Source organism: Tersicoccus phoenicis (assembly GCF_001968835.1).
GTDB lineage: Bacteria > Actinomycetota > Actinomycetes > Actinomycetales > Micrococcaceae > Tersicoccus > Tersicoccus phoenicis.
Genome location: NZ_MRDE01000072.1, coordinates 1 through 57671, shown reverse-complemented (window position 1 = coordinate 57671; position 57671 = coordinate 1). Strand labels below are relative to the sequence as shown.

At 72.1% G+C, this 57671-nt stretch carries 52 protein-coding genes, 1 tRNA gene and 1 rRNA gene (1 of these 54 running past the window's edge); 45 read left to right on the top strand and 9 right to left on the bottom strand.

Annotated elements, in window-relative coordinates; genetic code table 11:
• From BKD30_RS11415 to BKD30_RS11275, 29 genes are all read left to right on the top strand, one after another.
• Positions 1–809 carry the 3' portion of a flagellin N-terminal helical domain-containing protein gene (locus BKD30_RS11415; protein ID WP_076704756.1) on the top strand. 64 nt of this gene lie to the left of the window's left edge, so the window shows 809 of its 873 coding nt (coding positions 65–873); its start codon lies off the left edge, out of view; the stop codon is at positions 807–809.
• Positions 810–948: 139 nt separating this feature from the next.
• A complete protein-coding gene (gene fliD, locus BKD30_RS11410; protein WP_076704755.1) occupies positions 949–2349 on the top strand; it encodes a flagellar filament capping protein FliD in 1401 nt (466 codons plus the stop codon).
• A 5-nt stretch (positions 2350–2354) separates the two neighbouring features.
• Complete coding sequence (fliS, locus tag BKD30_RS11405) at positions 2355–2786, top strand: flagellar export chaperone FliS (RefSeq protein WP_076704957.1); 432 nt, start codon at positions 2355–2357, stop codon at positions 2784–2786.
• On the top strand, positions 2779–3237 hold the full coding sequence (locus BKD30_RS11400; RefSeq protein ID WP_076704753.1) for a hypothetical protein: 459 nt from the start codon (positions 2779–2781) through the stop codon (positions 3235–3237). The genes fliS and BKD30_RS11400 overlap by 8 nt, the downstream gene beginning before the upstream one ends.
• A gap of 200 nt (positions 3238–3437) precedes the next feature.
• Positions 3438–3782, top strand: a complete 345-nt coding sequence (locus BKD30_RS11395) for a flagellar basal body rod protein FlgB (RefSeq protein WP_076704751.1) — start codon at positions 3438–3440, stop codon at positions 3780–3782.
• Complete coding sequence (locus BKD30_RS11390; protein WP_076704749.1) at positions 3779–4174, top strand: flagellar basal body rod protein FlgC; 396 nt, start codon at positions 3779–3781, stop codon at positions 4172–4174. Before BKD30_RS11395 ends, BKD30_RS11390 begins: the two co-directional genes overlap by 4 nt.
• A complete protein-coding gene (locus BKD30_RS11385) occupies positions 4171–4500 on the top strand; it encodes a flagellar hook-basal body complex protein FliE (protein WP_076704747.1) in 330 nt (109 codons plus the stop codon). The genes BKD30_RS11390 and BKD30_RS11385 overlap by 4 nt, the downstream gene beginning before the upstream one ends.
• Positions 4500–6149, top strand: coding sequence for a flagellar basal-body MS-ring/collar protein FliF (fliF, locus tag BKD30_RS11380; protein ID WP_076704746.1), 1650 nt, complete (start codon positions 4500–4502; stop codon positions 6147–6149). Before BKD30_RS11385 ends, fliF begins: the two co-directional genes overlap by 1 nt.
• Entirely contained in the window at positions 6146–7165 is a 1020-nt protein-coding gene (gene fliG, locus BKD30_RS11375) for a flagellar motor switch protein FliG (protein WP_076704744.1), read from the top strand. Before fliF ends, fliG begins: the two co-directional genes overlap by 4 nt.
• The gene (locus BKD30_RS11370) at positions 7155–7811 is read left to right on the top strand and encodes a FliH/SctL family protein (RefSeq protein ID WP_076704742.1); all 657 of its coding nucleotides are present in this window, start codon (positions 7155–7157) and stop codon (positions 7809–7811) included. The genes fliG and BKD30_RS11370 overlap by 11 nt, the downstream gene beginning before the upstream one ends.
• A complete protein-coding gene (locus BKD30_RS11365) occupies positions 7808–9229 on the top strand; it encodes a FliI/YscN family ATPase (RefSeq protein WP_083956368.1) in 1422 nt (473 codons plus the stop codon). Before BKD30_RS11370 ends, BKD30_RS11365 begins: the two co-directional genes overlap by 4 nt.
• Complete coding sequence (locus BKD30_RS11360) at positions 9226–9651, top strand: flagellar FliJ family protein (RefSeq protein WP_076704740.1); 426 nt, start codon at positions 9226–9228, stop codon at positions 9649–9651. Before BKD30_RS11365 ends, BKD30_RS11360 begins: the two co-directional genes overlap by 4 nt.
• Positions 9648–10856, top strand: a complete 1209-nt coding sequence (locus BKD30_RS16755) for a C40 family peptidase (protein WP_083956366.1) — start codon at positions 9648–9650, stop codon at positions 10854–10856. Before BKD30_RS11360 ends, BKD30_RS16755 begins: the two co-directional genes overlap by 4 nt.
• Positions 10853–12388 (top strand): flagellar hook-length control protein FliK, encoded by a 1536-nt coding sequence (locus BKD30_RS11350; protein ID WP_076704737.1) that lies wholly within the window; start codon positions 10853–10855, stop codon positions 12386–12388. Before BKD30_RS16755 ends, BKD30_RS11350 begins: the two co-directional genes overlap by 4 nt.
• Positions 12389–12448: 60 nt before the next feature.
• A complete protein-coding gene (locus tag BKD30_RS11345) occupies positions 12449–12886 on the top strand; it encodes a flagellar hook assembly protein FlgD (protein WP_076704736.1) in 438 nt (145 codons plus the stop codon).
• A 113-nt stretch (positions 12887–12999) separates the two neighbouring features.
• Positions 13000–14175: a flagellar hook protein FlgE gene (locus BKD30_RS11340; protein WP_076704735.1), complete on the top strand. Its 1176-nt coding sequence runs from the start codon at positions 13000–13002 to the stop codon at positions 14173–14175.
• A 140-nt stretch (positions 14176–14315) separates the two neighbouring features.
• Positions 14316–14660 (top strand): flagellar FlbD family protein, encoded by a 345-nt coding sequence (locus tag BKD30_RS15650; protein WP_083956364.1) that lies wholly within the window; start codon positions 14316–14318, stop codon positions 14658–14660.
• 58 nt (positions 14661–14718) lie between these two features.
• Positions 14719–15546: a motility protein A gene (locus tag BKD30_RS11330; RefSeq protein ID WP_076704734.1), complete on the top strand. Its 828-nt coding sequence runs from the start codon at positions 14719–14721 to the stop codon at positions 15544–15546.
• Positions 15543–16358 (top strand): OmpA/MotB family protein, encoded by an 816-nt coding sequence (locus BKD30_RS11325; protein WP_076704733.1) that lies wholly within the window; start codon positions 15543–15545, stop codon positions 16356–16358. The genes BKD30_RS11330 and BKD30_RS11325 overlap by 4 nt, the downstream gene beginning before the upstream one ends.
• Before the next feature lie 62 nt (positions 16359–16420).
• Positions 16421–17317: a flagellar motor switch protein FliM gene (locus BKD30_RS11320; protein ID WP_235861651.1), complete on the top strand. Its 897-nt coding sequence runs from the start codon at positions 16421–16423 to the stop codon at positions 17315–17317.
• Positions 17314–18021, top strand: a complete 708-nt coding sequence (gene fliN, locus BKD30_RS11315) for a flagellar motor switch protein FliN (protein ID WP_076704732.1) — start codon at positions 17314–17316, stop codon at positions 18019–18021. Before BKD30_RS11320 ends, fliN begins: the two co-directional genes overlap by 4 nt.
• Positions 18021–18746, top strand: a complete 726-nt coding sequence (locus BKD30_RS11310; protein ID WP_076704731.1) for a FliO/MopB family protein — start codon at positions 18021–18023, stop codon at positions 18744–18746. Before fliN ends, BKD30_RS11310 begins: the two co-directional genes overlap by 1 nt.
• Positions 18743–19576 (top strand): flagellar type III secretion system pore protein FliP, encoded by an 834-nt coding sequence (gene fliP, locus BKD30_RS11305; protein WP_076704951.1) that lies wholly within the window; start codon positions 18743–18745, stop codon positions 19574–19576. The genes BKD30_RS11310 and fliP overlap by 4 nt, the downstream gene beginning before the upstream one ends.
• A complete protein-coding gene (gene fliQ, locus BKD30_RS11300) occupies positions 19573–19854 on the top strand; it encodes a flagellar biosynthesis protein FliQ (RefSeq protein ID WP_076704729.1) in 282 nt (93 codons plus the stop codon). Before fliP ends, fliQ begins: the two co-directional genes overlap by 4 nt.
• On the top strand, positions 19851–20606 hold the full coding sequence (locus BKD30_RS11295; protein WP_076704727.1) for a flagellar biosynthetic protein FliR: 756 nt from the start codon (positions 19851–19853) through the stop codon (positions 20604–20606). The genes fliQ and BKD30_RS11295 overlap by 4 nt, the downstream gene beginning before the upstream one ends.
• A 1-nt stretch (position 20607) precedes the next feature.
• Complete coding sequence (locus BKD30_RS11290; protein ID WP_083956362.1) at positions 20608–21708, top strand: EscU/YscU/HrcU family type III secretion system export apparatus switch protein; 1101 nt, start codon at positions 20608–20610, stop codon at positions 21706–21708.
• A gap of 17 nt (positions 21709–21725) precedes the next feature.
• Positions 21726–23741: a flagellar biosynthesis protein FlhA gene (locus BKD30_RS11285; protein ID WP_076704725.1), complete on the top strand. Its 2016-nt coding sequence runs from the start codon at positions 21726–21728 to the stop codon at positions 23739–23741.
• Positions 23713–24762, top strand: coding sequence for a hypothetical protein (locus tag BKD30_RS11280; RefSeq protein WP_076704724.1), 1050 nt, complete (start codon positions 23713–23715; stop codon positions 24760–24762). Before BKD30_RS11285 ends, BKD30_RS11280 begins: the two co-directional genes overlap by 29 nt.
• Before the next feature lie 79 nt (positions 24763–24841).
• The gene (locus tag BKD30_RS11275) at positions 24842–25087 is read left to right on the top strand and encodes a carbon storage regulator (RefSeq protein ID WP_076704723.1); all 246 of its coding nucleotides are present in this window, start codon (positions 24842–24844) and stop codon (positions 25085–25087) included.
• A gap of 112 nt (positions 25088–25199) precedes the next feature.
• Here BKD30_RS11275 and BKD30_RS11270 read toward each other — a convergent pair whose 3' ends face one another.
• Positions 25200–25730 (bottom strand): hypothetical protein, encoded by a 531-nt coding sequence (locus tag BKD30_RS11270; RefSeq protein ID WP_076704722.1) that lies wholly within the window; start codon positions 25728–25730, stop codon positions 25200–25202.
• Between the two features lie 245 nt (positions 25731–25975).
• On the opposite strand from BKD30_RS11270, the gene BKD30_RS11265 reads away from it, so the two are divergent.
• Positions 25976–26797, top strand: a complete 822-nt coding sequence (locus tag BKD30_RS11265) for a sigma-70 family RNA polymerase sigma factor (RefSeq protein ID WP_076704721.1) — start codon at positions 25976–25978, stop codon at positions 26795–26797.
• A 99-nt stretch (positions 26798–26896) separates the two neighbouring features.
• Here the strand turns inward: BKD30_RS11265 and BKD30_RS11260 are convergent.
• The 4 genes from BKD30_RS11260 to tmk form a co-directional block, all read right to left on the bottom strand.
• Positions 26897–26969 (bottom strand) — tRNA-Thr (locus BKD30_RS11260).
• A gap of 86 nt (positions 26970–27055) precedes the next feature.
• On the bottom strand, positions 27056–28630 hold the full coding sequence (locus BKD30_RS11255) for an alpha/beta hydrolase (protein WP_235861648.1): 1575 nt from the start codon (positions 28628–28630) through the stop codon (positions 27056–27058).
• On the bottom strand, positions 28627–29769 hold the full coding sequence (locus BKD30_RS11250; RefSeq protein ID WP_076704719.1) for a DNA polymerase III subunit delta': 1143 nt from the start codon (positions 29767–29769) through the stop codon (positions 28627–28629). Before BKD30_RS11250 ends, BKD30_RS11255 begins: the two co-directional genes overlap by 4 nt.
• The gene (tmk, locus tag BKD30_RS11245) at positions 29766–30512 is read right to left on the bottom strand and encodes a dTMP kinase (RefSeq protein ID WP_083956429.1); all 747 of its coding nucleotides are present in this window, start codon (positions 30510–30512) and stop codon (positions 29766–29768) included. The genes BKD30_RS11250 and tmk overlap by 4 nt, the downstream gene beginning before the upstream one ends.
• Before the next feature lie 365 nt (positions 30513–30877).
• Here tmk and BKD30_RS11240 point away from each other — a divergent pair, with 365 nt between their 5' ends.
• From BKD30_RS11240 to BKD30_RS11225, 4 genes are all read left to right on the top strand, one after another.
• Complete coding sequence (locus BKD30_RS11240; RefSeq protein WP_076704716.1) at positions 30878–31672, top strand: SDR family oxidoreductase; 795 nt, start codon at positions 30878–30880, stop codon at positions 31670–31672.
• Positions 31673–31826: 154 nt separating this feature from the next.
• Positions 31827–33032 carry a trans-sulfuration enzyme family protein gene (locus BKD30_RS11235; RefSeq protein ID WP_076704714.1) on the top strand — a complete coding sequence of 402 codons (1206 nt, stop codon included), beginning with the start codon at positions 31827–31829 and terminating at the stop codon, positions 33030–33032.
• Positions 33033–33138: 106 nt separating this feature from the next.
• Complete coding sequence (locus BKD30_RS11230; RefSeq protein ID WP_076704712.1) at positions 33139–33477, top strand: DUF2516 family protein; 339 nt, start codon at positions 33139–33141, stop codon at positions 33475–33477.
• Positions 33478–33650: 173 nt separating this feature from the next.
• Positions 33651–34400 carry a phosphoglyceromutase gene (locus tag BKD30_RS11225; protein ID WP_076704710.1) on the top strand — a complete coding sequence of 250 codons (750 nt, stop codon included), beginning with the start codon at positions 33651–33653 and terminating at the stop codon, positions 34398–34400.
• A 72-nt stretch (positions 34401–34472) separates the two neighbouring features.
• On the opposite strand, the gene phoU is transcribed toward BKD30_RS11225, so the two are convergent.
• The gene (gene phoU / locus BKD30_RS11220; protein ID WP_076704708.1) at positions 34473–35153 is read right to left on the bottom strand and encodes a phosphate signaling complex protein PhoU; all 681 of its coding nucleotides are present in this window, start codon (positions 35151–35153) and stop codon (positions 34473–34475) included.
• Between the two features lie 210 nt (positions 35154–35363).
• Between phoU and BKD30_RS11215 the strand changes: the two genes are divergently transcribed.
• Positions 35364–36722, top strand: a complete 1359-nt coding sequence (locus BKD30_RS11215) for a sensor histidine kinase (protein ID WP_083956360.1) — start codon at positions 35364–35366, stop codon at positions 36720–36722.
• Positions 36719–37399 carry a response regulator transcription factor gene (locus BKD30_RS11210; RefSeq protein ID WP_076704706.1) on the top strand — a complete coding sequence of 227 codons (681 nt, stop codon included), beginning with the start codon at positions 36719–36721 and terminating at the stop codon, positions 37397–37399. The genes BKD30_RS11215 and BKD30_RS11210 overlap by 4 nt, the downstream gene beginning before the upstream one ends.
• Positions 37400–37482: 83 nt before the next feature.
• On the opposite strand, the gene BKD30_RS11205 is transcribed toward BKD30_RS11210, so the two are convergent.
• Positions 37483–38031, bottom strand: coding sequence for a hypothetical protein (locus BKD30_RS11205; protein WP_083956358.1), 549 nt, complete (start codon positions 38029–38031; stop codon positions 37483–37485).
• A gap of 270 nt (positions 38032–38301) precedes the next feature.
• On the opposite strand from BKD30_RS11205, the gene BKD30_RS11200 reads away from it, so the two are divergent.
• Positions 38302–38787 (top strand): CarD family transcriptional regulator, encoded by a 486-nt coding sequence (locus BKD30_RS11200; protein ID WP_076692668.1) that lies wholly within the window; start codon positions 38302–38304, stop codon positions 38785–38787.
• Between the two features lie 124 nt (positions 38788–38911).
• Here BKD30_RS11200 and BKD30_RS16395 read toward each other — a convergent pair whose 3' ends face one another.
• Positions 38912–40345: a 2-C-methyl-D-erythritol 4-phosphate cytidylyltransferase gene (locus BKD30_RS16395; protein ID WP_159440573.1), complete on the bottom strand. Its 1434-nt coding sequence runs from the start codon at positions 40343–40345 to the stop codon at positions 38912–38914.
• A 211-nt stretch (positions 40346–40556) separates the two neighbouring features.
• Between BKD30_RS16395 and ispF the strand changes: the two genes are divergently transcribed.
• The 4 genes from ispF (at position 40557) to glgX (ending at position 45988) form a co-directional block, all read left to right on the top strand.
• Complete coding sequence (gene ispF / locus BKD30_RS11185) at positions 40557–41063, top strand: 2-C-methyl-D-erythritol 2,4-cyclodiphosphate synthase (RefSeq protein ID WP_076704704.1); 507 nt, start codon at positions 40557–40559, stop codon at positions 41061–41063.
• A 97-nt stretch (positions 41064–41160) separates the two neighbouring features.
• A complete protein-coding gene (cysS, locus tag BKD30_RS11180; protein WP_076704702.1) occupies positions 41161–42720 on the top strand; it encodes a cysteine--tRNA ligase in 1560 nt (519 codons plus the stop codon).
• A 152-nt stretch (positions 42721–42872) separates the two neighbouring features.
• Positions 42873–43859 (top strand): 23S rRNA (guanosine(2251)-2'-O)-methyltransferase RlmB, encoded by a 987-nt coding sequence (gene rlmB, locus BKD30_RS11175; RefSeq protein WP_076704700.1) that lies wholly within the window; start codon positions 42873–42875, stop codon positions 43857–43859.
• The gene (gene glgX, locus BKD30_RS11170) at positions 43856–45988 is read left to right on the top strand and encodes a glycogen debranching protein GlgX (protein ID WP_076704699.1); all 2133 of its coding nucleotides are present in this window, start codon (positions 43856–43858) and stop codon (positions 45986–45988) included. The genes rlmB and glgX overlap by 4 nt, the downstream gene beginning before the upstream one ends.
• Positions 45989–46067: 79 nt before the next feature.
• On the opposite strand, the gene glgP is transcribed toward glgX, so the two are convergent.
• A complete protein-coding gene (gene glgP / locus BKD30_RS11165; protein WP_076704697.1) occupies positions 46068–48632 on the bottom strand; it encodes an alpha-glucan family phosphorylase in 2565 nt (854 codons plus the stop codon).
• A 386-nt stretch (positions 48633–49018) separates the two neighbouring features.
• Here glgP and BKD30_RS11160 point away from each other — a divergent pair, with 386 nt between their 5' ends.
• From BKD30_RS11160 to BKD30_RS11145, 4 genes are all read left to right on the top strand, one after another.
• The gene (locus BKD30_RS11160; protein WP_076704943.1) at positions 49019–51031 is read left to right on the top strand and encodes an alpha-1,4-glucan--maltose-1-phosphate maltosyltransferase; all 2013 of its coding nucleotides are present in this window, start codon (positions 49019–49021) and stop codon (positions 51029–51031) included.
• On the top strand, positions 51028–52800 hold the full coding sequence (gene treS, locus BKD30_RS11155; protein ID WP_076704695.1) for a maltose alpha-D-glucosyltransferase: 1773 nt from the start codon (positions 51028–51030) through the stop codon (positions 52798–52800). Before BKD30_RS11160 ends, treS begins: the two co-directional genes overlap by 4 nt.
• Complete coding sequence (gene glgB, locus BKD30_RS11150) at positions 52797–57044, top strand: 1,4-alpha-glucan branching protein GlgB (RefSeq protein ID WP_159440572.1); 4248 nt, start codon at positions 52797–52799, stop codon at positions 57042–57044. Before treS ends, glgB begins: the two co-directional genes overlap by 4 nt.
• A 480-nt stretch (positions 57045–57524) precedes the next feature.
• A 16S ribosomal RNA gene (locus BKD30_RS11145) occupies positions 57525–57671 on the top strand; the annotation flags it as partial.

Sequence of the window (57671 nt, the reverse complement as noted above, 5' to 3'; positions counted from 1 at the left end):
AGACGGACATGTCCAAGTCGATGGCGAAGCTCTCCAGCGGCCTGCGCATCAACACCGCGTCCGACGACGCCGCGGGCATGGCGATCTCCGAGGGCCTGCGCTCCCAGGTCAACGGCTACAACATCGCCGCCCGGAACGCTCAGGACGGCATGAACGTGCTGCAGACCGCGGAAGGCGCCCTCACCGAGGTGAACTCCATCCTGCAGCGCGTCCGCGACCTGGCGGTTCAGGCCGGCAACGACTCGAACAACACCGCGTCCCGCGCCGCGATCACCACCGAGGTCACGGGCCTGGTCGACGAGCTCGGCCGGCTCGCCGACAACACCAACTTCAACGGCATCAACCTGCTGCAGGGCGCCACGTCGGGCCCCGCCGGTGACGGCAAGCTCACCTTCCAGGTGGGCGCGGGGTCGACCTCCGCCGATCAGATCTCGGTGGATCTCGGGGGGCTGACCGGTGCGGACATCAAGACTCTCGCGGCCGATCTGAAGACGGCCATCGTCACGACCGACGGCTTCGCGAGCGCCGCCACCGCGCTGACCACGATCGCGACCGTGGACACCAAGATCGGGGACGTGTCCACCGCGCGTGCGTCCCTGGGCGCCGTGGCCAACCGGTTCCAGAACGCGATCAACTCGCTGAACGTGACCGCGCAGAACCTGTCCGCGGCCCGCTCCCACATCACGGACACCGACATGGCGGCGGAGATGGTGACCTACACCAAGGACTCCATCATCGCGCAGGCCGGTACCGCGATGCTGGCGCAGGCGAACCAGTCCGGCCAGGGCGTGCTCAAACTCCTGGGCTGATGACCGGACCGCCCCGCGGGGCGGACCCGGTGACCGGGACGGCGGCGGCCGGCACGACAGTGCGCCGGCCGCCGCCGTCGCCGGGGCGAGCCGACCCCGCTGACCGGGGCCGGTAGAACCCATCGGCTACGGAGGACCCATGGCCTCGATCGACGGACTTGCCAGCGGACTGGACACGACGTCGCTGATCAACTCCTTGATGAAGGTGGAGCAGCTGCCGCAGCAGCAGATGCAGGCGCGCCGGCAGAGCGGGCAGACCCTCATCGCCGCGCTGCAGCAACTGAACGCGAAGGTCGCGGGCCTGGCGGACATCGGGCGCACGCTCGGCGGTCCGACCGCCGCATCGGCGCTGGCGGCCACCACGTCGGCCGCGTCGGTGACGGCGACCGCCGCCAAGGGTGCTCCCGGCGGCAGTTTCGCACTGACCGTCGACCGGCTCGCGCAGGCCCAGGTCGCCGTGACCGGCGTGATGAGCGCGTGGCCGACGAACCCTGACGGTTCGGTCGTGGCGCTGACCCTCGTCGACGCGACCGGCAAGCGTACCGAGATCACCCCCGCATCGACCGCGGTCCAGGACGTCGCCGACGCGGTCAACGCGGCCGGTGGCCCGGTCACGGCGGTGCGCGTCGCGGCGGGGACCGCCGCGGACGGCACCGCGCAGTACCGGATCCAGTTCACCGCGGCCGGCTCCGGGGCGGCCGGCGGCTTCAGCGTCTACCGGGGCACCGCCGCCGACCTGGACGCCGGCACCGCGACCGACCTGATGACCGAACCCGGGGCCGCCGTCGTGACCGCGGCCCAGGACGCCTCCGCGCGCCTCTACGCCGGCACCGCGGCGGAGCAGGTGCTCACCTCCGCCACCAACACGTTCACCGGTGTGCTGCCCGGAGTGGACGTGACCGCGACGACCGTACCGGATGCCCCCGTCACGGTCACCGTCGGCCTGGACGAGGAGGGCGTGATCAGTCGGGCGTCCGCCCTGGTGGATGCGCTGAACGGTGTGCTCTCCTCCATCGCGGCCCAGCGCAGCATTACCACCAGCACCACCAGCGGCGCGACCAGTGTGAACGCGGGCGTGTTCACTGCCAACTCGACGGTGACGATGGTCAACGACCGGATCGCCGCCGCCGCGTACCGGCCGGTGAACGGCGACTCACCGGCCCGGTGGGGCATCGAGCTGAACCGGGACGGGACGTTGACGTTCCAGGAGGGGAAGCTGCGAGCCGCCCTGGCTGCCGACCCGGCCGGAACGCAACGGGCGCTCGCCGACATCGCCGTCCGGGTGACTGCCGCCGCCACGGACGCCTCGGCCCCGGCGACCGGTGCCCTGTCCAGTCTGATCCAGGGCCGGCAGGCGGAAGTCTCGGACCTGGCGAACCGGATCGGGGACTGGGACCTGCGCCTGTCCGCCCGGCGGGATTCCCTGAAGTCCTTGTTCGACGCCATGGAGGGCTCCCTCGGGGTCCTCAAGAGCCAGCAGACGTGGCTCACCAGCCAGATCGCCAGCCTCCCGACCTACAACTCCAGCCAAGGACAGTGACGTCGATGAGCACCACCCTGATGCAGGCCCGGCAACGCGCCCAGTACACCCGTGACGCCGTCCTCTCCGCCAGCCCCGCACGCCTGCTGACCATGCTGTACGACCGGCTGCTGCTCGACCTGCGCCGCGCCGAGGCGGCCCAGGTGGAGCAACGCTGGCCGGCCGCGGCCGTCGACCTCGTGCACGCCCAAGACATCATCACCGAGCTGTCCGCCAGCCTCCGCACGGACGTGTGGGACGGGGCCGAGAGCCTGCGCGGCATCTACACGTACGTGCACACCGCCCTGATCACCGCGAACGTGCGCCGCGACGTCGAGCGTACCCGGGAGGCCATCGCCCTGCTGGCCCCGCTGCATGAGAGCTGGCACGCCGCCGCCGACGCCGTTCCCGCCCCCGCGACGCCGTCTCCGGCGCTCGGAGGCTGGAGCGTTGGCTGAGCCGGCCCCCGACCCGTTCGTCTCGTTCGAGGAACACAACATCGTCCGCTGGCTCGCGGTCCTGGACGCGCTCGAGCACGCGCTCGACGAGGCGGACCGACTGCTCGCGGATCCGTCAGCCGCCGGATTGGGGGGACCTGGGTCGCCGGCGGTCTCACGGGCGGTGCCGGTCGGGGGACCGGTACCCACCGACGCGTCGGCACCGGTGGCTGCCGGTGCCGACGCGGCCGGTCTCGCGCTGCGGCGCACCCGATGGGTCCCGCCGCCGGGACTGGGCCCGGTGCCCGAGTACCTGCGCGGCCGGATCCAGCGCCTGATCACGCGACAGCGTGCCACGGCGGCCCTGCTGGAGGCGGCCAAGGGTGCCACGGCACGGCATCTGGCCACGGTGGACGCCGTCCGATCCGGCACGGGCCGGCTCGGTCCGGCCTACGTCGACGTGGTCGGCTGAGCCCGGGGCCGGACTCGCCGGCGACCGAACCCGGTGACCGGACCCGGGCGGTCGGCCGGGTCCGCGGGACCGACGTCCGATCTGCCCGCTGACCACGGCTAACGCCTCGGCGGCACCCGCCGATAGTGGCCGGTGAGCACGGATCGCTCATCACCCGGCCACGGATCGGCCGTCATTGCTGCAGGACAGGCAGGACAGCCGTGCTCGAATCCGTGACGAACACCGCGCTCACCAGCGCCCTCGACGGGCTGGCGGCGCGGCAGCGTGCCATAGCGGACAACATCGCCAACGTCAACACCCCGGGCTACCGGGCCCAGCGGGTGGCCTTCGAGGAGGCTCTCACCGCCTCCGTGCGCACCGGCAGCGGGCGGACGACGCCGACGACGTCGCTGTCCGTCGAACCCACCCAGTTGAACGGCAACAACGTCAACCTGGAGACCGAGACTCTCGCCAACGTCGACACGGTGCTGCGCTACCAGTTCGCCAGCTCCGCGATCGGCAACCAGTCCGCGGCGCTGCGCGCCGCCCTGAGGACCACGTCGTGACGTTCGACGCGATCGGTATCGCCGGCACCGCCCTGACCGTGCACCGGAAATGGCTGGACGCGATCTCCGACAACATCGCCAACGTCAACACCGTCACCCGCACCAGCGACCAGGCGTTCCGCGCACGGTACATCGAGGCGCAGGCCGGAGCGGGCACGAGCGGCGTCTACGTCCGCAGCACGCCGATGGGCGATGCGAACGGGCGCATCGTGAACCAGCCGGACCACCCGCTCGCGGACGCGAACGGCAACGTGCGCTACCCGGACATCGACCTCAACGAGCAGATGACGGCCCTGATCATGGCTCAGCGCGGCTACCAGGCCAACGCCCAGGTCGTGGACCAGGCCAAACAGATCTACCAGGCCGCCCTGCAGATCGGGAAGAACGGATGAGCGAGCTGGCGCTGGGCGCCGTGAACGGAGTCAGCGGCGTCACCGGCACCGGGTACGTGGGGCGCGCCGCCGGGGCGGGGTCGGCCGGTGGCTCCGGCCCCTCCGACGGCACGTTCGCCGGCACTTTGTCCGGTGTGCTCGGTGGCCTGCAGCAGCAGCAGACGACGTCGAACACGCTCGCCCTGCAGGCCGTCACCGGTGACCTGACCGACATCCACCGGGCCACCCTCGCCGCCGGCCGGGCCCAGACCACCATGGAACTCGTCGCCGCGGTGCGGAACCAGGCCGTCAGCGGCTTCAACGAGATGATGAGGATGCAGGCCTGATGCCTCCCGCCCTGAGTGGTCTCGCCCGCCGTCTCTCGGCGACCGTGGGCCGGTTCAGCGTCGCCCAGCGCACCATCGCCCTGATCGGCATCGCCGTGCTCGTGCTGGGCGGTGTCGCGCTGACCAGCTGGCTGACCCGGCCCACCTACAGCCCCCTGTTCTCGGGGATGAAGGACGCCGACGCGAGCGCCGTCGTGGAGCAACTGCGCAAGGACAACGTGCCCTACCAACTCGCCGACGGCGGCTCCACGGTGCTGGTCCCGGAGGACAAGGTGTACGACGAGCGGCTCAAGGCCGCCGCCGCGGGCTTGCCGGCCGCACCCGCCACCGGGTACTCCCTGCTCGACAAGATGGGCGTCACCTCGTCGGAGTTCCAGCAGAAGGTGACGTACAAACGCGCCATCGAAGGTGAGCTGGCCGCCACCATCGGCTCCCTCGACGGGGTCGAGACCGCCTCCGTGCAGCTGGCCATCCCGGACAAGACGGTGTTCACCGCCCAGGCCGCCGACCCCACCGCTTCCGTGTTCATCAAGGCCCGCCCGGGTCAGCAGCTGAGCACCGAGCAGGTGCAGGCGATCGTTCACCTCACCAGCGCCTCCGTGGAGAAGCTCACCCCGAAGAACGTGTCCGTGGTCGACAGCGCGGGCGCCGTGCTCTCCGCCGTCGGCACCGGCACCACGGGCACCACCGGGGCCCAGGCCGCCGATTACCAGAAGCAGACCCAGGCCTCCGTGCAAGCGGTGCTCGACCGGGTGGTCGGGCCCGGCAACGCGACCGTCGCCGTCACCCCCGAGATCGACACCCAGTCCGCCGAGCAGACGAGCGAGTCGTTCACCACCAGCAAGGGCACCGAGCCGCTCAGCGAGACCACGACCACCGAGGCCTACCAGGGCACGGGCGCGGCCGGGTCCGCCGGGGTGCTCGGCCCGGACAACATCGCCGTGCCCGGTGCGCAGTCGCCGGGTCAGGCGAACCCGAAGGGGGGCAACGGCAACTACACGTCCAGCTCGACGACCCGGAACAACGCGGTCAGCAAGCAGACCGAGCAGCGTACCGTCCCGGCCGGCGCCCTGAAACGGCAGTTCGTCTCGGTGGCCGTGAACCAGACCGCCGCCGGTGGGCTGAACGTCGCCTCCCTCAACCAGCTCGTCTCCGCTGCAGCGGGCATCGACGTCAAGCGGGGTGACACCCTGTCCCTGCAGGTGGTGCCGTTCAGTACGAGCGCCGCGCAGCAGGCAGACGCCGCCCTCAAGGCCGCGCAGGCCGAGGCCGCCGCCCGCGCCGACCAGCAGATGTGGACCAACATCTTCCTCGGTGTCGGGGGCCTGTTCCTGCTGTTGGTCATCGTCGGCGTCCTCTGGTTGCGGTCCCGCCGCACCGCCCGTCAGCCCCTGGAGCTGGGTGGTTCGCCGCTGCATCTGCAGGAGATGGTCGACACGCCCGCGGCGGTGGGGGGGCCCGCGGTGGAGGCGATCGGCGCCGCCCCGATGACCTCGGCGATCCCCCTGGCGACCCCGCTGGAGACCATCACGCCGATCGACGCGAGCGGCGACCTGCGCCGCAACGAGGTCGACGCCCTGGGCGGCACGGACCCCCGGGTCGCCGCCGACTACCTGCGCGGCATGATGGATGAGCGGGCCCGGGTGTGAATCAGCAGACCGTGCCGCGCGCGCTCACCGGCACCCAGAAGGCCGCCGTCGTGCTGATGCAGATGAGCGCCGAGAACGCCGCTCGGGTACTCGCACAGTTCAGCGAGGCGGAGGCCGAAGGGATCGCCGCCGAGATCGTGCGGCTGAACCGGGTGGATACCGAGACGGCCGAGTCGGTCATCTCCGAGTTCCACGACATCGCCCTCTCCGGCAGGCGCGCCCCGGCGGGGGGGCGCGGCGTCGCCGCGAACCTGCTGGCCGCATCCTTCGGGGCCGAGCGGGCCGCCGGTGTGATGGATCGCGTGACGTCGACCGCCGCCGGTCGCTCCTTCGACTTCCTGGAGGACATCGAGGCCGGCGACCTGGTCAACCTGCTCGACGGGGAGCTGCCGGAGACGGCGGCGCTCGTCCTCGCGCACCTGGACCCGCAGCAGGCGTCCGCCGTGCTCGCCGGGCTGGAGCGCGCCCGGTCGGTGGAGGTCGCTCGCGCCATCGCGGTGATGGGGACCGCCACGCCGGAGGCGGTGGGCGTGGTCGCGGAGACCCTGCGCGCCCGCGTCGGCACCTCCGGAGTGCCCCGCCGAGCCGCCATGGTCGGCGGGCTGCAGCCGCTGCTGAACATCATCAACCGCGCCGACGTGGCCACCGAGCGGGCCGTCCTGGACGGGCTGACCGAACGGGATCCGGCGCTCGCCGAGGAGGTGCGGTCGCGGATGCTCACGTTCGAGGACCTCGTCACCTTCGACCGGCGCGACGTGCAGCGGATCCTGCGTGGCCTGGACCCGACCGTGCTGGCCCGCGCCATGAAGGGTGCACCGGAGCCCGTCGTCGAGGTCGTCCTGGGCAACGTCTCCGACCGCAACCGGGAGATCCTGCAGGCCGAGGCGGCGTCCACCGGACCGGTGCGTGCGTCCGAGGTCGAACAGGCCCGCGCCGAGGTGGTGCGCGGCATCCGCGCCCTGGAGGCCGACGGTGAGATCACGCTGCGTCGCGGGGAGGACGACTATGTCGACTGACACGCAGGCCGCCCGCCGGTCCCGGCCCGTCCCGGTGGTCTTCCCGCGCGTTGCGGCGCCGGGCGCCGACCGGACCCGGACCGAGGGCTTCACCCGTGGCCACGCCGCCGGGTACGCCGCCGGTCTGCGCAGCGCCGAGGTCGCGGCCCGGTTGAGCCAGGAACGGCACGAGGCGGAGCAGCGCGCCCAGGCGGCCGCTGCCCGGGCCCGGCTCGACGCCGCGGCCGCCGCCCTGCAGGCGGCCGCCGGGCAGCTGCGCGCCCGCACCGCACCGGTGCTGGCCGACTGGGACGCCCGGTTCGCCGACGCGGTCGTCGACCTGGCCGAGGCCCTGCTGGGCGACCACACCCGCCGGGACCCGTTCGCCGCCGCCCGCGCCGCTCTGACCCGGGCCGTCGCGGCGGACGACGCCGACGACATGGTCCGGGTACGGCTCAACCCCGCCGACGTCGCGCTGCTGAGAGAATCCGGGCTCGCCGCCGACCTGCTGCCCGACGGGGCGGCGCTGATCGCCGACCCCCTGGTCGCCCCCGGCGACGCGCTCGCCGACTACCCGGCCGGCACACTGGACGCCCGGCTGGGCACTGCCGTGGCCCGGGTCCGCACGGCTCTGGAAGATGCCGTCCGCGAGGAGGGGGTCGGATGAGCACTGCCACGCTGCTCGGCGCGGCCCCCGAGCCGCAGGTCCGGTCCGACCGCGGTCCCGGCCCGGACACCGGTCTCGAGGACGGCACCGGACCCGGTGCTCGCCGGCCGGTGCTGCCGGCCCGGCTCGCGGTCGCGGTGCGCGCCGCAACCCCCGAACGCCGTGGCGCCGTGACCGCGGTCCGCGGCCTCGGGCTGACCGTGGCCGGGCTGCCCGGTTCCGTCGGTGACGTCCTGGCCGTGGGGGAGGCGAACCCCGTCGACGTCGAGGTCGTCGCCGCCGACCGGACACTGAGCTGCATGCCGCTCGGCTCGCTGGCCGGGATCCGGGTCGGCGACCCCGTCCGTCGCCGTTCGGGTGGCTCAACCGTGCCCGCCGGCCGCGGCCTGCTCGGCCGGGTCATCGACGGGTCGGGCCGGCCCGTCGACGGCCGCGGCCCCCTCACCGGCGTCCGCTCCGTCCCGTGGGCCAACACGGCGCCCCCCGCCATGGGACGCGCCCGGATCACCGCCCCGATCGCGACCGGGGTGCGGGTGCTCGACACCCTGACCACGATCGGCCGGGGCCAGCGGCTGGGCCTGTTCGCCGGCTCCGGCGTCGGCAAGTCGTCCCTGCTGTCCATGGTCACGCGGGGCACCGCCGCCGACGTCGCCGTCATCGCCCTCGTCGGCGAGCGCGGTCGCGAGGTCCGCGAATTCCTCGAGGACGACCTCGGCGCGGCCGGCCTGGCCCGGTCCGTCGTCGTCGTCGCGACCGGGGACGAGCCCGCGCTGATGCGGCTGCGCGCCGCGGGCACCGCCACCCGGATCGCCGAGGCCCTGCGCGACGAGGGCGCCGACGTGCTACTGATGATGGACTCACTCACCCGCGTCGCCATGGCGCAGCGAGAGATCGGCCTGTCCGCCGGGGAACCGCCCGCCACCCGCGGCTACCCGCCCTCGACATTCGCCGTGCTGGCCCGGCTGCTCGAGCGCGCCGGCACCGCCACCACCGGGTCCATCACCGGTATCTACACGGTCCTCGTCGACGGGGACGACCACAACGACCCGGTCGCCGACTCCGCGCGGTCCATCCTGGACGGGCACGTGGTCCTGGACCGGGCGCTCGCCGTGTCCGGCCACTTCCCGTCCGTCGACGCCCTCGGCTCCATCTCCCGGCTCGCGGCGAAGGTCACCGACCCACGGCAGCGGGCCCTTGCCACCGGCCTGCGCCGGGTGCTCGCGGCGCGCCGCTCCGCGCAGGACCTGCTCGACGTCGGCGCCTACCAGCCGGGAAGCAACCCGCTGGTCGACGCGGCCGTCGCCCACCGGGACGCGATCGACGGGTTCCTGCGCCAGCCGATGGATCAGAGCACGGCCCCGGACGAGGCGTGGCGCCGGCTCGGCGACCTGTGCGAGCTGCTGGGCGTGGCGGCATGACCGCCCCGTTCCGGTTGGCCGGGCTGCTCCGCCTGCGCCGGCTGAACGAGGACACCGCCGCGGCGCGCTGGGGCGCCGCAGCGGCCGAGCACCGTGCCGTCCGGGCGCGGCGGGACGGCATGTACGGCCACGCCGCCGCCGGTTCCGCCGCCCCGGACAGCATGGTGAGCCTGCGCGCGATCGCGGCGGCGCGGTCCTCGACGATCGCCCTGCTGGCCGAACTGGACGCCGCCGTCGCGACCGCCGCGGACGAGGAGCGGGCCCTGCGGGACGCGTGGACCGCGGCGCGGATCGCGACCGCGGGCCTGGAGAAGCTCGAGGAACGGCACGACGCGCGGACGGTGGAACAGGAGTTGGCCGCCGAGCAAGCCGCCCTGGACGAACTCGCCGTCACCGGGCACGGACGGGCGGAGGCGCCATGAGCATGACCGAGACCCTCGGCCGGGTGGCGCAGATCCACGCCACCATCGCCGCGCTCACGCCGCAGCGCACCACCGCCGTCGCGGCGGGTACGGCCGGGTCGAGCACCGGTGCCCGCGCGGCCACGGACGGCTCACCGGCATTCGCGACCGAACTCGGCCGTGCCGTCGCGACCAGCGCCGGCCTGTCCGCCGGCGCGGCCCTGGCCACAGCGGGCGGTGCCACCGGCACGTCCGTCGCCGCCGCGCTCGGATCCACGGCCGGCGGGGTGACCGGCGCCGACGTCGTCGGCGCCGCGAAGAAGTACGTGGGCGTCCCCTACGTGTGGGGCGGGACGGACCCGGCGGTCGGCATGGACTGCTCGAGTTTCGTCCAACGCGTGTTCAAGGACGTGGGCATCGACCTGCCCCGGCTGGTCCGCGACCAGATGACACAGGGCACACCGGTGGCCTCCCTGGCCGACGCGAAGCCGGGCGACCTGCTGATCAGTTTCGGCGGCGACCACATCGCCCTCTACCTCGGCGACGGGAAGGCCATCGACGCTCCCGTGCCCGGCAAGACCGTCCAGGTGCGGGACGCCTGGGAGCAGTACAGCAACCTGACGGCGATCCGCCGCATCGTGCCGGGGGCGCCGGACGTTCCCGCCGGTGCGATCACCGGCCCGACGGGCACGGCGCTGACGGGCACGACGCCGGCGGGGGTCACCGTCGGGGTCGCCGCCGCGGCCGCACCGGTCACCGTGGGGGCGACGTCGCTGCCGCTGACCGTCGACCAGAAGCAGTACGCCCAGCAGATCGTCAACCGGGTGCGCGAGCGGGGGCTGCCCCAGCGCGCGGCCGAGGTCGCACTCGCCACCGCCATGCAGGAGTCCAACCTGCGGATGTACTGGAACCCGAAGGTGCCCGGTTCGCAGGCGCTGACGCCGGACCAGTCGGCGCGCGGGGTGGACGGCTTCTCCGTGGGCCTGTTCCAGCAGCAGGTCAACGGCTCGATGTTCTCGTGGGGCACCGTCTCCGACGCCATGAGCCCGACCCGGTCCACCGACATGTTCCTCGACCGGCTGCAGACCATTCCGGGCTGGCAGCAGCTGCCGTTGACCGTGGCCGCACAACGTGTCCAGGTCTCCGCTTTCCCGGACGCCTACGCCAAGTGGGAGGGGCAGGCCCGGCAGCTGGCCCGCGATCTGAGCGTGGTGGCACCAGCATGAGCGTTCCCACGACGAGACCGAGCACGCCGAAGCTCCCACCGACGGCGACCGACGCCACGCCCGGCTCCGCCACCGGCACGACCGATGGCCGGTCCGGCGCGGCGGGCGAGGCGACCTCCGGCCGGCGATTCGCCGCCCGGCTGCACGACGTGCTCGGCGGCGCGCCCGACGCGGCTCCGGTCGCCGCGGCCGGCGTCCGGCTGTCCGGCGCGCCGCGTTCGGCCGACCCCGGGGCGTTCCCGCGCGGTCCCCTCCGGTCGCTGCCGGTCACGGTCCCCGCGACGATGACGCCGGCCGGGCTCGCCACCGGACCGGGCGCCGCGGCCGACCGCGCCGAGGTGGCCAGCGACGGCGGCCAGCCGGTCGACACCGTCGCGGCCGTGTCGACCGACACGGTCGCGGGCATCGCCCCGGGCACGGTGGGCGACCCCGCCGGTGCGCTGCCCGGGATCGCGGTGGTACCCGGGACGGGGGGCGCGACTCCGCCGGTCGGCAGCACGAGCCGGGGCCAGACCGTGCCGCAGGCCGATGCAGCGCTCGCGGGTGCACCGGTGCCCTCACTCGCTCCCGGTTCGTCGTCGGCTCGTCCCACCGGCGGCACTGCGGTGGAGCCGACGCCGGCCGGAGTTGCCGTGCCGGTGACGACGCCTCCGAGCGCCCGCTCCACCACCGGCGGTGACGCGGCGGGACGGGTCACGACGGGCGGTGACCGCCCTCCGGTGGCGAGCACGGACCCGGCGCGCGCCGGCGCTGCGCCGGTGCTCGCCGATGGAGCGTCCGACAGCACGACCCCCGGCGGTCCCGCTCGGCCGGTGAACTGGTCCACCGGCCCGGCGACGAGCGTCGCCCCGGGTGCCCCCGCGGTGACTGCCGGTCCGGCGGGTGTCGGGGCCCCGGTGACGGCGCCCGGCGCGTCGGCGTCGGCCGTGCCGGCGGCGCCCGATGCCGGAGCCCGTCCGGTCGCCGGGACCGGCGAGTCTGCATCGGCCGGGCCGTCGGCTACCGCCGTCCCCGTCATCGGTGCCCCGGTCATCGGTGCCCCGGTCATCGGATCAGCGGTCGCCGGCAGCGGCACGGCGCCGTCCACCCCCGCACCGCTGCCGTCGGGCGATCCGCTGTTGTACGCCCAACTCGGGCGTGCCCTCGGGGCCTTGCGGACCGCGGGGGAGGGACGACACGAACTGACCGTCGCCGTGCACCCCGACGATCTGGGGCCCGTCACCGTCCGGGCCCGGATCGAGGGCGGCACGGTGCGGATCGAGTTGTTCGCCCCGACGGATGCCGGGCGCGACGCCGTCCGGTCCGCACTCGCGGATCTCCGGCGCACCCTGGCGGAGACCGGGCTGACCGCCGACCTGGACCTGTCCGACCGGTCAGCGCCGCAGGACGGCTGGGGCAGCCGTCCGGACGTCCCCGACGACGACAGCGGCCGGGCCGGCGGGACCGGCCGGGCCGCAGCGGCCACCGAGCCCACGCCGACCGGGACGCCGCTGACGGGCCGAGCCCGAGGCCGCCTGGACGTTCTGGCCTGACCGAGACCACCACCAACCATCCACCCACCATCGGTCCCCGACCGCAGAGCAAGGAGCACCATGCCGATCGACTCCGTCACCGGCACCGGCGGCGCCACCGGCGCCACCACTACAACAGCGACGCCGCGCACCCCGGTGCAGACCATGGGCTCGGAGGTCTTCATGTCCTTGCTCGTGACCCAGCTGAAGAACCAGGACCCGAGCTCCCCCATGGACACCGGTCAGATGATCAACCAGACCACCCAGTTGTCGATGATGGAGAAGCTCACCCAACTGGCCGAGGACACCACCACCGCCCGGGACACCCAGGTCCGCGCCGCGTCCGCCGCACTGGTGGGCGCGTCCGTGTCCTACCGTGCCGCCGACGGCACCACGACCACCGGCATCGTGGACGGCGTCACCTACGCCGGCTCCGACACCCAGAAGGGTGCCGACCCCACATTGACCATCGGCGGCACCCGCGTCCGCTACGCCGACGTGCTCGGCGTCGGGCGCTGAACCGCATCCCGCTCGCCCCGTACCCGCCACGCCCGACCCGCACTCCACCCGTCACCTCACCACCCACGGCGACCAGCCGCCACGGCCGGTCCCTCCGCACGAAAGGCGCCACCATGCTCCGCTCCCTCTACTCCGGCATCTCCGGCCTGCGCGCGCACCAGACGATGCTGGACGTCACCGGCAACAACATCGCCAACGCCAACTCCACCGGGTTCAAGGCATCCACCACCCAGTTCCAGGACACCCTGTCCCAGCTGACCCAGGCCGCCGGCGGACCGCAGGCCGAGACCGGGGGCACCAACCCCGCCCAGGTGGGCCTCGGCGTGAAGGTCGCCGCCGTCACCACCGACTTCACGCCGGGCTCCGCCCAGTCCACCGGCCGGGCGACGGACATGATGATCTCCGGCGACGGATTCTTCGTCACCGACAAGGCCGGTGCCACCACCTACACCCGCGCCGGTGCTTTCGACTTCGACGGCATGGGACGGTTGGTCAGCCCCGACGGCTCGATCCTGCAGGGCTGGACCGCCGACGCCAACGGCAACGTCATCACCGGGGCCCAGCCCACCGCGATGACGGTCCCGCGGACGCTGACCATGCCGGCCAGCGCGACGACGCAGGCCAAGCTCGAGGGCAACCTGTCGGCGGAGACGGCCGTGGGGCAGTCGACGACGAAGGACGTCCGCGTCTTCGACGCGCTCGGTGCCGCCCGGACGCTCACCCTCACCCTCACCCGGACCGCAGGCGGCTGGAGCATCGCCGGCGCGGACGGCAACGGGGGGACCGGCTCGGCGAACCTCACCCTGTCCGGTGGACGCCTGCAGCCGGCCGGCCCGCTGACCGTGGGCGGGGTCACCGTCGACATGACCGAACTGACCGGCTACGCCGGGGTGAACACCGTGACCGGCAGCGCCGTCGACGGATCGGCGGCCGGCACCCTGCAGTCCTTCAGCCTCGGTGCGGACGGCACGCTCGTCGGATCGTTCAGCAACGGCGGCAAACACGTCATCGGCCAGGTCGCGCTCGCCCGCTTCACCAACCCCGCGGGCCTGGAGAAGGTCGGTGGCACCGCCTACCAGCCGACCGCCAACTCCGGGGCGCCGCAACTCGGCACCGCCGGCTCCGGTGGTTTCGGCAGCCTCTCCGGCGGCCAGCTGGAGATGTCCAACGTCGACCTTTCCCAGCAGTTCACCAACCTGATCGTCGCGCAGCGCGGCTTCCAGGCCAACGCCCGGATCGTCACCACGTCGGACCAGGTGCTGCAGGAACTCGTCGAGCTCAAGCGCTGACCAGCGGCGGGACGGTCGTGGCGTCGGCGGCTTCGTGCAGGACGGCGCGTCGGCCTTACCGCAGGGCCCCGGGCTGCCGACAGTGATCGGTGACGCGCCCGACCGGACGCCGCCCCAGCCACGGACCAGGAACCGCACCCATGATCGTCGTCACCCGGTTGAACGGGACCCGCTTCGCGGTGAATCCCGATCTGATCGAGCGGGTCCACGCCAGCCCCGACACGTATCTGGTCATGGTCGACGGCACCACGTACGTGGTCTCCGAGCCGATGGACACCGTCATCGACCTGATCGCCCGCTACCGGGCCCGGGTGGTCGCGACCGCCCGCGCGCTCAGCGACGGGGAAGCCCCGCGGCTGAGCCTCGTACCGGACTCGGTGGCCGGCCCCGGCCGCACCCCGGACCCGGTGGCCGTCGTCACCGCGATCCCCGGCACCGACCTGCCCGTCGGCGTGGTACCCGACGTCCTGCATCCGGCACCCTGATCGGGTACCGCCGCACCGGCCCGCACACCGCACGACAGCACCAGCACGAGGAGCACCTTTGGATCCCGCCACCCTGCTCGGCCTGGTGCTCGCCTTCGGTTCCGTCTTCGCGATGGTCACCCTCGAGGGTGCCTCGATCACCTCCTTGCTGCTGCCGGCCCCGATGATCCTCGTGTTCGGTGCCACCATCGCCGTCGGGCTCGCCGGCAACACCCTCAAGGACAGCCTGCACGCGTTCGCGGCGATCCCGCGGGCCCTGATCGGCCGCACTACACCGCCGCAGCGGAGCATCGACACGATCATCGGCCTGGCCGAGAAGGCCCGCGCCGACGGCCTGCTCGCGCTCGAGTCCGAGGCCTCCGACGCCACGGACCCGTTCCTCGCGGGCGCGCTGCAGAACATCGCCGACGGAACGGACCCGGAGGAGCTGCGGGTCCTGCTCGAGGACGAAATCGCCACCCGGTCCCGGTCCGACCGGACCGACGCCAGGTTCTTCTCCGCACTCGGCGGCTACGCCCCCACCATCGGCATCGTCGGCACCGTCATCTCCCTCACCCACGTCCTGGAGAACCTGTCGAAACCCGAGCAGCTCGGGGAGATGATCGCCAGCGCGTTCGTGGCCACCCTGTGGGGACTGCTCTCGGCCAACTTCATCTGGCTCCCGCTCTCCGCCCGCCTCAACCGGCTGGCCGAACTCGAGGGCGAGCGGATGAATCTCCTGATGGAAGGCGTCCTCGCCGTCCAGTCCGGCACCCAGCCGCTGCTGCTCGCCGAGCGGCTCAAGGCCATGGTGCCGGTCACCCAGCGCAAGAACGGCAAGGCGAAGTCGGCAGGGGCGCAGCCCGGGTCGGGCGCCGCCGACTCGCTCAGCCTGGACGCGGCGTGAGCGCCCGACGTCGGCGGCGCCCGACGCAGGAGACGGCGGAGCACCACGTCGACGAGCGGTGGATGGCGTCCTACATGGACATGGTCACCGTGCTCATGTGCATGTTCATCGTGCTGTACGCGATGTCCACCGTCGACCAGGCCAAGTTCGAGAAGCTGCGCAACTCCCTGGCCACCGGTTTCGGCACCACCGTCTCCACCAGCGTCGACACGGCCGAGGGCACCGTCGTGCGCGCGGAGGACGCCGGGAAGAACGCGGAGGGCTTCAGCGGCAATCAGGCGCTCGCCGTCGCGGAGACGAAGAAGTTGACCGGCCTGAAGCAACAGATGCAGCAGCGGCTCGACGCGGCGGGTCTCGCCGGGAACGTGCAGATGAGCATCGACTCCCGCGGGCTGACGGTGCGCCTGGTCGGGGCGCAGACGTTCTTCCAGCCGGACAGTGCCGACCTCAACCGGCACGCGGAGCGGGTCCTGGACGCGATCGCTCCGACTCTCACCTCGTCGGGCAAGCAGATCTCGGTCGAGGGGCACACCGCCAACCTGCTCACCGCCTACCCGTCGGTGTGGGAGCTCTCCACCGCGCGCGCCACGACCGTGTTGCGCCGCCTGGTGGAGGGCGACGGCGTCCCGGCGACCGTGATCCGCGCCACCGGATTCGGGTCCTCCCGCCCGCTCACCCCCGGCCGCACCCCGGCCGAACACGAGCAGAACCGGCGCGTCGACATCGTGCTCCTGTCCGACCAGCCCGAGGCCGTGCGGAAACTGTTGCCGGCCGGCGGCACCGCGAGCGCATCCGGCGGCGCCGGACGCTGACCCCGGGCCTGCTCGCCCGCCCCGCCCTTACCCGGGCCCGATCTGCGCCGATAGTCACGGGCGTGAGCGTGCAGGAAGCGGAGGTGCCGGTCAAGGACCGGTCGGTGGCGGTCTACGACTTCCGTCGGCCCACCACCCTGGCCCGTCGGCACAGCCGGATCCTCGAGCTCGGGTTCGAGACGTTCGCCCGGCAGTGGGGCACGCAACTGACGGCCCGGGTGCGGGTCACCTCCACGGTTGCCCTGCAGTCCCTGATCATGCAGACCTACGACGAGTACGTGGCGAGTCTGCCCGCGACGACGGCGATGGTGCTGTGCGTCCCGGTGGACAGCGAGGACACGATCATCGTCCAGTTCCCGACGGCCGCCGCCCTGGGCTGGATCGCCCGGATGCTCGGCGGCACGGGGGAACGGCAGGACGGCGACCGGATCTTCACCCCGGTCGAGAAGGAACTCGTGCAACGGCTGATCAACGAGGCGCTGGAGGACCTGCACTACTCACTCGGGCACCTGCTGCCGGGCTCCTCCCGCGTCGAATCGATCCAGCACCACCCCCAGTTCGCGCAGGCCGCCGCACCCGGCGACGTGATGGTCGTGGCGACGTTCATCGTCCGCGTGGCCCACAGTGCCGCACCGGCCACCGTGGTGCTGCCCGCGTCAGCGCTGCTGCCGCGACTCGGCGCCGTCAACCCGACCGTCGTCGCCGACGACGGCGCCGCGCAGGTGCGCGCCCAGCTCGCCGAGGTGCCGCTGAACCTGGCCGTGTCGCTCGCCCCGCGCGCGGTGACCAGCCACGAGGTGCTCCGGCTCGCGGTCGGCGACACCGTGATGCTCCCGCACGGGACGCACCAGCCCTTTCGGGTGACCGTCGACGGCGTCCCCCTCGCCGGTGCCACCGTCACCCGCACGGGCGCCCGCACCGGCGCCCTGATCACCAGCACCGAGGAGAACCCGCGTTGACCGTCACCACCACCGGCGCCCAGGCCGCCGACCTGCTGGCCGCCTACCTGCCGCACCCCGGTCTGGCCGTGAGCGGCCGCACCGACGCCGGTGCCGCGCTCGCCGTTGCCGCCCGCGCGGTGACCGCCGGCCACGTCGGCGCCGACACCGTCGACCTGGCCGTGCTGCTGCGCGACACCGCCTTCCTGGCCGCCGCGGCCGGCGCCGGTGCCGGGGACCTGGTTCAGGCCACCGACGTGCTGCGGCCCGCCCTGGAACACGCCGTCGAACCGTTCGCCCCGGGGGCGCTCTCCGACCTGACCGAGACGGACGCCACCGACCTGCTGCTCGACCCCCAGACCGAGATCTTCGAGCTCTCCGACGGGCTGGCCGTCTTCGGCTGGTTCGCGATCCGGGTCCGCGCGGCCGTCGCCGGGGTGTCCGGTCCGGTCGGCGTGCTGGACGCCTCGTTCGCGGACCGGCTGGGCCGGATCAACGACGTCGAGATGAACCTGACCGTCGAGATCGGCCGCGCCCGGATGCGGATCATCGACGCGCTCGCGCTCGAACCCGGGCACGTCATCGAGCTGGACCGCTCCGCCGGCGCCCCGGCGGACATCATGCTCAACGGGCGGCGGATCGCCCTGGGCGAGGTCGTCGTCGTCGACCAGGACTACGGGGTGCGCATCACCCGCATCCTCGACGTCGCCGAGGCGCCGAACTGATGGACTCGTTCGTCCTGGCCCTGCGGGTCCTCGTCTCCCTCGGTGCCGTGCTCGGCCTGATCTGGGTGCTGCAACGGCGACTCAAGCGACGCGGCAGCCTCGTCCGCACCGCCGCCCCCGCGATCAGCGTGCTCAGCCGGCAGGGCGTCGGCCACAAGGCCTCCGTCGTGCTGCTCGACGCCGACGGGCAGCGGCTGCTGCTCGGCGTCACCGAGCACGGCGTCTCCGTCCTGCGCGGCACCGCCACCGACGATGGCGGCACCCCCGCACCCGCGCGCTCGGCCGCGGCCACCCCGGTGGTCGCGGACAGGCGCTCGAGCGACACCCGGCCGGTCACCGTTCCGGCCGTCGCCGCGGCGACGGCGCACCCGTTCTCCGTCCCGGAGCCCGTCTCCGCGGTGCGGGGACGCCGGTCCGCGGATGCCTTCTCCGACTCGCTCGACGCGGCCGGTCTCCACCTGCCCGCCGGCACCGCGGCGGTCACCACGTCCATCAGCGATCCCGACCACGGCAGCGTCCTGCTCGGGGCCACGGTCCCCGCGAGGGCCGGAAGCCGGCCGCCCCGGCCGGAGGCGATCACCGGCGAGCCCGTCCGGCCCCGCGGGCGGCATGCGGCGAGCACACCCCTGTCGCCGGGCCCGCTCAGCGGCTCCATTCTCGACCTGGGCACCTGGCGGCAGGCCCGCGACGCCGCCCGGTGGGTCGCCGGCGGGCGACGGCCGTGACCGCCGGGCGGATCCGCCGCCCGTCCGTGCTCGTCCCGCTCGGACTGGTCGCCGCCCTGGTGATCGCGGTGCTGCTGCTCTCCGCGGCCGGCGTGCACGCGGCCCCGACCGCCCCCGCCGTCCCCAGCCCTCCCGCAGCCCCGGCCAGCCCGGGCACCGGAGGGCTGAACGTGCAGATCAACGGCGCCAACGGCACCCCTTCGGCGGCCGTGGTCACCCTGGTCGGGATCACGCTGCTCTCGGTGGCGCCGGCGCTGCTGCTGATGATGACGTCGTTCACCAAGATCTTCGTCGTCCTCGCCATGACCCGGAACGCATTGTCCCTGCCGAGTATCCCGCCCAACCAGGTGCTCGCCGGTCTGGCGCTGTTCCTCTCCCTGTTCGTCATGTTCCCCGTGCTCTCGCAGATCAACACGGAGGCGATCCAGCCCTACCTGAACGGGACCATCGGCGTCGACACGGCGCTGCGGCTGGGCTCGGCTCCGCTGCAGAGCTTCATGGTCGCGCACACCCGGCAGGAGGACATCGCCCTGATGACCCGCGCCGCCGGCCTGGAGAACCCGACGACCCCGGCCGCGGTGCCGCTGCAGACGCTGATCCCCGCGTTCATGATCTCGGAGCTGCGGGCGGCGTTCATCATCGGCTTCGTCATCTTCGTCCCGTTCCTCGTCATCGACCTGGTCGTGTCCGCCGCCCTGATGTCGATGGGCATGATGATGCTGCCGCCGGTGATCATCTCGCTGCCGTTCAAGATCCTGCTGTTCGTGCTCGTCGACGGCTGGGGCCTGATCATCACCGCGCTCGTGCAGAGTTACCAGGGGACCGGATGAACACCAGTGCCGTCCTCGACATCGGCCTGCAGTCGCTGCTGATCGCCGCCAAGCTCTCCGCACCGGTCCTCGTCACCGCGCTCGTCGTCGGGCTGGCCATCTCCCTGCTGCAGTCGATCACCCAGATCCAGGAGATGACCCTCTCCTTCGTGCCGAAGGTCATCGCCGTCGCCGTCGCGCTGCTGATCTGCGGCAACTGGATGATCACCGAGATGGTCGGCTTCACGCAGGACATGATGAACCGCCTTCCCGGCCTGCTCGCGGGGACCGTCGGATGACGCTGCCCCTCGACTTCGCCTGGCTGCAGACCCTCGCGCTGGCGGCCGTGCGATTCACCGCGTTCCTGGTGGTCGCGCCGCCGTTCTCCTCGACCGCGTTCCCCGTCCGGATCAAGGCCATGCTCGGCGTCGGGCTGGCCCTCGCGGTGACCGGCCGGATCCACCGGCCCGGCGAGGTGGACGCGGTCACCCTGACCACCGGCCTGGTGCTCGAGGCCGCCACCGGGTTCGCCCTCGGATTTCTCGTGGCCGTCATCTTCTCCGCAGTGCAGGCCGCCGGCTCACTGATCGACCTGTTCAGCGGCTTCCAGCTGGCCCAGGTCTACGACCCGCAGACGATGGTCAACGGCGCCCAGTTCACCCGGTTGCTGCAGATGTCGGCGCTCGCCCTGCTGATCGCCTCCGACGGCTACCAACTGGTGTTGAACGGCTTGATCGGCTCTTTCGGCGCCGTCCCGGTGGCGGGCGGACTGGACCTGGCCCGGCCGGTGGAGGCGATGACGAACGCCGTGGGCGGCATGATGGTCGCCGCGGTGCAGATCGCCGGTCCCCTGGTGGTCGTCCTCTTCCTGGCCGACGTCGGGCTGGGGCTGCTGACCCGGGTGGCCCCGGCGTTGAACGCGTTCTCCCTCGGCTTCCCGCTGAAGATCCTGCTCACCCTGGCCCTCGGCTCGATCCTGTTCCTCGCGCTGCCGCGCGTCGTCTCCACCCTCGCCGGTGACGCCGCTCAGGTGCTGACGGGGGTGCGGTGACGTGGCCGCCGACGCACAGGAGAGAACCGAGCAGGCCACCGACAAGCGGATGCGGGAGGTCCGTTCGAAGGGCAAGCTCGCCAGATCCCAGGACGCCACCGCATGGTTGGCTGTCGGGGCCGCCGCCGTCATGGTCGTGCCGACGATCAGCGCCGCGACGACCGCGCTGCGCCGGCAACTCGCGGTTGTCCCGCAGGTGATCGCCCACCCGGATCCGGAGGCGGCGACCCGCGCGCTGAGCGCCGCGTTCGCTGACCTCGGTGGTGTGCTCGGGCCCCTGTTCGCCGTTGTCGTGGCCGCCGTGCTCGCCGGATCCGTGCTGCAGGGCGGCATCCACGCGCGCCGGTTCCGCCTCACCGGTGAGCACTTCAACCTGGTCGCCGGGTTCGGCCGGATGTTCGGCGGTCAGGCGCTGTGGGGCGGGGCCAAGGCGCTGCTGAAGACCGGCGTCGTCGCAATCGTGTTGCTGTTCACGATCCAGGCCCTCACCCCCCTGCTGATGACCGCCGGCGGTCTGCCCATCTCGGGCCTGATGTCGGCGGCCGGTGGTGGCGCCGTGTCGCTGCTGCAGGGCGCGATCGTCGCCGGTCTGGCGCTCGCCGCCCTCGACGTCCTCGTCGTCGCCCGCCGCAACCGCAAACAGACCCGGATGACCAGGCGCGAAGTCAAGGACGAGACGAAGACCAGTGAGGGCGACCCGCTGATCCGCTCTCAGCGCCGGGCCCGGCAGATGTCGATGAGCCGGAACCGGATGATCGCGGCGATCGGGGACGCCGACGTCGTGCTGATCAATCCCACGCACGTGGCCGTGGCGCTGCGTTACGAGCCGGGCCGGTCCGCCCCCCGGGTCGTCGCCAAGGGTGCCGACCGGATCGCCGACCGGATCCGCGCCGAGGCGACGGACAAGGGAGTGCCCATGGTCAAGGACGTCCCGCTCGCCCGCGCCCTGCACGGCGCGTGCGAGCTGGGCCAGGAGATCCCGCTCGAGCTGTACACGGCCGTCGCCGGGGTGCTCGCCTTCGTCATGGCCCTGGCCGCCCGTGGCGTCACCGGCGGCGTGCACGAGATCCCCACCGTCGCTGTCGAAGGAGTACGGCCGTGAATCGAGGACTGCTCCGCATGGCGGTGCCCGTCGGTATCGTCGGCATCGTCCTGCTGCTCGTGGTGCCGGTCCCGGCCCCCCTGCTGGACGTGCTCATCGTCTGCAACATCCTGTTGGCGCTCGTCATCCTGCTCACCAGCATGTTCGTCAAGAAGCCACTCGACTTCTCGGTGTTCCCGTCACTGCTGCTGGTGGCCACCCTGTTCCGGCTCGGCCTGAACGTCGCCTCCACCCGGCTCGTCCTCGGTCAGGGACACGCCGGTCAGGTGATCGCCGCGTTCGGCTCGGTGACCGTCGGCGGATCCCTGATCATCGGCGCCGTGGTGTTCCTGATCCTCGTCGTCATCCAGTTCATCGTCGTCACCAAGGGCGCCGAGCGGGTCGCCGAAGTGGGGGCCCGGTTCACCCTGGACGCGATGCCCGGCAAGCAGATGGCCATCGACGCGGACCTGAACGCGGGGCTGATCACGGACACCCAGGCCCGGGAGCGGCGGGCGGATGTCTCGGCGGAGGCCGACTTCTACGGCGCGATGGACGGTGCGTCCAAGTTCGTCAAGGGCGACGCCATCGCCGGCATCGTGATCATCGTCATCAACATCATCGGCGGCATGGCGATCGGCATGCTGCAGCGCGGCCAGACCCTGCTCGACGCCGTCAACACCTACAGCCTGCTCACCATCGGTGACGGGCTGGTCACCCAGATCCCCGCCCTGCTGATGGCGGTCTCCACCGGCATGATCGTCACCCGCTCCAACGCGGAGGCCGACCTCGGGCGGACCGCGTCGGCGCAGCTGGGCCAGTCCCGGACGGCGCTGTTCATCGCCGGGATCGGCGCGATCGTGATGGCGCTCATCCCCGGCATGCCGCCCCTGCCGTTCCTCGTCGTCGGGGCCGTGTTGATCGTCGCGTCCCGCCGGATCAAGGACCGCGGCGAACCGGTCGACGCCGAGGCGCAGGTCGAGCCGGAACCCGACCCGACGGCGGTCCTGATGCGGCAGATGCGCGCCCAACCGGTCGAGATCCTGCTCGCACCGGACCTGATCGACCTGGTCGGCGCGGGCGGTGACGACCTGTTGTCCCGGGTCAAGGTGCTGCGGCAGGAGATCGCGATGCAACTGGGCATGGTGCTCCCGCCGGTGCGCACGCGGGACAGCGTGGAGCTGCCCCCGGCGACCTACCTGATCCGGGTGGCCGGGGTCGACGCCGGCCGCGGCACCGCCCCGGCCGGGTCCGTACTGGCCCTCGGCGAGTTCCTCGACGCCCTACCGGGCACCCCCGTCGTCGAACCTGTCTTCGGGCTGGCCGGCCGCTGGATCCCCGCTGAACTCGCTCACAGCGCCGAGATGACGGGCGCCACCGTGATCGATCGGGTCTCGGTGATCGTCACGCACCTGTCCGCGATCGTGACCGCACACGCGTCCCGGCTGCTCTCCAGTGACGACGTCAAGGCGCTCACCGACGCGGTCAAGGAGGCCCACCCGGCGGCCGTCGACGGCCTGGTCCCGACGCTGCTCACCCTGCCGGAGCTGCACCGCGTCCTGCAGGGGCTGCTCGCCGAACAGGTCCCGATCAACGACCTGCCGCGCATTCTCGAGGCACTGTCGCTGCGGGCCAGGTCGTCCACCGACCCGGAGAGCCTGATCGAGGCGGCCCGCCAGGCACTGGGCCCGGTGATCGTGCAGAAACACACCGACGGCGGCGTCCTGCCGGTCATCACCCTCGACCCGGCACTGGAGATGAGCCTGCTGGCCGACCTGCGGCCGGGAGAGAACGGCACCCAGCTGGTGCTCGAGGCGCCGCGGTTGGACGCGTTCATGGGCGCCTTCACCGCGGCCGTGTCCGCCGCCGAACAGACCGGACGGCCGGGAGTGCTGGTGTGTGCGCCGGCACTGCGACCTGCGTTGCGGCGACTGCTGCCCGCACCCCCGTCGGGTGTGCCCGTGCTGTCGTACAGCGAGGTGACCGCGAGCGCGGTCACCATCGAGACGATCGGAGTGGTCCGCCTTGGCGCCGCACTTGCATCTGAGCGGTGACACGCTCGAACAGGTCCGCGAGACCCTGCACACCCGGTACGGCGGAGCGGCCCGGCTCGTCTCGGCCGACAAGGTGCGCGACGGCGGGCTGGCCGGTCTGCTGGGCCGGTGGCACGTCGAGGTGGTCGCCGAGCTGCCCGACGGCGTGATCGTCGACGACGCCGAGACGGTGGGCGGAACCGCCGTTGCCGATCCCGCGGAGGCTGCCCGGGAGACCGCGGCGCGCGGTGCGGCCGCCCACGCCCTGACCGGCCGGTCGGGGCTGGCGGCCCTGCTCGCGGCGGCGGACGACGAGGAGGACCTGCTGCGCGCCGGGGCGGAGCCAAAGCCGGAGACCACGGACCCGGAGACCACGGACCCGGAGACCGTGGACCCGGAGACCGCGGACCCGGCGTCGGGTCCGGTCGGTCCCGAGGCCGACACCCCGGCCACCCGTGGCCGGGACTTCGCGGCGCTGCTGACCCGGCTCGACGGCGACGAGGGCTACATCCCTGCCCCCGGGCCGCGTCCCGGGCCGTCGGTGCCCCGGGTACTGGACGCCGCCGGGGACCTCGTCCTCGTCCTCGGAGTGGGCGACCGCGCCCTGGGCGCGGCCCGGACCATGGCCACGGCCACCGGCGGCCAGCTGCACACGGCCGGCACCTGTGCGGATCCCACCCTGCCCCGGGTGCAGACCCCCCGCTCGGCGATCGCCGCCCGCGCGGGCGCCGTCCGTGCGGGCACCAGCGCGGTGGTCGGTTACGGACTGGGCTCTCCGGCCAGCCTGGGCACCCGCGCCGAGGTGACCGCTCAACTCTCCACCGCAGTCGGTCTGGGTGCGGACCAGGTGTGGCTGGTCGTCGACGCCAGGCACAAGCCCGAGGACATCGCCCCCTGGGCGCGGCGCGTCGGATCGCGCGTCCCCGTCGACGCACTCGCCGTGGTCGGTGTGCAGGAGACCGCGACCCCGGGAACCGTCAACGATCTCGGCCTACCGGTAGGCTGGGTCGACGGCGGCCCGGCCGCCCGGGCGTTCCTGTGACCGGGTCCACCGTGTCGCCACCGCCACCGGGACCGCCACCGGGACCGCCACCGCGCCAGTCAGGGAAGGGAGTCCGCCGATGCTGGTCCTGACCCGCAAGCCCGGTGAGAAGATCATGCTGGGGGAGGACATCGTGATCACGTTCCTCGAGAACCGCGGAGGCGAGGGCATCCGGATCGGGATCGACGCTCCCCGGCACGTGCAGATCAAACGACACGAGATCTTCACGGCGGTCGCCGACGCCAACCGGCAGGCCGCCGCGGAATCGACGGACACGGAACACACGTTGCTCGGACAGCTACCGGCGGTTCCGGGTCACGGCTGAGGTCGTCGGCAACACACGACGGCGGCCGGACCGGCATCGCGACGCGGCCGGCAGGAGATCGTGCGACCGCCGGGGAACCCCCGGGCCGCCGGAGCACTCAATGCCGGAGGACTCAGTGCAGCAGGTCGCCCAGTTCCGAGGGCACCAGATCGGTCAGGGCCAGCCGCGCCCTCACCCGTGTCTGTGCCGCCAGCGCGGAACTGAGGTCCGCGTCGATGCCGGCGTGGGGGTCGATGGGGGACCGCACGTCCGGACCCGGCCCGACGGCAGTGGACGGGGCAGTGGCGCCCGTGGTTTCCCGCACCGTCAGCAGCGTCAGGACCCGGGTCCGTTCCGCGTCGATCTCTCGCACGCGTTCCCGCATCGCGGCCCGGTGCTCGGCCAGGATCCCGTCCAGCGGCGCCGCCGCGGTCGCGGCCAACTCCCGCAGGGAGCGTTCGCCGTCGGCCGTGGACATCACCGTGCGTTCGAGCGTGGCCACCCGGAGGGCGTCGACCGCCAGCCGCAACTGGTCGAGCGTGCGGTCCAGCCAGCGTTCCCCGGAGTGTTCGAGGTGCAGCCGCACCGTCTGCAGCGCGAACAGCACCCCGTCGAGTGCGCGCCGCTCGCGCCACACGAGGCTGGACAGATCCGCGGGGACCACGGTTTCTCCTCTCGCGTCCGACCTGCGACGACACACCGGCGGCGCGCCTTCCCGGACAACACCCGAACGCATGAAATACTGCCCGCCCCAAAACTTGAAGCTTGTGATATTTTACCCATAGCGCAGGAACGGCTTGGGGGCTGATCCCGGCGCCGCCCGGGCCGCACCGCGGACGGGCTCCCATCAGGTCGGACGACGCCTCGCGCTGCGGGGAGCGGATGACCCCTGGTCTCAAGTGGGGAAAATTGGATATCGAACGCCGTAACCGGCTGGTGGTGGAGAACCTGCCCCTCGTCGGCTATCTCGTTTCCGACCTGTGCGCGCGAGCCACTCACCTCTCGCGCGACGATCTCGCCGCCGCCGGTTCGCTCGCTCTGGTGCTTGCCGCCGACGCCTTCGACGAAGAACTGGGCGTCCCCTTCGGGGCCTTCGCCCGACGGCGCATCCAGGGCGCCTTCCTGGACGACCTTCGGGCGGCGGACTGGGCCACCCGTTCGGCGCGAAAACGGATCAAGAGCACACTCGCCGTGGTGGAAACGCTCACGGCGTCCCTCGGCCGGACACCGACCTCCGACGAGATCGCGGCGGCGCTGGGCTCGACCCGCGCCGAGGTGGATGCGGCGCTGGCGGACGCCGCCCGCACGGTCTCCACGATCGACGAGACGGTCGAGGACCGGGTCGCGTCCGCTACCGTGGGCCCGGAAGAGGCGACCCTCGCCGCGGAACGCTCCCGCTACCTCGCGGCCGCCGTCCACGCGTTGCCGGAGATCGTCCGGGTCGTCGTCGAGGCGGTCTACCTGCAGGGCCGGACGGTCAAGGACGTCGCGGCCGAACTCGGTGTCACCCACGCTGCGGTCTCTCAGCGTCGGGCGGAGGGGATCCGCCTGCTGCGCGACGGCCTGGCCGTGCACTACGCCGACGACCCGGCCGGCGCCGAGCCGACTCCGAGCCCGCAGCTCGCCGCCGGGCGCCGGAGCGCCTACCTCGGGGCCCTGGCCGACCTGACCACGGCGTTCCACCGCGCTCCGTCGCACCGCCAGGCTCCGGTGATCGCGGCCGCCGGCTGAGCCGCCTCCTGTCCTGCGGGCCGCGGCCTGCGGCCGTCGTCCCGTGGATGACGAGGACCCCCTGACCTGACCGGTCAGGGGGTCCTCGTCTTCGGTGCGAGCCTCCTGCCAGAATCGAACTGGCGACCTTCTCATTACGAGTGAGACGCTCTACCGACTGAGCTAAGGAGGCGCGGGCGCGGCAGCGCCCACGACACTCTACGGCAGCGTCGATGGGCAGGCAAAACGGTGCGTACGGGAGAAGGGTCCGCGCGCTCCTCAGCAGCGCAGGCCGTCCTGCGGCACCGTGCCGTCGACCAGATATCCGTCCACCGCGCCCACCACGCAGGTGTTGCCCTGCCCGTAGGCGGTGTGCCCCTCGCCCTCGAAGGTGATCAGGCGGCCGCTCTCCAACTGGTCCGCGAGCGACCGGGCCCAGCCGACCGGCGTCGCCGGGTCGCCCGTGGTGCCGATGACGACGATCGGCGCCGCCCCGGCCGCCGGCAGCGGGCGCGGCGTGCCGACGGGCTTGAACGGCCATGACGCGCAGGAGAGCCCGCCGTAAGCGAAGTACCGGCCGAGCGTGGGAGAGGCCTTCGTCAACGCCGCGGCGTCGCGCCGCATCGCCGTCGGATCGGTCTGGACGGGATAGTCCAAGCAGGTGACCGCCTGGAACGCGAGCATGCTGTTGGCCGTGTACCGGCCGTCCTGGTTCCGGTCCGCGCCGAGGTCCGAGAACCGGACGAGATCTCCGACGTCGCCGGAGGCGGCGTTCGCGACCGCCACGTTCAGCGCCTCCCAGCTCTGCTCGTTGTACAGCGGCAGGATCAGCCCGGACGCGAGTATCGACACGGTTGCCTTCCGGCCGTCCGCGACCGTCCTCGGGTTCTGTTCGGCGTCGGAGAGCAGCTGCCGGACCAGGGCGATGCCCTCGTCGGCGGAGGAGAACGCACAGGACGATGCCCGGGTGCACGCTTCGGCCCAGTGGCGCAGTGCCGTCTCGAAGGCGCGCGCCTGGTCGAGGGTGAGCTGCTCGTTGCTCAGGGCCGGGTCGACCGCGCCGTCGAGCACCAACCGGCCGGCCCGGTCCGGGAAGAGATCCGCGAAGGTGGCGCCCAGTTGGGTGCCGTACGAGTACCCCAGATAGTTCAGCGTGGTCTCGCCGAGGACGGCGCGGATGATGTCCAGGTCCCGCGCGGCGCTGACGGTGTCCATGTGACCGAGCACCGGCCCGCTCTTCTGCTGGCACGCCGCCGCCAGTTGCCGCTGCAGCGCGGTCGCGCGGGCCAGCCCGGCGGCGGTCCCGGGGTCCGAGTCGTCCTGCCGGTAGGCGTCCCGCTGCTCGTCCGTCAGGCAGGTGATGCCGGCCGACCGGTCGACGCCGCGCGGGTCGAAACTGACGATGTCGAACCGTTGCCGCAGCTTCTTCGAGGTGACCTGGTCGAGGTTGTCCCGCACCATGGTGTAGCCCGACCCGCCGGGCCCGCCCGGGTTCATCACCAGCGAGCCGACCCGTTTGCCGCTGGCACGCTTGCGGATGAGCTGCAGGGCGATCGTCTCGCCGCTCGGCCGGGCGTAGTCCACCGGCACGGTGATGCGGGCACACTCGAAGGAGTTCTCACACCGGGACCACTGCGCCTGCTGGGTGTAGTAGGTCTGGAGGTTGTCGGGGGTGCCCGCCGTCGCCGACGGGTTGGCCGACGGTGCCGCGTCCGGCGCGGGCAGCTGCACGCACGCGCTCAGGGCCAGGACGACGACGCACAGCAGCGCCACCACCGCCGCCCGGTGGTGCGGGCTCGCCGGGCGGGCCGACGGAAAGGTCGGGCCGGGCAGGTGGCGCATCGGGATCCTCACGAGATCAGGCTGACGGTCATCGCCTCGAGAGCGAGCAGCGGGGCGACGTTGGCGGCCAGGCGTTCGCGAGCCGCAGCGATCGCATCGATCCGGCGCAGCGTCGTCTCCGGCGAGCTGCCCGCAGCGAAGTCCCGCAGTGCGGCGTCGAGGTGACCGTTCACGAGGTCGCTGCGCGCGCCCAGCTGCAGGACGAGCACGTCCCGGTAGAAGGTGGTCAGGTCGGTCATCGCCCGATCCAGGGCGTCCCGTTGACTGCGGGTGGCGCGTCGCTTCTGCTCGTCCGCCAGGTGCTTGAGCTGGGAGCGGACGGCGGGTGGGACCTTGCCCTCGTCGGCCAGGCCCAGGGCGGTGAGCAGCTCGGCCTTCTCCGCGGCGTTCCGGGCGGCGCTCGCCGCCTCGGCGTCGGCCTGGGCGACCTCCATCAGCGTTCCGGCCGCACGGACCGCGCCGCTGACGTTCGTCAGCCGCAGCGGTAGGGTGACGATCTCGTCCCGCCGCGTCCGCGTCGCAGGGTCCCGCGCCAGCCGGCGGGCGACACCGATGTGGCTCTGCGCCATCCGCGCCACCGTGCGGGCGGTGTCCTCGTCGACGCCGTCGCGCCGCGTGAGCAGGGCGGCGACGTCGTCCACCGGCGGGATCCGCAGTCCGACGGGCCGGCACCGGGACCGGATGGTGACGATGACGTCGGCCGGGCTGGGCGCACAGAACATCCAGATCGTCCGCGGTGGCGGCTCCTCGATGGCTTTGAGCAGCACGTTCGTGGTCCGCTCCACCATGCGATCGGCGTCCTCGATGACGACGATCCGCCACCGACCCGAAGACGGTTTGTCCTGCGCCCGGGCGATCAACGCTCTGACCTCGGCGATCGAGATCGTCACCTTGTCGGTGGCGACCCGGGTGACGTCGGCGTGCGTGCCGGCGAGCACCGTGTGGCAGGCGCGGCAGTGTCCGCAGCCGCGGTCGACGACGGCCGGCTGTTCGCACTGCAGGGCCGCGGCGAACGCGCGGGCGGCGTTGGACCGGCCGGAACCGGGCGGCCCGGTGAAGAGCCACGCGTGCGTCGGAGCGGCCTGTCCCGCGGCCCGGCGCAGGGCGCTGACCACGGGCGCCTGGCCCTGCAGCTCGTCCCAGACGCTCACCGGTGCTCCGCCACGGATTCGGGTACAAGGATGACGTCTGCCCTCTCCTCCGCGACCGGGGCCGCGGCGGTACCGGCTTCCGACAGGGCCGGAAGTGGTCCGTCGGCCAGTGTCAGCACCCGCTCCGCCACGCGCCGAGCGATCGTGGCCACGGGCAGGGTGGCGTCCAGGACCAGGTACCGGACCGGGTCCGCGGCGGCACGCTGCAGGAAGGTCAGGCGGATCAGCCGGTGGAAGTCGTCGGACTCGGCTTCCATCCGGTCCTCGGCGGCGCGGTCGGCACGTCGGTCCCGACCGGCCTCGGGTTCGACGTCGAGCAACACGGTCAGGTCCGGGTGCAACGCGCCCGTCGCCCACGCGTTGATCGCCTCGACGTCGGCGATGCCGAGCCCGCGGCCGGCCCCTTGGTAGGCGACGGAGGAGTCGACGTAGCGGTCGGTGACGACGGCGCGGCCCGCGGTCAGGGCCGGCCGGATCACCTGCTCGACGTGCGCGGCACGGGCGGCCGCGAAGATCAACGCCTCGGTGCGCGGGTCGACGACGGCGTCGCCGGGTTCGAGCACCAGGTCCCGCAGCCGTTCACCGACGGGCGTGCCCCCGGGCTCCCGCGTGGTCAGCACCCGTTGGCCGACCGTCCTCAGCCGGTCGGCCAACAGTCGAACCTGGGTGGACTTGCCGGCCCCGTCGCCGCCCTCGAACGCGACGAACACGCCACGCCCCTCCGGCGCTGCCCCCGGTGCCACCGGTGTCGGTCCGGGCGCGATCGATCCCGCCGGGGCAGGGTCGTTGTCGGTGCGGCCATCCTCGCCGGCGAAGGGAACCGGGCTCGAGCCCGGCGCGGTACTGCTCACGGATCCAGCGTATCGGCCGCCCCCGACCGTTCGCGCCGCGTTCTTCCCCGTCGCCCGCTGCACCCCTCCTCCCTTCCGTGGACCGTCGCGCTCTGCTCCTTCGCGTTGAATATCGCCGTTCTGGTGTTCCGGGGCCCGTTTGACCCCAGATCGGCGATATTCAACGGGGCAGGGGGAGGGAGGGCAGGAGAGGGATCGTGGGGCTGGGGTGTGCCCCACGGGTACAGGTGCGTCCGGCGCGTGATTAGCTGAGGACCATGATCGAGAGCACCGCGCACCCACAACCCGCACCGTCCGCGCGCACCTCCGCTCCGGTCGCCGTCGTCACCGGCGCCTCCACCGGCATCGGTGAGGCGACCGCCCGCCGGCTGCGTCAGGCGGGCTGGACCGTGTACGCCGTCGCCCGCCGCCAGGACCGGCTGACCGCGCTCGCGGAGGAGACCGGCGTGATCGCCGCCGCGTGCGACATCACGGTCGAGGCCGCGGTGACCGGCCTGCGGGACCGGGTGCTGGCCGAGCAGGGCCGCGTCGATGCGCTGCTGAACATCTCCGGCGGCGCCCGCGGCACCGACCCGGTCGCCGACGCGACGGACGAGGACTGGGCCTGGATGTACGAGGTCAACGTCCTCGGCACCATGCGACTGACGCGGGCGTTCCTACCGGCGCTGCGGACGAACGGGGAGGGCACGGTGCTGAACCTGACGTCGCTGGCCGCGCAGCGCGCCTACGAGGGCGGCGCCGGGTACAACGCGGCGAAGTTCGCCGAGCACGCCATGACCGAGGCCCTCCGGCTGGAGGAGGCCGAGCACAACGTCCGGGTGATCGAGATCGCCCCCGGGCTCGTGCGCACTCCCGAGTTCTCCCTCAACCGGCTCGGGGGCGACGCCGCGGCCGCGGACGCCGTGTATGAGGGTGTCGATAAGCCGCTGACCAGCGACGACGTCGCGCAGGTGTGCGCCTTTGCCGTCACCCTTCCGCACCACGTCAACCTGGACCTGGTCACCGTCAAGCCCGTGGCGCAGGCCGCCCCGCACAAACTCATCCGCCGGTAGGGCAGGCCGCGGGACGGCGTCCGGCACGGTGATCGCGGTGAGTCAGCTGCTCGCGCCCGAGCAGGAGGCTCTTTGAGTACGGTTCCCGGGCAGAAGTGGCTATGTCACGCGGAGGAAGGCGTGACGTGACCAGGGCACGTCTAGGCTGACGGGCATGACCGACCGCACCCCGCAGCCACTACCGGAAGAACCCCAGCGCCCCGCGACGCCCGCAGAAGAGGGGAGCGGCAAGGACGGCCACCCGGCGTTCGCCCCGGACACCCTCGTCGTCGCCGCCGGCCGACCCGGTCGGGTCGAGGAGGCGCCGGTCAACCCGCCGATCGTGCTCTCGTCGACGTACCACTCCGTCGGCCCGGTGCAACCCGGGCGCCGTTCCTACGGCCGGTCCGAGAATCCGAGCTGGGAGCCGTTCGAGGAGGCCCTCGGCCAACTCGAGCACGCCTCCCTGCCGGCACTGTTGTTCTCCTCCGGGATGGCCGCCGTCGACGCGGCGCTCAGCCTGCTACCGCCCGGAGGCACGCTGGTCATCCCGCGGCACAGCTACCAGGGCAGCCTCGTCGCGGCGCACGAGGCGGAGTCCCGCGGCCAGCTCTCCGTCGTGGAGGTGGACGTCGCCGACACCGCCGCGGTGATCGCGGCGCTGCCCGGAGCCGCGATGCTGTGGCTGGAGAGCCCGACCAACCCGATGATGGAGATCGCCGAGATCGCGGTCCTGACCCGGGCGGCGCACGACGCCGGCGCACTCGTCGTCGCCGACAACACCTTCTGCACCCCCCTGCTGCAGCGGCCCCTCGACCTCGACGTCGACGTCGTCGTGCACTCGGTGACCAAATACCTCGCCGGGCACTCGGACGTGATCCTCGGCGCCGTGGTCACCTCCGACGTCGAACTGCGCGCCCGGCTGTGGCGGACGCGGACGACGCGGGGTGCGATCGCCGGTTCGGTCGAGGCCTGGCTGGCGTTGCGGGGGCTGCGGACCCTCGCGATCCGGCTGGAGCGGTCCGAGGCGACGGCGCGCCTGCTCGCGGCCCGGCTCGCCGAGCACCCGGCGGTCAGTCGGGTGCGCTACCCGGGCCTGCCCGACGATCCCGGACACGCCCGCGCGGAGACCCAGATGGGCGGGTTCGGTTCGATCCTCGCCTTCGAGGTCGCCGCCGGGACGTTCGCGGCGGAGCAGCTGACCGAGCGGGTCCGGCTGTGGATACCGGCGACGTCGCTCGGAGGCGTCGAGTCCCTGATCGAACGGCGACGCCGGCACCCGACCGAGGCCCTGACCGTGCCGGGTAACCTGCTCCGTCTCTCGGTGGGGATCGAGAACGCCGAGGACCTCTGGGCCGATCTGGTCCAGGCACTCGCCTGACGCCGACCGGGCGACCGGACTCGACGCCGACCGGGCGACCGACTCGACCGGACTCGACGCGGGCGGTTCCCGGCGCGGCGTCGGGTCCGCCCGATACACTGGGCCCGTGGCTCTCATCGCGTGGTCCCAGACGATCCTCTTCGTCATCCTCTCGCTCGTCGCCTTCGTCATCGAGTTGTGGGCGTTGATCGACTGTGCGCGTAACAAGACCACCGACTTCCAGCGGGCCTTCAAGCGGACCAAGAGCTTCTGGCTGGGCGTGACCGGAGCCGCCGCAGCCGGCGGGTTCCTCGCCCTCCCGCCGCCCATCGGTCTGGGACTGCTGCCGATCTTCCTGCAGTTGATCGCCGTGACGGCGGCGTGCGTGTACCTCGCCGACGTGCGGCCGGCCCTGAAGTCCGTGCGCGGGACCACGGGCAACACCGGCCCGTACGGGCCCTGGTGACCCGACTCGCCTGACCGGCGAAGGCCGGTGGTGCCCCTGGTGATGGTCCCGACCGGCCTGCTGCGCACCTCGGTACCCTGCGCGGGCCTCGGGGACGCCCGACGCCACGGGTGACCGATGCCACAGGCGGGTGACGATTGGCGCCGTCCACGCCGTGGGGCAGACTGAGTGCCATGACGTACACGCTGATCCTGCTTCGTCACGGGCAGAGCGACTGGAACGAGAAGAACTTCTTCACCGGCTGGGTGGATGTCCCGCTCACCGACCTGGGACGCACCGAGGCCGTCCAAGGCGGGGAGCTGCTGGCGCAGCGCGGGCTGCTGCCGGACGTCCTCTACACCTCGCTGCTGCGCCGCGCGATCATCACCGCCGACCTCGCGCTGGACGTCGCGGACCGGCTGTGGATCCCCGTCAAGCGGGACTGGCGGCTCAACGAGCGGCACTACGGGGCGCTGCAGGGCAAGGACAAGGCGCAGACCCTCGCCGAGTTCGGCGAGGACCAGTTCATGCTGTGGCGCCGGTCGTACGACACCCCGCCGCCGCCGATCGCCGACGACGACCAGTTCAGCCAGGCGCACGACCCCCGGTACGCCGACCTCGGCGCGGAGATGCCGCGCACCGAGTGCCTCAAGGACGTCCTCGAACGGCTGATGCCCTACTGGGAGTCCGACATCAGCGCGGACCTGCGAGCCGGGAAGAAGGTGCTCGTCACCGCGCACGGCAACTCCCTGCGCGCCATGGTCAAGCACCTGGACGGGATCAGCGACGACGACATCGCCGGCCTGAACATCCCCACCGGCATCCCGCTGCACTACGAGCTGGACGAGGACTTGCGGCCGGTCGAGCCGGGCGGCACCTACCTCGACCCCGACGCCGCGGCGGAGGCCATCCAGGCCGTTGCGAACCAGGGCCGGAAGAAGTAGGCCGAACGCGCGGAAGGACCACGAGGGCCCCCGGACGAACCGTCCGGGGGCCCTGCGCGTCAGCGCACCGGGTCAGGCGTCGTCGGCGCCGACCCGTCCTTCCAGTGCGTCGGGGTCCCACTCGCCCGTCACCAGGTAGGTGACCTTGCGGGAGACGGAGACGCCATGGTCGGCGAAGCGTTCGAAATAGCGGCTGGCGAGTACGACGTCGGCGGTCCGCGCCGACGACTCCTGCCAGTCCGGGCCGGCCACGGCGTCGAACACGCTGCGGTGCAGCTCGTTGATCCGGGTCTTCAACTGCTGGATCCGGGTGGCGTGGGTGAGGTCCCGGGTGTCGAGCAGCTCGACGACGGCGCCGGCGATGTCGGTGTCGAGCCGGGCCATCTCCTCGAACGTCGCCACCAGGCTGTCCGCCGCCACCGGGCGCGGGTAGCGCAGCCGGGCCAGCTGGGCGATGTGCCGGGCCAGGTCCCCCATCCGCTCCAGCGACGTGCTCATCCGCAGGGCGCCGACGATCATCCGCAGATCGCTGGCCACCGGGCCCTGCCGGGCCAGGATGTCGATGGCCCGCTCGTCGAGCTCGGTCTGCAGGAAGTCGATCCGCGCGTCGGCCGTGATGACGTCCTCGGCGAGTTCGACGTCGGCGTTCTCGAACGCGGTGGCGGCCTTCTCGACCGCCGCCCGCACGAGCGTCGCGATCTGGATCAGCTCGTCGCCCACCTGATGCAGCTCTGCCTGGAAAACCTTGCGCACGTGGCGTCCTCTCGTGATGACCCGTCGTCCCGTCCCGCCGTCGTCCGTTTCGTCCCCGGGCCGTCGCCCGGGCGATCGGCAGAACACCAGCCAGCAGCGTCGCAGTCGGGTGTGAACGAGAATCGCTGCTGAGATGAACGTTAGCTGAACGGCCCGGCGGTGGTGGCGGAGGGACACGAGCACGAACCGTGCCGTGCCTAGACTGAGCGCGTGGATCCGGTGGTGCTTGCGGTCGGCGGCGGCGTGGTCGGGCTGGCGCTCGGCGCCGTCGGTCTGTTGGCGTACCGGTTCAGCGGCCGCAGTCGGCGGTCCGTCGTGGACGTCGACGAACCGGCCCTGCCGGACGGCGCCCTGGAGGTGCTCTCGGTGCTGGGCATGGCGTTCATCGTGGTCGACGACGTCGACGGCGTCGTGCGGGCCAGCCCCGCCGCCTACGCCCACGGTCTGGTCCGCGGGCACACCGTCGTGCATCAGGAGATCCTGGCCATCGTGGCGCGCGTGCGGCAGGACGGGGTGATCGAGGAACGCCAGTTCGAACTCTCCCGGGGCCCGCTCGGGGAGTCGACCAGCATCGTCCAGGTGCGGGTCGCCCCCCTCGGGGCCGAGTACTGTCTCATCCTTGCGGACGACCGCACCGAGATCATCCGCACGGAACAGGTGCGCAACGACTTCGTCGCCAACGTCTCTCACGAGCTGAAGACCCCGGTGGGCGCGATCTCCCTGCTCTCCGAGGCGCTCGACGACGCCGCCGACGACGAGGAGGCGGTGCGCCGGTTCGCGGGCCGGATCCACCGCGAGTCCGGCCGGCTCAGCTCCCTGGTCCAGGACATCATCGAGCTGTCCCGCCTGCAGAGCGCCGACGTCGTCTCCGCCGGCTCGATCGTCGACATCAACGCGGTGATCGCCGAGGCGGTGGACCGGAACCGGCTCGCCGCCGACGCCCGGCAGATCCGGGTCGACGTCGGGGGCCGGGTGGAGCGGGCGGTGCACGGCGACGCCGACCTGCTGATGACCGCGTTCCGGAACCTCATCGACAACGCCATCCGGTACTCCCCGCCCGGGACGAAGGTCGGCGTGGGGCTGCGGTCGCGCGACGACGTCGCCCTCGTCTCCGTCTCCGACCAGGGGCCCGGGATCCCGGCGGACGAGCAGGACCGCATCTTTGAGCGGTTCTACCGCATCGACGCGGCGCGGTCGCGGGCGACCGGAGGCACCGGTCTCGGCCTGAGCATCGTCAAGCACGTCATCGCCCGGCACGGCGGGGAGGTCGGCGTGTGGTCGCGCGTCGGTCACGGATCCACGTTCACCGTCCGGTTGCCGCAGATCGACACCCAGGAACGCCCCGGTCCGGCCGACCGCCCCGAACGCCCGCGCCGCTCCGTGCCGGTGCGCGGATCCAGCCGCCTGCGCGTGCCCGCCATCCTCACCCCCGAGCCGTCGAGCCCCGACCCGTCGAGCTCCGACCCGTCCAGCTCCGACCCGTCCAGCCCCGACCCGTCGAGCCCCGACCCGTCGAGCCCCGACCCGTCCAGTGCCGACCCCGATCGCCGTGAAGGAGCCCGCCCGTGAGCAAGATCTTGATCGTGGAGGACGAGGAGTCCTTCAGCGACCCGTTGTCCTACCTGCTGGGCAAGGAGGGCTACGAGGTCGCCGTCGTCGACAACGGCACCGACGCGATCAGCGAGTTCGACCGGGACGGCGCGGACCTGGTCCTGCTCGACCTGATGCTGCCCGGCCTGCCCGGCACCGAGGTCTGCCGGCAGCTCCGGCAGCGCTCCAACGTCCCGGTGATCATGCTCACCGCCAAGGACGCGGAGATCGACAAGGTCGTCGGCCTGGAACTCGGGGCCGACGACTACGTCACCAAGCCGTACTCGTCCCGGGAACTGGTGGCCCGGGTGCGGGCGGTGCTGCGCCGGCAGGGCGAGCCGGACGAGCTGATCAGCGCCACGGTGGAGGCCGGTCCCGTGCGGATGGACATCGACCGGCACGTCGTCACCGTCAACGGCGAGCAGGTGACCCTGCCCCTGAAGGAGTTCGAGCTGCTCGAGATGCTGCTGCGCAACGCCGGCCGGGTACTCACCCGCGGGCAGCTGATCGACCGGGTCTGGGGATCCGACTACGTCGGCGACACCAAGACTCTCGACGTGCACGTCAAGCGACTCCGGTCGAAGATCGAACCCGACCCGCCCGCACCGCGGCACCTGGTGACGGTGCGGGGCCTGGGGTACAAGTTCGACGTCTGACCGAACCGGCACGAACGAACGCCGCCCCGCCCGGTGATCCGGGCGGGGCGGCGTCGTCAAGAACGGGGGGTCAGCCGGGGGGCTCAGCCCTGGCCGGGGCTCGGCGAGGTGGTGGCCGTCGGTGTGCTGGTGGGCGTGCCGGTCGGCGTCGGGGTGCCCGGCACGAGCGTGCGGTACTCCTCGAGCGTGCCGTCCACAACCGGGACCTGCAGTTTGGTCGAGGCACCGGACCCGGCCACGGTGACGGTCATCTCGATCAGCGCACCCGGGCGCTGACCCACCGCATCGAAGGTCACCTTCGGTTCCTGCGCCAGGTAGTAGTCGGCGTTCGCGGGCAGGTCCACCCGGGTCTCGGCGCCGGACGCGCCGCGCAGGGTCACCGCGATCTGCCGATCCGCTCCGTTGAACAGCGCACCGCCGAGCCGGCCGGGGTCGCCCTTCGCGGCGGCCGCCACGAAGATGTTGCGCAGCTGGACGTCGCCCACCGAGCCGGAGACGCCGTCGGACGGGGGGTACATCGTCGTGGTTGCCTGCGGATTGACCACCTGGCAGCCGGTGGTTCCCAGCACGGACAGGGAGGCGACCAGGACGATGCCGACCTGGCGGAGGCGGGTGCTCGCAGCGGTTCTCACGGTCAGGCGCTCCTCGTCGACGGTGCTCGCGGAAATGGGTGGAAACAGCCTCCAGACTAGCCGTTCTCCGGCGTGATCGGTCCCGCACCGGCCGAGCACCGTCCCCGGTGTGCGGCCGGCCCGGAGCCGACGACGAACCCGCGACCCGCGCGCTCCGTCCCGACGCTCCGCCCCCACGTCGCCGGCGGAGACGGCGCCAGCCCCGGGATGACGCCGAAGTCGGCGGGACGGCACGTGATAAACTCGTCTCCGGGAAAGGGGAATATACCTATGGTGTTCGAGGTCGGCGAGACGGTTGTCTATCCCCACCACGGGGCAGCGAAGATCGAGGAGATCAAGCTACGCACCGTACGCGGCGAAGAGAAGATGTACCTCAAGTTGAAGGTCGCCCAGGGTGATCTGACGATCGAGGTTCCGGCCGAGAACGTGGACCTGGTCGGCGTCCGCGACGTGGTCGGCAAGGAAGGCCTGGAGCACGTGTTCGACGTGTTGCGGGCCGAGTTCACGGAGGAGCCGACCAATTGGTCCCGCCGTTACAAGGCCAATCTGGAGAAGCTCGCCTCGGGTGACGTCGTCAAGGTGGCCGAAGTGGTTCGCGACCTGTGGCGGCGTGACAACGACCGTGGCCTGTCCGCGGGCGAGAAGCGGATGCTCGCCAAGGCACGGCAGATCCTGATCTCCGAGTTGGCCCTGGCGGAGAAGACGGACGAGGAGAAGGCCGCCGGCGTCCTGGACGAGGTTCTGGCCTCCGCCTGACGTTCGAGAACAGACAATGCCCGACGGGGCCCTCCGAGGTGATCGGAGGGCCCCGTCGTCGTCTCCAGGGACGTGCGCAGCAGCCGGGACCCGGTCCGCGTGAAGCCCTCCGTGTCCTTCCCGGTCAGTCCCTCCCGATCAGTCCCCCCACCCCCCGCCGGAGCAGGTGCTCCGCCAGGGAGAGGTCCTCGGCGAAGGTGATCTTCAGGTTGGTCGCCGGGGCCGGCACCCAGTGCGCGCGCAGGCCGCCGTGGGCGGCGACGACGCTCGCCGTGTCGGTGCCCTCGAAGCCCTCGGCGCGCGCCTTTTCATAGGCCTCCCGCAGCAGACGAGCGGTAAACGCTTGCGGCGTCTGGACGGCGACCAGGGGGCCGGTCACGTCCGGCAACAGCCCGGTGCCGTCACCGGTGACGACGGCCAGCTCCGGGCGGAGCACCCCGGGAACCGCGCCACCGTGGCGACGGGCGGCGCTCAGCACCGCGCGGCAGAGCCCGGAGTCGGCCAGAGGCCGGGCCGAGTCGTGGATCGCGACCAGATCCACACTGCCGTCGTTGATCCGCCGGCCCAGGTGGCGCAGCGCGGCCAGTTCGGAGCCCTGCCGGGTGGCATCTCCGATCACGATCTCCACGGGCGCCCCAACCTGCGCGATCACCTCCCGCGCCACCGCGTCGTCCTGCTCCCGGATCACAAGAACCACCGGTCCCACCTCCGGCAGCGCGGCGAACCGGCGCAGGGAGTGGGCGAGCACCGTCGTCCCCGCCAGCGGCAGGTACGCCTTGTTGACCGGCGCCCCGAACCGGGTGCCCGATCCGGCGGCGAGCACGACGGCGGCCGCCCGCCCGGCCGGAGGACGGCCCGGTCCCGGATCGGCCGCGTGCGCGTTCACAGCCGCCGGAGCCATGTCGCCGAGGCCGGCACCCGCGGGTTCGCCGGCGACCACGGCCACGACGCCGCGGCCGGCGCCCGCGATCGCGGCCCGACGGAACAGTTCGTCCGGCGAGAGCGATTCGTCCATCGAGCCGAACCCTTCTCGCGACGCGGAGAGGGAGCGCACCGTCGTGAGCCCGGCCCGCAGCGCGTCCGCCGTGAACCCCCAGGGCGAGCACACCGCCCGCACGGTCGTGCGGTCGATCGTCCGGCCGAGCACGCCGTCGGCCACCGCGGTGACCGTGTCGGTGACCGGGAGCGCCGGCACGGCCACGGGCGCGCCGTCGGCCAGGGCGGTCAGCACCCGGGCGATCTGCGTCGGCGGGGTGCGGGCATGGTCCAACCGGTGCAGAAGGATCCGGTCGTGCCCGCCGCGTTCGGCCGCCGCGGCCGCCGCCAGTACCTCGGCCACGGTGCTTCCCGCACCCAGCTCGTCCGCCCCCGCCGGCAGTGGGAAGTCATCCCCCCCACCCGAGACCAGGACACGGACCTCGTCGACCCCGGCGTCCCGCAACGCCGTGACGGCGACAGCGATCAGGTCCGCGGCGCCCGGGGGCGCCATGTCGTCCGTGCCCGGCCGCGGCTCGAACGGGCCGAGCCCAGGCAGGACGAGGGCGAGGGTCGAGGACACGGTTGACCTCCGGTGGATCGGGAACGGACGTAGACCATCGAACCATCGCCCGACCGCTTTCGCTCCCCGGCGGCGCAACCACGACAGTGAGTGTGACCGCTGTGACGCCTGTGATCCGAACGATTCCCCAGCGGTCACTCTGGTCACACTCGGTGGAGCCGTTGCTCCGTAACCCCGGCAATCGGCCGCGCCGCCTGAGAGACTGGCGAGCATGAGCCCGTCCGCAACCGCTCTTCCCCGCACCGGCATCGGTGTCGACGTGCACGCGTGGGGTGAGCCCGGCACCCCGCTGTGGCTCGGCGGCCTGCTCTGGGCGGGGGAGACCGGCCTGGCGGGCCACTCCGACGGCGATGTCGCCGCGCACGCCTGCTGCGACGCGCTGTTTTCCGCCGCCGGACTCGGCGATCTGGGCACCCACTTCGGCACCGACCGGCCCGAGTATCGGGGAGCGGCCGGCGTGGTGCTGCTCGCCGACGCGGCCCGCATCGTCCGGGCGGCCGGCTTCGAGATCGGAAACGTCGCCGTCCAGGTGATCGGCAACCGTCCGCGCTTCGCCGGCCGCCGGGCGGAGTCGGCGTCGGTGCTCGCCGCGGCCGCCGGCGCCCCCGTCAACATCAGCGCGACGACGAGTGACGGCCTCGGGCTGACCGGCCGGGGAGAGGGGCTGGCGGCGATCGCCACCGCACTCGTGGTCCGGACCCCCGTCGGTACTCCCTGACGGCTGGCGTTCGATGACGCGCGGCGCGTGCGTCCCAGCGCGTCACCGACCGCCCGACGCCCCGGAGATACGTGACCCCGCTGGCTACACTGACACGGTGACGCTGCGCCTCCACGACTCGAAGTCCGCCTCCGTCGTCCCCTTCGCTCCCGTGATTCCGGGGCGGGCCAGCGTCTACTACTGCGGGGCCACCGTCCAGAGCGAGCCGCACCTGGGGCACCTGCGCTCCGCGCTGAGCTTCGACCTGCTCACCCGCTGGTTGGAGGCCACGGGCCTGGCCGTCACGGTGATCCGCAACGTCACCGACATCGACGACAAGATCCTGGCCAACTCCGCCGCCAGCTTCGCCGAGGACTTCGCCGGGCCGCATCCGCGGGAACCGTGGTGGGGGCTGGCCTACCGCGTCGAGCAGCAGTTCGAGGCCGCGTACGCCGCGATCGGGGTCCGGCGGCCGACCTACGAACCCCGCGCGACCGGCCACATCACCGAGATGCACGCCCTGATCCGCGATCTGGTCGAGCGCGGTCACGCCTACCCGGCCGAGGACGGTTCCGGGGACGTCTACTTCGACGTCAGGTCGTGGCCCGAGTACGGGTCGTTGACCCGGCAGTCCGTCGACGACATGCAGGACGCCGCCGACGCCGATCCCCGCGGCAAGCGCGACCCCCGCGATTTCGCGCTGTGGAAGGGTCACAAGGACGGGGAGCCGACGACGGCGTCCTGGCCGGACCCGCTCGGCCGGCCCGACCTGCGCGGCCGGCCCGGCTGGCACCTGGAGTGCTCGGCGATGGCGGGCAAGTACCTCGGTACCGAGTTCGACATCCACGGCGGCGGCCTGGACCTGCGATTCCCGCACCACGAGAACGAGCTGGCCCAGTCCACCGCGGCCGGCCACCCGTTCGCTCACGTCTGGATGCACAACGGCCTGGTCACGCTCGACGGCGAGAAGATGAGCAAGTCGGCGTTCCACTTCGTCACCGCGGCCGACGTCCTCGCCGGTGCGGACCCCGTCGTCGTGCGGTACTTCATGGCTGCCACTCACTACCGCTCGGTCCTGGACTTCCGCCCAGCCACCGACGACGACGGCGGTTCCCTCGCGGAGGCCGCGGCCGCCTACGGCCGGATCCGCACGTTCGTGCGTAACGCCGCTCGCGCTCTGGGAACCGGCGCGGTGGCAACCGGCGCCGGGGAAACCGGTGCCTCCGGAACACCGACCGGTGGGGTGACGGAGCACGTGGTCGCCCACGCCGACCCGGAAACCCCGGTCGCGCAGACGCTGCCCGCCGCGTTCACCGCCGCCATGAACGACGATCTGAACGTCCCCGCGGCCCTCGGCGTCGTGCACGAGACGGTACGCCGCGGCAACTCCGCGCTCGCCGAGGGCGACCGGGACGCGGCCGCCGCGGCCCTGGCGGACGTGCGGGCGATGACCGGGGTGCTGGGGCTGGATCCGCTCGATCCCGCCTGGCACGCGGGGGGAGGCCGGTCGGCGGCCGACGAGGCGCTGGATGCCCTGATCGCCGGGCGGCTGGCCGCCCGCGCCGAGGCCCGGAGCGCCCGGGACTTCGCCGCGGCGGACGCCATCCGGGACGGACTGGCCACCGCCGGCATCGTCATCGAGGACGGCAAGGACGGCTCCCGCTGGTCGCTGGCCTGACTGCTTCGCCCTGACGGTGCCTGACAGCCCAGGCCTGACGGGCATCGACGGGGCCTCGCAGATCCCCGTGACCTCGGCCGGTAGACTGGGCTCCCGCGCCCGGACCACCGCCGGCCGCCGTGACGAGCACTCGATGAGCGACGGAAGGTCCCATGCCGAACAAGCCGCGCGCCGGAGCCATCCGCAAACACAAGAAGGGACCCTCGTCCGGCACCGGGGGGCTCGGCCGCAAGGCTCTCGAGGGCCGGGGCCCCACCCCGAAGGCCGAGGACCGGCCGTACCACAAGGCGTTCAAGGCCAAGCAGGCCGACCAGCGCCGGAGCGGCCGCGACACCGGGAGCGGCGCCTCCCCGCACACCCGCTCGCGCCGGGACAAGGCCGAGGAGATGGTCACCGGGCGCAATGCGGTGCTCGAGGCCTTGCAGGCTGCGGTGCCCGCGCGCACGCTCTACGTCGCCGTGCGGATCGAGAGCGACGACCGGGTCCGGGACATCCTCAAGCTCGCCGCCGAGCAGTCCCTCCCGGTGCTGCAGGTGCACCGGACCGAACTGGACCGGCTCACCCTGGACGCCGTCCACCAGGGCGTCGCACTGCAGATCCCGCCCTACCAGTACGGCGACGCCGTCGATCTCGGCCGGCAGCTGACCGATCAGTGGGAGAAGGGCTACCTGCGCGCCGCGCCCCTGATCGTCGCCCTGGACGGGGTCACCGACCCGCGGAACCTGGGGGCGATCATCCGCAGCGTCGCCGCGTTCGGCGGCCACGGCGTCGTGATCCCCGAACGCCGCACCGCCACCATGACCGCCACCGTCTGGAAGACCAGCGCCGGGGCGGCCGTCCGGGTGCCGGTGCACCGGGCCGCGAACCTGAACCGCACCCTCGACGGGTACCGCAAGCTCGGCATCCGCGTGATCGGTCTCGACGGGAACGGGGATATCTCCCTGCCGTCCCTGGACGCCGGCGAGGAACCCCTGTGCGTGGTCGTGGGCTCCGAGGGCAAGGGCCTCTCCCGGCTCACCCGGCAGACCTGCGACGCGATCGTCTCCATCCCGATCGACGCGGCCACCGAGTCGCTGAACGCCTCGATGGCGGTGGGCATCTGCCTCTACGAGGTCGCGCGCAGCCGCCCGACGACGTGAGCCGCCCGAGCGTCTCGGTCGGCCGGTCGTTCCCCTGGCCGCTGGGTGTGAGCCCGGTGGCCGGTCGGGGCGCCGCGGTCAACGTCGCGGTGTTCGCGCCGGCGGTGACGGCGCTCGCCGTCGTGCACGAGACCGCGGACGGCTCGTCGGTGCGGACCCGGCTGCGCTCCGTCGAGGACGGGGTCCACCACGGCGTGGTCGAGGACCTGCCCGCCGGCGCGCGCTACCACCTGCTCGACGAGGAGGACCCGGCCGGCACCCCGCTGCTGGACCCGTACGCGCGGGGTCTCACCGAGGGCACCGACGGTGACCCGGTGGCGGCGGTGCGCGTGGACGGCGCGTTCGACTGGGACGACGACGTCGCGCCCCGCACCCCGTGGCGGGACACCGTTCTCTACGAGGCGCACGTCGTGGGACTGACCCGGCTCCACCCCGACATCCCGGAGGAGCTGCGCGGTACCTACGCGGGCCTCGCCCACCCGGCGATGCTCGCGCACCTGACCCGGCTGGGCGTGACCGCGGTCGAGCTGCTGCCCATCCAGGCGCACGCCGACGAGCCGCACCTCGCCGCCCTGGGGCTGACCAACTACTGGGGCTACAACACGCTGGGCTTCTTCGCCCCCCACCCGGCCTATGCCACCGCGGCCAGCCGCGCCGCCGGCCCGCAGGCCGTCCTCGACGAGGTCAAGGGCATGGTCAAGGCGCTGCACGCGGCCGGCCTCGAGGTGATCCTCGACGTGGTCTACAACCACACCGCCGAGGGCGGCAAGGACCAGCCCGCGCTGAGCTGGCGCGGTCTGGGCGATCGCGCCTACTACCGGCACCGCGACCGGCACACCTACGAGGACACCACCGGTTGCGGCAACAGTCTGGACTTCTCCCACCCCCGGGTCGTCCAGTTGGCGCTGGATTCGCTGCGGTACTGGGTGGCGCAGTGCCACGTCGACGGGTTCCGGTTCGACCTCGCCCCGACCTTGTGCCGTGACGCGGACAACGTCTTCACCAACCGGCACCCGTTCCTCGTCGCCGCCGCGGCCGACCCCGTGCTCGCACCGGCGAAGTTGATCGCCGAACCCTGGGATCTCGGCATGGGCGGCTGGCAGACCGGCAACTTCCCGCGCGGCTGGGCGGAATGGAACGACGGGTTCCGGGACGTCACGCGCACGTTCTGGCTCACCGACCAGGCGGAGCTCGCGGCTGGTCGGCCCGGGGGCTCACTCGCCGCCCTCGGCGGTGCACTCGCGGGCTCGGCTGCCACCTTCGCCGCGTCGGGGCGATCCCCGCTCGCCTCGGTCAACCTGGTCACCGCGCACGACGGGTTCACCCTGACGGACCTGACCAGGTACGACGTCAAGCACAACGAGGCCAACGGGGAGGGCAACCGGGACGGATCGGACCACAACCGCAGCTGGAACCACGGGGTCGAGGGGCCGACGGCGAGGCGGGACGTGCGCCGCGCCCGGGAGCAGACCCAGCGCAACCTGATGGCCACGCTGCTCCTCTCCCTCGGGGTGCCGATGATCACCGCCGGGGACGAGATCGGCCGTACCCAGCAGGGCAACAACAACGCCTACAGCCAGGACACGGCGATCTCCTGGGTCGACTGGCACCTGGACGGCCGGGCCCGCCGGATGCTGCGCGCCACCCGCGGGCTGATCCGAGTGCGCCGCGAGTTCCTCGCCCACCAGCCCGCCGACTACTCGCGCACCCCGCAGGCCTACTACCTGCACTGGTACGGCACCGCCGGCTACCCGATGACCGAGCAGGAATGGGTCAACCCGCACGTGCGCGTGCTGCAGCTCCTGCTCGGTTCCGCCGAGGGCCGGATCGACGGGTTGCTCATCATCAACGGGTCGGCCAACGCCTCCCACGTGACCCTGCCGGACGTCGGCTTCGCGCTCCCGGACGGGACGGCGGACGACGGAACGGTCGACGACGGCGCCGCCGACGCCGGGGCGGCGGATGCGGGGATGGTCGACGCCGTACGCACCCCGCCGAGCCGGCAGGACGGATTCGTGCTGCGGCTGAGCACCGATCCGGCCGCCGACGGCCGCAAGGACGACCACTGGGCCAGCGGCGAGGTGTTCACCGCGCCGGCGCAGAGCGTGACCGTCTTCCGCCGGGACTGAGACGGCGCCGGTCCGGCTCGGTTCGGCTCGGCCCCGGTGCTCGCGATATGGTCCCGGCCCGGGCCGGGATGGAGGCGGCTCAGGCGGGAGTGGCGATCAAGCCGAGTTCGGCCTTGTTCGCCATCCGGGCGGTCGACGGCAGGGCCCGCACCGTGTACCCGAAGGGGCCCGACCGGTCCACCACCAGGGTGCCGGAGAACCGGGCGCGCCCGTTCCCGAGGTCCTCGGCCGGGGCCAGGTCGGCGAACGCCCGGTCGTGGATGTGGTCGCTCTCGGACACCCGGCCGTATCCGACCTCCACGTCGACGTCGTCGGCGCTCAGCCCGCCGAGGGAGACGTAGGCGTTGATGGTCAGCACGTCGCCGATCTGCGGGGCGTCGGTGACACCCTCGGCGTCGACGTGCTCGACGTGCACCGACGGCCACGCATCCCGCACCCGCTCGTTCCAGCGGGCGGCGGTCCGGGCGGCCGCGAAGTCGTCCGCGGACGCCCGCCGGCCGGACTCCGCGGCCGGGGTGTAGAGCCGGTTGACGTAGTCCATCACCATCCGCTCGGCCGAGACGGCCGGCCCCAGGGTGGCCAGCGTGTGCTTGATCGCGGCCACCCACTGGTGGGGGACCGCGTCCCCGGAGTCGCCGGCGACCCGCTCCGAACCGTAGAACATCGGCGCGACCGACTTCTCGATCAGCTCGTACAGGGCCGCCGCCTCGATGTCGTCCCGCTCCTCTGGGGTGGCCCGGTTGTCGGCGGTGGGGATGGCCCAGCCGTTCCGCCCGTCGTACAGCTCGTCCCACCACCCGTCGCGCACGGAGAGGTTGAGGCCACCGTTCAGGGCCGACTTCATCCCGGACGTGCCGCACGCCTCCAGCGGGCGCAGCGGGTTGTTCAGCCACACGTCGCAGCCGGGGAACAGGGTCCGGGCCATCGCGATGTCGTAGTTGGGCAGGAACACGATCCGGTGCCGCACCTCGGGGTCGTCGGTGAACCGGACCAGGTCCTGGATCATTCGTTTGCCCTGCTCGTCGGCCGGGTGGGACTTGCCGGCGACGACGAGCTGGATGGGCCGCTCGGGGTCGAGCAGCAGCCGCTTGAGCCGGACCGGGTCGCGCAGCATCAGCGTCAACCGCTTGTAGGTGGGCACGCGGCGGGCGAAACCGATGGTCAGCACGTCCGGGTCCAGGACCTCGTCCGTCCAGGCCAGTTCCGCGTCTGCTGCCCCACGCTTCTTCCAGGAGGCGCGCAGGCGCCGCCGCACGTCCGCGATCAGGGCGGACCGCAACTCGCGTCGCAGGACCCACACGTCGGCGTCGTCGACCTGGAACACCTCGGACCAGTCCGGGGCGGGACCGAACCGGGTCCGTGCCAGATCGACGATCTTCGGGTCCACCCACGTCGGCACGTGCACGCCGTTGGTGACCGAGGTGATCGGGATCTCCTCCTGGTCGAAACCTGGCCACAGGCCCGCGAACATCTCCCGCGACACCACTCCGTGCAGTTTGGCGACGCCGTTCGCCCGCTGCGCCAGGCGCAGCCCCATCACCGCCATGTTGAAGGTGGAGGCATCGCCGTCCTGATACGTCTCGGCGCCGAGTGCGAGGACGTTCGTCACCGGCACGGACGGCGCCAGACCGGCCTGGAAGAAGTGCTGGATCTGGGCGATCTCGAACCGGTCGATGCCGGCCGGCACCGGGGTGTGGGTGGTGAAGACGGTCGACGCGCGGGTGGCCACCAGCGCCTCGTCCCAGCTCAGACCGTCGTCCATCAGTTCGCGGATGCGCTCGACGCCGAGGAAACCGGCGTGCCCCTCGTTGGTATGGAAGACCTCCGGGGCGGCACCGCCGGTGAGCCGCTGGTACGCGCGCAGCGCCTTGACCCCGCCCATCCCGAGCAGCAGTTCCTGCTGCAGCCGGTGATCGCCGCCGCCGCCGTAGAGCCGGTCGGTGATGGTCCGCGCCGCGTCGTCGTTGCCCGGCACGTCCGAGTCCAGCAGCAGCAGCGGGACCCGGCCGACGTCCGCCTTCCACACGTAGGCCAGCAGCTGGCGGCCGGCGGGCAGCGGCAGCCGCACCTCGACCGGGGTGCCGTCGGTCTCCCGCAGCAGCGACAGCGGCAGCCCGTCCGGGTCGATCACCGGGTAGGTCTCCTCCTGCCAGGCGTCGCGGGAGAGGGACTGCTTGAAGTAGCCGGCCTGGTAGAGCAGGCCCACGCCGATCAGCGGTACGCCGAGGTCGGAGGCCGACTTCAGGTGGTCACCGGCGAGGATGCCCAGCCCGCCGGAGTACTGGGGCAGCACCGCGTCGATGCCGAACTCGGGGGAGAAGTAGGCGATGCAGGCCGGCGCCTCCGCACCCAGGGACTGGTACCAGCGCGGTCGGATGAGGTACTTCTGCAGGTCCGCGCCGAGGCCCTGGATCCGAGAGACCAGCCCGGCGTCGTCGGCGACGGCCTGCAGCTGCCCGCGGGTGAGGGTCGCGATCAGTTGGACCGGATCGGCCGTGCGGGCCCAGATCTCCGGGGCGATGTCGGCGAACAGGCGCCGGGTCGGCTCGTGCCAGGACCAGCGCAGATTGGTGGCGAGCGTGCTCAGGGGCGCGATGGCCTCGGGCAGCACGGTACGGACGGTGAACCGGCGGATTGCTTTCACGCGCCAAACAGTAGCGGATCGACGTGACCTGGCTCGCACCCGGAGTAAACGCTTACGCCCGTGTCCCGCCGCGGACCGCGGAGTGGGTGAGGGGTCCACGACCGGCCCGGTGCCCGAACGGCGCCGGACGACGCGGAACGGTGACGGAACCGCAGCGGCCTTCGCATTCTCTGGAATCAATGGCTAACGTCTACCGTGTGACTACTGACGCCGCGGCCGCGAGTCGCCCCGCAGGGCAGGGCAAGCCAGGGCAGGGCAAGCCAGGACAGGACAAGCCAGGACAGGACAGGACGGGACAGGGTAAGGCAGCGGGTCGAAGCACGGGAACGGTCCCGACCGGAGCGCACGGCGGACCCACCCGCGAATCGGACCCGGCGCCCGGAGGGATCACCGAGGGGCTGCGGTTCGCCCGGATCCCGGTCACCGACGTCGCCCCCGTCGTCGACGGCGGGATGTTCGCCGCGAAGGCCATCCCGGGTGAGGACCTGCAGGTCGGTGCCACCGTCTTCCGCGAGGGGCACGACCGGCTCGGAGCCACCGCCGTCCTGTACGACCCGGACGGCGCCGAGGTGCAGCGCTCCCGGATGGTCGAGCGGGTGGCCGGCACCGACCGGTACACCACCACGCTGCGTCCCCTCGCCGTCGGCGCCTGGACCTTCACGGTCGAGAGCTGGGCCGACCCCTACGGCACCTGGGAGCACGACGCGACGGTGAAGGTGGGCGCCGGGGTCGACGTCGACCTGATGCTCGACGAGGGGACCGCCCTGCTCGAGCGGGCGTCCCAGGAACCGGACCGCGACCCCGAGGACGCGCAGACCCTGCGCGCCGCCGCCGCCCGGGTCGGTGACACCACCTTGCCGGCCGGGGAACGCCTCACCGCCGGGATCAGCCCGCAGGTGCACGCGGTGATCGACCGGAAGCCCGTCCGGGAACTGGTCAGCGCCACCGGCCACCACCGGATCACGGTCGAGCGGGAACGCGCCGGCCGCGCCTCCTGGTACGAGTTCTTCCCGCGCTCCGAGGGCGCGTCCTGGGACCCGGCCAGCGGGGAATGGACGTCGGGCACGTTCCGGACCGCGCTGGCCCGGCTCGAGGCCGTGGCGGCGATGGAGTTCGACGTCGTCTACCTGCCCCCGATCCACCCGATCGGGCGGACCAACCGCAAGGGCCCGAACAACACGCTGGTCGCCGGGCCCGGCGACCCCGGTTCGCCCTGGGCCATCGGCGCGGCCGAGGGCGGTCACGACGCCATCCACCCGGACCTGGGCGGTTTCGAGGACTTCGACGCGTTCGTGGCCCGCACCCGCGAACTCGGCATGGAGGTGGCGCTGGACCTGGCCCTGCAGTGCACCCCGGACCACCCGTGGGTCACCGAGCACCCGGAGTGGTTCACCACCCGCATCGACGGGTCCATCGCCTACGCGGAGAACCCGCCGAAGAAGTACCAGGACATCTATCCGCTGAACTTCGACAACGACCCCGAGGGCCTGTCGAACGAGGTGCTGCGGGTCGTGCGGCTGTGGATGGACCACGGCGTGCGGATGTTCCGGGTGGACAACCCCCACACCAAGCCGCTGTGGTTCTGGGAGTGGCTGATCGGACAGGTCAACGCCACCGACCCCGACGTCGTCTTCCTCGCCGAGGCGTTCACCCGGCCACCGATGATGCACGCCCTCGGCAAGGCCGGCTTCCAGCAGTCCTACTCGTACTTCACGTGGCGGAACACGAAGGAGGAGATCGAAGAGTACTTCACCGAGGTCTCCCGGCAGACCCCGGCGTTCTACCGGCCCAACTTCTTCGTCAACACCCCGGACATCCTCACCGAGTACCTGCAGTACTCCGGGCCCGCCGGGTTCAAGGTCCGGGCCGTGCTCGCGGCCACCGGCAGCCCGCTGTGGGGCGTCTACTCCGGCTACGAGCTGTTCGAGCACGTCGCCCGGCCCGGCGCGGAGGAGTACATCGACAATGAGAAGTTCGAGTACCGGCCGCGGGACTACGCGGCGGCCGAGGCGGAGGGCCGGTCCCTGGCCCCCTACCTCACCCGCCTGAACGCCATTCGCCGCGCCCACCCGGCGCTCGGTGACCTGCAGAACCTCACCGTGCAGGCGACCACGGACGACCACACGGTGGCCTACACGAAGCACAAGGCGAACCCGGACGGGACGAAGGACACCGTCATCGTCGTCGTCAACCTCGACCCGCACGCGACCCGGGAAGGACTGGTGACCCTGGACCTGTCCACCCTGGACCTGGACCCGGGCGACCTGGACGGCGCCGGCCGCTTCTGGGTCGACGACCTGCTCTCGGGGGAGAGCTGGACCTGGGGACGGGAGAACTACGTCAGGCTCGATCCCTGGGTCGAGCCGGCACACATCTTCCACGTCAGGAGGGGCGCATGAGCGTGCCGTCGGCATTCCAGCTCAATGCCCCCGGTCTCGCGCACGACCCCGAGTGGTACCGCAAGGCGGTCTTCTACGAGGTGCTCGTACGTGGTTTCGCGGACGCCAACGGGGACGGCTCCGGGGACTTCTCCGGACTGATCGAGAAGCTGGACTACCTGCAGTGGCTCGGCATCGACTGCCTGTGGCTACCGCCGTTCTTCGACTCCCCCCTGCGTGACGGCGGGTACGACATCGCCGACTACTACTCCGTCCTGGACGAGTTCGGCACGATCAGCGACTTCAAACGCCTGGTCGCCGAGGCTCACGCCCGCGGTCTGCGCGTGATCATCGACCTGCCGCTGAACCACACCTCGGACCAGCACGGCTGGTTCAAGGCCTCCCGCGAGGATCCGGAGGGTCCGTACGGGGACTTCTACGTGTGGAGCGACACCGACGAGAAGTACCAGGACGCGCGGATCATCTTCGTGGACACCGAGGAGTCGAACTGGACGTTCGACCCGGTCCGGCGGCAGTTCTTCTGGCACCGGTTCTTCTCCCACCAACCGGACCTGAACTTCGAGAACCCGGCCGTCGTGGAGGCGGTGTTCGACGTCGTCAAGTTCTGGCTGGACCAGGGCGTGGACGGGTTCCGTGCGGACGCCATCCCGTACCTGTTCGAGGACGACGGCACCAACTGCGAGAACCTGCCCGGCACCCACCGCTTCCTGCAGGACCTGCGGTCCATGGTGGACGAGCTCTACCCCGGGCGGGTGATCATCGCGGAGGCGAACCAGATGCCGCAGGAGGTGGTGGAGTACTTCGGGGACGAGGAGAACCCCGAGTGCCACATGTGCTTCCACTTCCCGATCATGCCGCGACTGTTCTACGCCCTGCGGGACCAGAAGGCGGCGCCGATCGTGGAGACGATGAACGCCACCCCGAACATCCCGGCCGGGGCGCAGTGGGGGACGTTCCTGCGGAACCACGACGAGCTGACCCTCGAGATGGTCACCACGGAGGAACGCCAGGCCATGCTCGGCTGGTACGCCCCGGACGCGCGGATGCGCGCCAACATCGGCATCCGACGGCGCCTGTCCCCCCTGCTGGACAACTCGCGGGCCGAGACGGAACTGATCCACGCCCTGCTGCTCGCCCTGCCGGGCAGCCCGTTCCTCTACTACGGGGACGAGATCGGCATGGGCGACAACATCTGGCTCGAGGACCGGGATGCGTCCCGCACGCCCATGCAGTGGAACCCCGACCGCAACGCGGGCTTCTCCGTCGCGGACCCGGGCAAGCTGTACCTGCCGGTGATCCAGTCGCTCGTCTACCACTACAACCACGTCAACGTGGAGGCGCAACTGGCGCACTCCTCCTCGCTGCTGCACTGGGTGCGGCAGATGCTCGCCATCCGCAAGGCGCACCCGGCGTTCGGCCTCGGCGGGTACGAGAACGTGCCGGCGGACAACGAGCACATCCTGGCGTTCCTGCGGGAGATCCCGGACGCGGAGGCGGAGGAGCACGGCGAGGTGCTGCTGTGCGTGTTCAACCTCGCCCAGAACCCGTCGTCCGCGGTTCTGAACGTGCCGCGGTTCGCGGGCCGGGGGCTGCGCGACGTGTTCGGCGGCACCCCCTTCCCGCCGATCGGGGACGACGGGCGGATCACGGTCACGCTGGGCAGTCACGACTTCTTCTGGCTGCGGATGCGCTCGCCGTACTCCAATCCCGCGTCGCCGGCGACCCAGGCGCTGCCCGTGATCCCACCCCGGTCCGAGCTGCCGTCGTGACCCTGACCGCGGAGCTGACCGACCTCCTGCACCGCTGGCTCCCCGGCCAACGGTGGTACCCGGCCCGCGGCAAAGGGGTCAGCCTGAGCGCGGTGGGCGGTTTCGACCTGACGGACCCGGCCGGCCGGATCGGTGTGCGCGTCCACCTGGTCGCCATCGACTCGGGCGACCGGATCGACGTCGTGCAGGTCCCGCTGACCTACCGTCGACGCGATCACGTGCTGCACGGTGTCGACCCGATCGGTTCGGTTCCGGCCCGCACCGCACCGCAGCCTTCGGGGTGGGACAGCACCGAGACCGGAGCGGGCGCCGAGACCGGGGCGGGCGACGGGCCGGACGCGCGGGTGGACGTGTACGACGGCGTCCGGGACCCCGTCCTGGTCGGGCTCTACCTGGACCTGATCACCAGCGCCACGGCGACCGCACCGAACACCAGGTCGGACTCCGGCCGGGGGAGTGAGGCGCCCGACGCCGCAGCGGACCGGGGCGTGGACGCGTTCGCCCCCACCGGGCATGCCACCGGCCGGTGGGCCTCGACCCGGGCGTCCGGCGACCTGCCGACCGCCAAGGTGCTCACCGGCGAGCAGTCGAACACGTCGATCATCATCGACGACCCCGACGCGCCCGCCATCATCAAACTGTTCCGTGTCCTCGGCGCCGGCACCAACCCGGACGTCGAGGTCGGCATCGGGCTGACCGAGGCCCGGGTCGACGCCGTCGCCACCACCTACGGGTGGATCGACGGCGCGTGGCAGCACCGCCGGACCGGTGCCTCCGGCCACGACGGCGCCGGCGAAGCAGCCGACGCCGGAGCCCGCGACAGCGCCGCCGGAGCGCGAGCCGATAGTGCGGCCGACGCCCCATCCGGCCAGGGGCGCCCGGATCTCGATCACGGTCAGCTCGCCGTGCTCAGCGAGTTCATGGCCGGCAGTGAGGATGCGTGGCGCACCGCGACGGCGGCGGCCCGCGCCGGCACCGACTTCACCGGTCCCGCCGCGTCCCTCGGCGAGGCCACCGCCCGGGTGCACGCCGGTCTGCGGGAGGCCTTCGGCACCCGCGTCGCCGACGCCGGGCAGCACGAGGAGTTGCTCCGCGCCCTGGCGAGCCGGATCGCGTGGGCGTGGGCCGAGGCCGCGGACGCCGTGGGCCCGCACGAGACCGCCGTCCGCGCCGCGATCGAGGCACTCGGCCGCGGCGGGGACGCTCCCGTGCTGCAACGCATCCACGGCGACTACCACCTCGGCCAGGTGCTCGACTCACCACAGCGCGGGTGGATCCTGCTCGACTTCGAAGGCGAGCCGCTGCGGCCCGTGGCCGAGCGATCCCTGCCCGACACCCCGCTGCGGGACGTCGTCGGCATGCTCCGGTCCTTTGACTACGCGGGCGGGTTCGCCGTCCTGAACGGCGCGGACCCGGACCGCACCCGCGCGTGGACCAGCACCGCCTCCGACGCGTTCCTCGACGGCTACCGCCGCATCAGCGGCACGCCGATCGACACCGAATCCCCGCTGTTCGTCGGCCTGTGGCTGGACAAGGCCCTGTACGAGGTGGTCTACGAACAGCGCAACCGGCCGGACTGGATCGCGGTTCCCGTCGACGCGGTGCATCGCGCGCTGCACGTGGGCGACCACGCATCCCCTCCCGCACCATCGAAGAAGGAAGGTTCATCGATGATCAGGAAGCCCCGGTCACGGACCGGCACATCCCGGACCGAGCCGACACTCGAAGCAGCACCCGCCCCCGAACCGGCGCCACCCGCTCCCGAGCCGGCGAAGCCTGCTCCCGAGCCGGCGAAGCCTGCGTCGGCGAAGGCCGCTCGCGCGTCGGCCGGTACATCAGCGCGGCCGGCCACGTCAGCGCGGCCGGCCGGTACATCAGCGGAGCCGGCTGCCACGTCAGCGCGGCCGGCCGCTGCGTCGGCGACACCGGATGACGCGTCGGCCGACCTGCCGGACATCTCCCCGGAGGCACGCGCGCAGGCCGCCAACCTGAACGTCAGCACCGGCGCGGTGTCCACCACGGCGCCGGAGACCCGGCCTGCGCCGGCCCGGCCGATCCCCGTCTCCACGGACGTGCTCGACGCCGTGGCCGGTGGCTGGTACCACAACCCGCACGGAATCCTCGGCGCCCACCTGGCGCCCGACGGCACGGTGACGATACGGACCCTGCGGCACATGGCGGCGTCCGTCGACGTCGTCACCGCCGCCGGGAACACCGCCATGAGCCACGAGTACGGGGGCATCTGGACCGCGGTGCTGGAGGCCCCCGAGGACCGGCACGTGCCCGACTACCGGCTCGAGGTCGCCTACGGGGACGGGGTCGCACACCGCGTCGACGAGCCCTACCGGTTCATGCCCACGCTCGGGGAACTGGACCTGCACCTGATCGGCGAGGGACGGCACGAGACGCTGTGGACCGTCCTGGGCGCGCACGTGCGGGAGTACCCGTCGTCGATGGGCACCATCCACGGCACCAGTTTCGCCGTCTGGGCGCCCAACGCCCGCGCCGTGCGGGTGGCCGGTGACTTCAACGCCTGGGACGGCAAGGCACACGCGATGCGGTCCCTCGGCTCCTCCGGGGTCTGGGAGGTCTTCCTCCCCGGCGTCGGCGCGGGCGCGACCTACAAGTTCGAGATCATGGGCCAGGACGGCCAGTGGCGGATGAAGGCCGACCCGATGGCGCGCGGCACCGAGGTGCCGCCCCGGACCGGCTCCCGCGTCGTCGACTCGACATATACCTTCGACGACGACGAGTGGATCGCCCGGCGGGCCCGGACGGATCCCCACAACGGGCCGATGAGCGTGTACGAGGTGCACCTCGGTTCGTGGCGTCTCGGACTGGGCTACGAAGAGCTGGCCGAGCAACTCGTCCAGTACGTCTCGTGGCTGGGATTCACCCACATCGAACTGATGCCCGTCGCCGAGCATCCCTTCGGCGGGTCCTGGGGCTACCAGGTCACCGGGTACTTCGCGCCGACGTCGCGGTTCGGGCATCCCGACGAGTTCAAGCACCTCGTCGACGCCCTGCACCGCGCGGGCATCGGCGTGATCATGGACTGGGTACCGGCCCATTTCCCGAAGGACGAGTTCGCCCTCGCCCGCTTCGACGGACAGCCGCTCTACGAGCACCCGGATCCGTTCCTGGGGGAGCACCCGGACTGGGGCACACTGATCTTCGACTTCGGCCGGCGGGAGGTGCGCAACTTCCTCGTCGCCAACGCGCTCTACTGGCTCGAGGAGTTCCACATCGACGGGCTGCGGGTCGACGCCGTCGCCTCCATGCTCTACCTGGACTACTCGCGGCAGGAGGGCCAGTGGCGGCCCAACCGCTTCGGCGGCCGGGAGAACCTGGAAGCGATCGGCTTCCTGCAGGAGGCCAACGCCACCGCGTACAAGCGGGTCCCGGGCATCGTGACCATCGCGGAGGAATCCACGGCCTTCCCCGGGGTGACCCGGCCGACCGACCACAACGGACTCGGGTTCGGGCTGAAGTGGAACATGGGCTGGATGCACGACTCCCTGTCGTACATCTCCGAGAACCCGATCAACCGCTCGTACCACCACCACAAGGCCACGTTCTCGATGGTCTACGCGTACACGGAGAACTTCCTGCTGCCGATCAGCCACGACGAGGTCGTCCACGGCAAGGGGTCGATGCTGCGCAAGATGCCGGGCGACCGGTGGCAGCAGCTGGCCAACCTGCGTGCCTACCTCGCGTTCCAGTGGGCGCACCCCGGCAAGCAGTTGATCTTCATGGGCACCGAGTTCGGCCAGGAGGCCGAGTGGAACGAGGCGCACGGACTCGACTGGTGGCTGACCGACGCGCCGCCGCACCGCGGGGTCCAGCTGCTCGTCAAGGCCCTCAACGCCATCTACACGCAGACGCCCGCGCTCTACCGCTGGGACAACGACCCGGCCGGATTCGAGTGGATCGACGCGAACGACGCCGGCCGTAACATGCTCACGTTCACCCGGTGGGACCCGCAGGGCAACCCCGTGGTGGTGGTCGCGAACTTCGCCGGGACGCCCCACCACGACGTCAAGCTGGCCCTGCCCTGGGCCGGCGCCTGGGAAGAAGAGCTGAACACGGACGCCGAGGAGTTCGGCGGTTCCGGGGTCGGCAACTTCGGACGGATCACCGCCGTCGAAGGGTCCTACCAGGGCAAGCCCGCGTCGGCCACCGTGCAGGTGCCGCCGCTCGGGGTTCTGTACCTGACACCCGCGACCGACGACCGCACCGGCTGACGCGCGGGACGGCGACGGCGGGCCCTTCCCGCGCGGAACCGCAGGCCAACCGCGGCCCGCGGACCGGGCGGGGAGGGCCGTTTTGCACCGCCCGAAGGCCGGTGGTACAGTTGATTTTCGCGCCGATCGGAACGGTAGGACGCGGCAAGTCCCTTGAGGCACCGCCGAAGCCGAGGATCGCACCGGGTTCCGTCCCTCGAGGATGGACCGGATTCCCTGAAGAAAACGGACGAAACGGCCGATTTTGACAGAGAAGATCGGAGTGGTAAGTTAGACAAGTTGCTCCGGAGCGAAACGGAATGACGGGCAACGATCAAGGATTTGATCGGGAACCGCCGCTGAAACCGGAAGTGCCTGTTGTTTGAGAACTCAATAGTGTGTTGTTTTGTTTGTTGATGCCAGTTTTTACTGGTTTTAGCGCTTGGCTGCCACCCCCGTGGTGGCTGGGTGTTGAGGCTGGGTTCATGTTTTTCTGTTTTTTTGACGGAGAGTTTGATCCTGGCTCAGGACGAACGCTGGCGGCGTGCTTAACACATGCAAGTCGAACGATGATGTGGTGCTTGCACCATGGATTAGTGGCGAACGGGTGAGTAAGACGTGAGTAACCTGCCCTTGACTCTGGGATAA

Bases quoted from the DNA above. Each gene is read 5' to 3' on its own strand.
- fliD (WP_076704755.1), top strand. From the start codon at position 949: ATGGCCTCGATCGACGGACTTGCCAGCGGACTGGACACGACGTCGCTG.
- fliS (WP_076704957.1), top strand. From the start codon at position 2,355: ATGAGCACCACCCTGATGCAGGCCCGGCAACGCGCCCAGTACACCCGT.
- BKD30_RS11385 (WP_076704747.1), top strand. From the start codon at position 4,171: ATGAGCGAGCTGGCGCTGGGCGCCGTGAACGGAGTCAGCGGCGTCACC.
- fliF (WP_076704746.1), top strand. From the start codon at position 4,500: ATGCCTCCCGCCCTGAGTGGTCTCGCCCGCCGTCTCTCGGCGACCGTG.
- BKD30_RS11370 (WP_076704742.1), top strand. From the start codon at position 7,155: ATGTCGACTGACACGCAGGCCGCCCGCCGGTCCCGGCCCGTCCCGGTG.
- BKD30_RS11365 (WP_083956368.1), top strand. From the start codon at position 7,808: ATGAGCACTGCCACGCTGCTCGGCGCGGCCCCCGAGCCGCAGGTCCGG.
- BKD30_RS11360 (WP_076704740.1), top strand. From the start codon at position 9,226: ATGACCGCCCCGTTCCGGTTGGCCGGGCTGCTCCGCCTGCGCCGGCTG.
- BKD30_RS16755 (WP_083956366.1), top strand. From the start codon at position 9,648: ATGAGCATGACCGAGACCCTCGGCCGGGTGGCGCAGATCCACGCCACC.
- BKD30_RS11350 (WP_076704737.1), top strand. From the start codon at position 10,853: ATGAGCGTTCCCACGACGAGACCGAGCACGCCGAAGCTCCCACCGACG.
- BKD30_RS11345 (WP_076704736.1), top strand. From the start codon at position 12,449: ATGCCGATCGACTCCGTCACCGGCACCGGCGGCGCCACCGGCGCCACC.
- BKD30_RS11340 (WP_076704735.1), top strand. From the start codon at position 13,000: ATGCTCCGCTCCCTCTACTCCGGCATCTCCGGCCTGCGCGCGCACCAG.
- BKD30_RS15650 (WP_083956364.1), top strand. From the start codon at position 14,316: ATGATCGTCGTCACCCGGTTGAACGGGACCCGCTTCGCGGTGAATCCC.
- BKD30_RS11310 (WP_076704731.1), top strand. From the start codon at position 18,021: ATGGACTCGTTCGTCCTGGCCCTGCGGGTCCTCGTCTCCCTCGGTGCC.
- fliQ (WP_076704729.1), top strand. From the start codon at position 19,573: ATGAACACCAGTGCCGTCCTCGACATCGGCCTGCAGTCGCTGCTGATC.
- BKD30_RS11295 (WP_076704727.1), top strand. From the start codon at position 19,851: ATGACGCTGCCCCTCGACTTCGCCTGGCTGCAGACCCTCGCGCTGGCG.
- BKD30_RS11285 (WP_076704725.1), top strand. From the start codon at position 21,726: ATGGCGGTGCCCGTCGGTATCGTCGGCATCGTCCTGCTGCTCGTGGTG.
- BKD30_RS11275 (WP_076704723.1), top strand. From the start codon at position 24,842: ATGCTGGTCCTGACCCGCAAGCCCGGTGAGAAGATCATGCTGGGGGAG.
- BKD30_RS11240 (WP_076704716.1), top strand. From the start codon at position 30,878: ATGATCGAGAGCACCGCGCACCCACAACCCGCACCGTCCGCGCGCACC.
- BKD30_RS11235 (WP_076704714.1), top strand. From the start codon at position 31,827: ATGACCGACCGCACCCCGCAGCCACTACCGGAAGAACCCCAGCGCCCC.
- BKD30_RS11225 (WP_076704710.1), top strand. From the start codon at position 33,651: ATGACGTACACGCTGATCCTGCTTCGTCACGGGCAGAGCGACTGGAAC.
- BKD30_RS11200 (WP_076692668.1), top strand. From the start codon at position 38,302: ATGGTGTTCGAGGTCGGCGAGACGGTTGTCTATCCCCACCACGGGGCA.
- ispF (WP_076704704.1), top strand. From the start codon at position 40,557: ATGAGCCCGTCCGCAACCGCTCTTCCCCGCACCGGCATCGGTGTCGAC.
- rlmB (WP_076704700.1), top strand. From the start codon at position 42,873: ATGCCGAACAAGCCGCGCGCCGGAGCCATCCGCAAACACAAGAAGGGA.
- treS (WP_076704695.1), top strand. From the start codon at position 51,028: ATGAGCGTGCCGTCGGCATTCCAGCTCAATGCCCCCGGTCTCGCGCAC.